Genomic DNA, 43,567 nt, shown 5'->3' with positions numbered 1-43,567 from the left:
GATTGATCACATCGCGCAAAGGCGCGCGAAAAGCGCCGGCCCCATGACAGCCTCATCTCACAATTAAGGGCAAAAATTGCCGCCAAACGCGTCCCGTCTCAGATTAAAGGGCAACGCGACAGTGGGCATGGGGGCTCCTACAGAATTCGTGCCAACGGGTCAGCCGGTTTTCACCGGGGTTTGGACGCTACCGCTTTCAAGAAACGAAACGACATTCCCGAGCACACATTGCGTCATATCCATCCGGCAGGCTGATGTTGCGCTGCCGATATGGGGGGTCAGCAGCACGTCTTGCCGCTCCATGAGGGCGGGAAGCACCTGTGGCTCCCCGTCAAAAACATCGAGCCCCGCAGCCCCGAGATGGCCGGCCTCCAGCGCGTCGCAGAGGGCCTCTTCATCCACGATGCCACCGCGCGCGGTGTTGACCAGCACGGCGCCCTTGCGCATCTGCCCAATCCGTTCGGCATTGATCAAATTGCGCGTAGCCGGGACGAGCGCAGTATGCACCGAGATAATATCGCTTTGGCCCAGCAGTTCTGCGAGGTCGGGCACGAAAGTTGCACCAAGAGCCGTTTCCGCGTCCTCGCGGCGGGTGCGGTTCCAGTAGAGCACTTCCATCCCGAAGCCCTTGGCCCTCCGCCCAACGGCCTGCGCGATGGGGCCGAAGCCCACCAGCCCGAGGGCCTGGCCATGCACGCGGATGCCAAGCGCGGGCGGGGCCTCTCCGGCTGACCATTTCCCAGCCCGCAGATAGCGTTCACCCTTCCCCACGCGCCGCGCCGCGCCAAGGATTAGCGTGAAGGCAAGGTCGGCGGTGTCTTCGGTCACTACCGGAGTATTCGAAACCACAATCCCGCGCACCGCCGCTGCGGCCAGGTCGATATTGTCGACACCCACGCCGAAATTCGCGATCAGGCGCTGGCCTTCTGGCATGCCCGCGATGAAATCGCCATCGACCGGATCAATCGCGGTCGAGATATGCGCGAGCGCCACGGCCGGGATATCGGCGGCGGAGGACACCGGGACAAATTCCACAGCCTCGCCGCCCGCCTCTATTTGAGGCAGGGGCATGGGGCGTGACAGGGTGACAATCTTGGTCATGTTGCATTACCCTTCTGCCGAGAGTTGCTCGAGCCGGGCCAGGCGCTCGGTATCGCGCGCGCCGCCCTTGTCGGCCGATCCGGCCATCAGCCCGAAGACCCGCAGCGCGGTCGAGACCTGCCGTTGACGGGTGGCCGGTTTCCAGGCCTTGTCACCGCGCGCGTTCATCTCGTCGCGGCGGCGGGCAAGCTCGTCATCGGGCACGTCGAGATGCACGCGACGGTTGGGGATGTCAAACTCGATCACATCGCCATCCTGAACCAATGCGATCACGCCGCCCGAGGCCGCCTCGGGCGAGACGTGCCCGACCGACAGGCCCGACGTGGCACCGGAAAAACGCCCATCGGTGATCAGACCGGCCTTGTCGCCCAGCCCCATCGCCTTCATCACGCCGGTGGGCGTAAGCATTTCGCGCATGCCCGGCCCGCCGCGCGGCCCCTCGTATCGGATCACCACGACGTGGCCCGCCTGCACGGTGCCATTCTGGATTTTCTCCAACGCCTCTTCCATGCTTTCGCTGACAATGGCGGTGCCGCGGAACTGCCAGAGGTTGTCGGGCACACCCGCCGATTTCACCACGCAGCTATCGGGCGCCAGATTGCCGCGCAGAACGGCAAGGCCGCCATCGGTGGTAAAGGCGTGCTCGGCGCAGCGGACCACGCCGTTTTCGCGGTCGGTATCCAGTTCCTTGAACCGGCTCGATTGCGAAAACGCGCGGATCGACCGAATGCCGCCCGGACCGGCCGAAAAGAGCGCGCGCGCCTCCTCATTGTCCGGGTTTGTGATGTCCCAATCGGCGCAATATTCGGTCACGGGCTGACCCAGAACGGTCGGCACATTACCGTTATACTTGCCCGCCTTCAGCAATTCGTGCGCCACCGACATAACGCCGCCCGCGCGGTGCATGTCTTCGATGAAAACTTCGTGCGCCGAGGGCGAGACCTTGCACAGGCAGGGGGTGTCACGGCTGATCCGGTCGAAATCGTCGATGCTGAAATCCGCCCTGGCCTCGCGGGCGACGGCCAGCAGGTGGAGGATCGTGTTGGTCGAGCCACCGATCGCCATGGTCATGCGGACGGCGTTCTCCAGTCCCTCCCGCGAACAGATCGAGCGCGGCAGAAGGCTTTCGTCGCCGTCGCGGTAATAGGCCTTGGCCATCTCGACGATCCGGTGCGCCGCCTTCTTGAACAGGTCCTCGCGGTCGGTATGAGTGGCGACGATGGTGCCGTTGCCGGGCAGGGCCATGCCCAGTGCTTCGGTCAGGCAGTTCATCGAGTTGGCCGTTCCCATCAGGGCGCAGGACCCGCAGGTCGGGCAGGCGGCCTCTTCCACGGCGTCCATCTCGGCCTGGGTGGCATCCGGGGCGCTGGAGACATAGATCGTGTCGATGGCGTCGATCCGCCGGGTCTGGCCGCGATAGTCGAACTTGCCCGATTCCATCGGCCCGCCCGAGACAAAGATCGTCGGGATGTTCAGCCGGTTCGCGGCCATCAGCATGGCCGGGGTGATCTTGTCACAATTCGAAAGGCAGATCATCGCGTCGATGGCATGGGCGTTGGCCATGTATTCGCAGGCATCCGCGATTAGGTCGCGCGAGGGCAGCGAATACATCATGCCTTCGTGGCTCATCGCGATACCATCATCCACCGCGATGGTGTTGAACTCTTTCGGGACGCCCCCGGCAGCGCGGATTTCCTTGGCCACCAAGCGCCCGAGTGCTTGCAGGTGAACATGGCCCGGCACCATTTCGGTGAACGAATTGGCGATGCCGATGATCGGGCGGCCAAACTCTTCAGGTTGCGTGCCCGTGGCCCGCCACAGAGCACGAACACCCGTGTTCAGCGCACCCTTGGTGACACGGTCAGATCTGAGTTCCATGGTCGTAACTCCTTATTCGAACTGGGTGATGAGGTCTTCCGCAAGCGCATGCGCTGCGGCCTCGGTTGTGATGCTTTGGCGTTTGGCGCTGTCAAAGATCGCGGCCAGCGCTGCGCCGATGCCGTCGATCTTTGCGGCGCTTTCCTGGGCAGTGATCAGGCCGGCATCCTTGCTGCCGTCGATGGCGCCGCCCGCGCTGACCACGTAATCGGGCGCCCAAAGGATGCCCTGATCCACCAGGGCTTGCGCACAGTCCGGCGTCGCCAATTGATTGTTGGCGCAGCCGCAAATCGCCTTGGCATTGATCGTGGGAATGCTGGTCTTGGACAGTACCGCGCCCATCGCGTTTGGCGACAACAGATCGACATCCGCAGCAAGGATTTTGTCGGGCGAAACAACCTTGGCCCCCAGGGCCGCAGCCGCATCAAGCGCCGCTTGATCAATATCGGCCACCACCAGATCGGCGCCTGCATCGGCGAGCATCTGAACGAGAACGCCGCCGACGCCGCCAACGCCCTGAATGGCGATACGCAGGCCGGCAAAGTCATCGCGGCCAAATGCGGCCCAGATCGTGGCCTTCAGCGCCGAGAAGCAGCCCCGCGCCGTGGGGATGGCGGTGGTGCCCGACAAATCGGACCGGCCCGCGATAAAACGCGTGGTCTTGGCCAGATCGGTCATGTCATCGGCGTTGGTGCCAATATCCGGTCCGGCGATATGAAGGCCGCCAAGGCTTTCGACATAACGGGCGTAGGCCGCCAGAAGCTCGGGCGTCTTCAACTTGGCCGGATCGCCAATGATCACCGTCTTGGCATCCCCGGCGGGTAGGCCCGCCCGTGCGAACTTGTGACTCATCGCCTTGGACAGGCGCAGCACATCAGTGAGCGTCTCGTCGTCGCGGGCATAGGGGCGAAACCGGATCCCGCCCCCGGTGCGGCCGTCAACCGGGCGATGAATGGCGTGGATCGCCCGCAGGCCGCTGTCCGGGTCCGCCACGAAACTGACGCGAAGGTGGTTGTCGTATTCGCTATGAGAAGACGGGCTCACGCTGCCTTTTCCTGCGGGTTCTGGATTGCGTTGCGCAGTTCCGCACGGCGTTTCCCGGTGGCCTCGGCATGGCGCACGCGCACGTGGCCATAGCCGCGGATATGCTCGGGCAGGTCGAGCAGCTCGGCGATCTCCGCCGCCCGGCCTGCCGAAGCATTGGCCATGGCGAAATCGAGATCGGCTTCGTACTCCGCCAGCAGTGTCCGGGCGAGCTTGGCCTCGTCATTGTTGCGGAACGGGTCGAGCATGCTGCCGCGCAGGAATCGCAGCCGGTTCATCAGCCCAAAAAAGCGCATCGCCGTCTTGCCCTTCACCGCGCCCTTCACCGGCTTGCCGGTTTTCGGATCTTTCCCGCCATAGGGCCATGCACCGAAATAGAAGGTCAGCTCTATGTCGCCCTCGAAGGCTTCGTTCAGCTCCTTCATGAAACCGGGCTTGGCATAGAGCCGCGCCACCTCCCACTCGTCCTTCACCGCCATCAGCTTGTAATAGCCGCGCGCCGCCGCTTTCTGGGCTGCGTCATCCAGCCCGGCCTTGCCGAGCTTGTCGATCATGTCGGTGTATCGCTTGGCAAAGCCCGCATCGCGGTAAGCGGTCAGCTCGCCCATGCGCCGGTCGACGATTTCCTTGAGTGTCGGCTCGCGATGATGGTCGAGCGAAACCGGCTCGTTTTCGCCGCTCAGCTTGCGGGTGGCTTCCGGGTCGGCAATGGCTAGCCGGCCAAGATCGAAGGCGCGCTTGTTGCGCTCCACGGCCACGCCATTCAGCTCGATGGCGCGATGGATGGCGTCGAGCGAAAGCGGGATGCCGCCCTGCTGCCAGGCCGCGCCGGTCAGCAGCATGTTTGCGAACACCCGGTCACCCATAACCCGCTCTGCGAGCTTCTGCGCCTCGATGCCGCGCGCCTCTTCGCCCAGCACGCGCTTCAGACGTTCGAGCTGTTCGTCGCCATTGAGCTGCCATTCCGGGTTTTTCGAAAATTCGGCGGTTGGCACCACGGTCACATCGGTCACGCCCACGGATCTGCCCGCCGTCAGCTTGGAAAGCGTCTCGTCGCCCGCCGCGACCACCAGATCGCAGCCGATCAGCGCATCGGCCTCGCCCGCCGCGATTCGCGTCGCGCGCATTTCTTCGGGGCTCATCGCCAGCTTGATATGCGAATGCACCGCGCCGTATTTCTGCGCCAGCCCGGTGATATCGAGGTTGGAGCTGAAATAGCCGTCGGCGTGGGCGGCCACCGCCAGCGTCTGCCCCACGGTCACCACCCCCGCACCACCGATCCCCGACACGAGGATCGACCAAGAGCCGTCGATCGCGCGCTCAGGCGGTAGCGGCAGGTGGCTCACATCGATGGTGGCATCGGCCACGCGGGCCTTGCGCGGCGTCGCGCCGCTCACCGTCACGAAGGAGGGGCAGAAGCCCTCGACGCAGGAGAAATCCTTGTTGCAGGCGCTCTGGTTGATCATCCGCTTGCGGCCCAGATCCGTTTCCAGCGGCTCGATCGCCATGCAGCTCGAAATCGTCGAGCAATCGCCGCACCCCTCGCAAACCTCCGGGTTGATGAAAACGCGCTTGTCCGGGTCCACCCATTTGCCACGCTTGCGCAGGCGGCGGCGCTCGGTGGCGCAGGGCTGGTCATAGATGATGACGGTCACGCCCTTGCGCCCGCGCATGTCCTGCTGCGCCAGTTCCATTTCGGTGCGCGGATGCACGGTCACGCCCGTGCCGAAATCGCGGCCATCGTATTTCTCGGGCTCGTCCGTCACCAGCGCGATGCGCTCCACGCCCTCGGCCTTCAGTTGCTCGACCATCATCGGAGGGGAGATTTCGCCGTCATGCGGCTGCCCGCCCGTCATCGAGACGAAGCCGTTGTGGAGAAGCTTGTAGGTGATCGTCGCCTTTGCGGCGATGGCGGCGCGAATGGCCATCAGCCCGGAGTGGAAATAAGTGCCGTCGCCCATGTTGGCGAAAACATGCGCCTCGTCGGTGAAGGGGAACTGGCCCAGCCAGCCAACACCCTCGCCGCCCATATGGCTCATCGAGTTGGTGCGCATCGGATCGGCCAGCATCGCCATGCCGTGACAGCCGATCCCGGCCAGCGCGCGGCTGCCGTCGATCACCTTGGTCGAACGCCCGTGCGGGCAGCCGGCGCAGAACGAGGGCGGCCTTGTCGCGCCGCCGTCCAGCGCCGGCGGCAAGCCGCCCTCGTTGGGCAGCGCGATGCCGCATTTCGGGTCGGTCTCGTTGGCCACCCGTGCGATCACCTTGGTGATCAGCCCCGGGTCAATCTCGCCCACCGCCGGAATCGCGCATTCCGCCGTCTCGCTGCCGTGCCCGTGGCCCTGAAAGCTCTTGCCGACGATGCGCGGCGCATGATCGGTGCCGTAAAGCACGCTGCGGATCTGGTCTTCCAGCAGCGCGCGCTTCTCCTCGATCACCAGAACCACGTCGAGCCCTTGGGCAAACTCGCGCACGATATCAGCGTCGAGCGGCCACACCATGCCGACCTTGAGGAAGCGCACGTCCATATCACCGATCTTGCCGTCGCGATAGCCGAGCCCCGCCAGAGATTGCTGCAAATCCTGCCAGGCCTTGCCCGACGAGACGATCCCGATCCGCGCCCTTTTGCTTCCCGAAATGCTATTCAGCCCGTTGGCGCGGGCATAGTCGAGCGCAAGGCCCAGCTTCACGTCCCACAGCAGGCGCTCCTGCTCCATGAAGGGGCGGAAATGGGTGATGCCCGGATGCCGCACCTTCTTCTCCGGCAGGCTGATCTTCGGGCTCTCGGGCGAAACATAGACAGAGCCGCCCCCCTCCACCACATCCGTCACCAGTTTCAGCCCGACAAGCGTGCTCGAATAGCGGCTGAGCGCGATGCCGTGCAGCCCGAGGTCCAGCACCTCCTGCGCGTTGGCCGGCGCCAGCAGCGGCATCCCGGCCGAGACAAAATTGCCGTCCGAATAGCACGCCAGCGTCGAGGATTTGGCGCCGTGATCGTCGCCCACCAGCAAGAGCGCGCCGCCCTTTTCATTGGTTCCCGCAAGGTTGGCATGGCGGATCGGGTCCATCGAGCGGTCCATCCCCGGCGCCTTGCCATACCAGATCGAGAAGACGCCATCGACGCGCGCACCGGGGAAAAGCCCCACCTGCTGCGAACCCCAGACAGCCGTGGCCGCCATGTCCTCGTTGATCCCCGGCTGGAACACGACGTTGTGTTCCTTGAGCTGCTTTTCGGCCTGCCAGAGACTCATGTCATAGGTCCCGAGCGGCGAGCCGCGATAGCCCGAGATATAGCCGCCGGTGTTCAGCCCCGCCACCGCATCGCGCTGGCGCTGTTGCAACGGCAGCCGCACCAGCGCCTGCATCCCCGTCATGTAAACCCAGCCCTCCTCCTGATTCAGGCGGTCTTCAAGCGTCATCTCAAGGCGTTTCGTGGGCATGTGCTGGGTCATTGGAAAGCTCCGTCTCAATGTGTCAGGCAAGCAGGTCCGAGGTTGCAATCGGGCGCAGATAGCGGGTCATCTGCATGTTCGGCGTGGTGGAAAAATACGCGATCACGAGATCGCGGCCAGGCGAGACGTAGAGGCCCTGATCCATGAACCCGCCCTTGTAGAAGTCGCCATCGGGCCAGATGCAATCCCACTGCCGGGCATTGCCAAGCATGCTATCGTCTCCGAAACGATCGGTGAAAACAGGGCCGTCATAGCCTTTCAGGAAAAAAGTCTTGTCGCGGGTTCCGCACTGGATGCGGGCCAGCGTGGCCGCGCTGACCGCCTGTTTCGAAGAGATCATGCGCCAGCTCGGGGTGAACAGCATCCCGAACCGGGCCATATCGCGCAGCCGCGACGACACAAGCCCATGCGCCAGCGCCACCCCGTCGGGCGACTGGTGCACCTGAAGTGGCCCTTCGGCTGCGACATGGGTCCAGACAGTCTGCCGGAAGAGCTCGGCCCAGGGCAGCCCCGAGACGGCTTCGGCAAGGTAGACGAGCACCTGCGTGCAGGGCGAGCCGTATTCGAATTTCTCGCCCGCCGTGCTCACGCGCTTGCTGGATTGAAGCACCTCGAGCAGTGTTTCTACCTTTCCGCTATGCGGCACACCGAACTCGGCCAGAAACGCACGGATGGCGTTTGAAGACGGGTCGGCACGGGTCTGATCGTTCTCCTCGCAGTCCATGCCCGGCGTCATGTCCATCACGTCGCGCACGGCGACATCGCTCCAATCGGTATCGCGCAAGGCCGGGATGTAGGTGCCGATTCCATTGGTCTCGTCGATCTGGCCGGCCTCGATCAGGTGCTCGATCAGCAGCCCGGCCATGGGTTTGGCACAGGAGGCCCAGAGATGGGATTGCTCGGGGCGCAGGTCAGGATAGCTTTCGGCGACGATCTCGCCGTTCTTGACTACGACAATCGCACGCGCTCCACCCTGTGGGTGGGTCAGGAAATCACGCAGCGGCAGATTGCCGAATTCGGTTTCGGCGGTGATATCCATGATGCCAGCAATCGGCGCGGGTTCGAGCGCGGCGGCGATTTGCGCACTGGGCACGATCGCGGTCGGCATGGTTTCCGCGATATGGGTGCACCACCAATGTGAAACCTCGCCGCATTCCAGCAGCTTCGGCACACTGACCTGGGATCGCAGGCGATAGGTGCTATCGGCGGAGTTGGTACGCATGAGTATTTCCTTTCCAAGCAAGCCGGCAGTTCACAGCAATCCCAGCGAAAGCCAGGGGATGGCGGAGATGATGATCAGGCCCAGCACCAGGATCGCGATATAGGGCAGCACCGACATCACCAGTTCGTTGAACTTCTGTTTGAACGTCACCAGCGCGACCATCAGGTTCATGCCGACGGGCGGTGTCAGATAGCCGATTTCGAGGTTAACGATCATGATGATCCCGAAATGAACCGGGTGAAAGCCATAGGCCTGCGCCACGGGCATCAGGATCGGGCCGAGGATCAGGATCGCCTCGTTCGTTGTCATGAAGGCGCCGACCGCCAGAAGCAGCAGGTTGATCACCACGAGGAAGGCGATCGGATTGTCGATCCACGCACTTACAAGGTCAACCATCTGGGCCGGAACGCGATATTCCGTCAGCACGAGGTTGAGCGACAGGGCAACCGCGATCAGCGGGAATAGCGCGCCGCCGAGTTTCGCCGTCTCGGTGACCACGTTGAAGTATTTCTTCAGCGTCATCTCGCGGTGGACGAAGAATTCGATCACCAGCGCATAGACCAGCGCGACAGCCGCGCTTTCGGTGGGCGAATAGTAGCCGGAATAGATGCCGCCCAGCAGGATCACCGGAAAGAGCGCGGCCCAGATCCCTTCGCGCAACGCGATGCGCAACTCGCCCCAATCCATTTTCTGCGCGGGTTGGTGGCGGTTCGCCCAGATCGCGTAGCCGGTCATCAACACGATCAGCACCATGCCCGGCATGATCCCGGCAAGGAACAGATCGACGATCGAGGTCTCGGTCACCAGGCCATAGAGGATCAGCGGGATCGAGGGCGGAATGATAATCCCGAGCGTGCCGCCAGACACCACCGTTCCAAGCGCAAAGCGGTTCGTATACCCGGCTTCCTTCATGGCGGGATAAAGCACCGAGCCCACCGCGATCATCGTGACGATGGAGGAGCCGGAAATCGCCGCGAACACCGCACAGCTGATGATCGCCGCTACCCCCAGCCCGCCACGTGTCGGTGCGGTCATCGCCCTGACAATACGCACCAGCCGCCGCGCCGCGGTGCCCTCGGTCATGATCGCGCCGCACAGCAGGAAGAGCGGAACGGAGAGGATCAGCTCCTTGTTGAGCGAGGTCCACATGTCCTCGACGATGTAATCGAGATAGCCATGCCCCCAGACCATGTGCACATAGGCAATCGCCGCAAGCAGGATAACGGTGAGGGGCTGGCGCAGGACCAGCAGGGCCAGGACCAGACCAAGAAGAAGGATCGCGCTCATTCAGGCAACTCCTCGCGCACTGGGGCGCTCTGCGGCCAGATCGCAAAGGCCAGATACCGCAGCCCGGCCGAGGCAAACCCGATGGGGATGGCGGTCTGGATGATCCAGACGGGCCAGTCGAGGCCGGGCATCACCGTGCCGATGGACCGCGATGAAATCACGAAAAGCGCGCCATAATAGGCGGTTGCAAAGAACACGGCGGCGCTGACGAGGTTGCCAAGACGGTCAGCCACAGGCCCCCAGCTGGCCGGAATCCATTTGAACGCGATACGCGGCACGATCTGCGCGCCGGTCGCAACGCTCACCCCAAGCCCGGCAAAAGCGGCGATGACCAGCAGGAAAAGCGCCATCTTGCCCGCGCCGTAAACACCGGTGGCTCCCATCTCCAGGCCAAGCGCCCGTCCAACCGGGCCGATAAACTCACGCCCAGCGACATCGGCGAAAATCAGGAAACCAATCAGGCTGAAGGCGACAACGGCAATCCAGCGCTCCAGCAGGTGCCAGACATGCAGGCAGCGTGTGATATAAGCGGGTGAATTGGGTCCGGTCATGAGGGGGCTCCCGTCAAAAAAACGCAAGGCCGGGCATCACATCGGAAGACCCGGCCCTTTGCGGGGAAGGTTATGGCGCGCAGTTGGCCTTACCTTCTTCGATCAGCTTCATGATCTGTTCACCGTCTGCACCGTACTCGGCGGTCATTTCCGCCCAGAACGGAGGCAGCTTGTCGCGGAAACTCGCGATTTCCTCGTCGGTGACTTCGACAACCTGGCCGCCGCCCTTGATGTGCATATGGCGCAGCACGTCCTCGAAGGCGAACACTTCGTCCATGATCCCCTTGGATGTGAACCGCTCCAGCGCCCGTTTCATTGCGGCCTGATCCTCTTCGCTCATGCGATCCATGACGCGCTGACTCACCGCCCACATGCCGGGGCCGTTGGAATAGTTATACTCGGTCACAACCGGCGCGACCTTGTTCAGGCCCGACGGGATGTAGAAGGTATAGACGGTCGGGTACATGTCGATCAGGCCGGTGGACAGGGCGGAGGCCGCTTCGCCGGGCGAGACCGGCACCGGGTTGGCGCCCATCGCGCGCCAGTAGGCCGAGTTGATCTTGTTGACCGAAACGCCAACCTTGAGCCCTTTCAGTTCGTCCGCGCTACGCACCGGGCGATCGGCCGTGAACCAGCCATTGCCAACCTCGGCCCAGGAGCCAAAATACACGCCTTTCGAGCCGAGGCGCTCGCGGATTTCGTCCGTCAGGTAGTTGTCCTGCACGCAGGCGCGCTGATCGTTGCTGTCATAGAGGCCGTAAAGCTGCATCAGGCCGATTTCCGGGGCTTGCTGCGCGCCGGCACTCACGGTGAAAAGACCCATCTCGATGCGCCCGCGTGCCAGCTGCGCCAGGGTGTCGTTCTCGGTGCCAAGCTGCGAGTTGAAGTAGGGCTCGACCTTGAGGCGCCCTTCGCCTTCTTCGGCAACCGCCTCGGCCAGCCGCTTGATCTGTGCGCCCCACGGGGTTTTCTCGGGGGCCACCGTTGCTAGCTTGAGAACCGTTTCCGCCTGAGCGCCCGAGACGAACGTCATCGCCATCAGTCCAAAGGCCGCAAGTGTTTTGTAGAGTGCCATGTTTCTCCTCCTATCCACAACAGACTGCAGTTGTGCCCAACATCAACAGACGCTTGCATTCAGTCTACTTTACTTTCTTAATGATATCATTCGCGCTTCGAATAAAGTGGAATCCTAGCGTGAAAACAGGTGCTTGTGTCCGCCTCACGAATTTGGCGACGTGCCGTCACAAGGACACGAAACGCCGGAACCGAGGTGAAAAATGCAAAATCTGACGCAGTTGCACTATTTCTGGCTCGTCGCACAGGAGGGAAGCTTTGCGCGGGCCGCAGAGCTGGCGCATATTACTCAACCCGCGCTCAGCAATGCCATCAAAAGCCTCGAGCAGCGCCTCGGCTTCCTGCTGTTCGAACGGTCCGAGCGCCCGATACGGCTTACGTCAGAAGCACAAGCGATCCTGAGACAGGTCGAAGCGACGCTACGCGAAGCGCACAACCTGGATCAAACGCTCGAAAACCTGTCCACCGGCGACTATGGCCACATCCGCGCTGGAATGACCGCGGTCTTTTCCACCTCTCTCGGCGGCCCGATTCTCGCAGAGTGGCACAATGCACACCCTGACGTGACGCTCGAATTGATTATCGGGGAGACCCTGGAGATGATCGGAGCGATGCGAGACGGTGATCTGGATCTGATCGTAGGGGACACGCGAGATCTCCAGTACGACGTCGATGATCTGGACATGACCGCGTTGCCCCCGATTCCTGGCGGCGCCTTTTGCCGCGTGGGCCATCCGATCCTGAATCTACGCCAACCGACCGCCGCTGACCTCGCCCGCTATCGCTTCGCGGGAACGCATTTCCCCGATTCCATCGTAAGCGCATTCGCGCGTTTCCTCGGCCGTAAAGACGGCGATCTCAGTCCGGTCATTTCGATCGACAGTCACAATATCGCGGCGGTACGAGATGCGGTTGCCGAAAGTGATCTGATCCTGCTGACAACGTCCGGGACGGTCCGGAATGCCTTGGCGCTTGGCGTGTTGAAGCAGATCCCGATCGACTTGGGGATTGATGGCGAATGGGCCGTCGCCAAACGCCGCGGACGGGTCCTCCATTCGGCAACCGACACCTTGATCAACAAGATCGTCGAAATTGCTCGAAGGGAGCACGATCAGCGCCTTGCCCCGTATGTGCAAAAACTCGTTCCTTCCCGACACGAACGATAGCTGGTTCCGCCCCACGCACGGGCCGGATCGTCAGTGGCGTCCTTCGGTGGTCCGAAATTTTCTCTCGTCTTTGCGCGATGATAGGTTCGATGAACCAGAAATCCTTCTGTAGTCGGGCTCGCTATTGCAAGGATGTAGCAACTGAAGGTGCATGCTTCTGTCCGTGATCTGCGTATAGCACTCACATGATGCGGTCGGCTTTGGCTCGGGAACGCCCATCTCCGTTGCGGCTTTAAGTTCAAGCCAGGATTTCTGTCGGCTTTTCCCTCACCGCGTCCCTTCAGGGCCGCCTTCCTTGCGGAAGGATTGGTGTTCCTTGTCTGTCAGGCGGCTCTGAACTCTGTGCCGTCTATCGACATCCGGTGCATGATGACGGCCAATTTCCTCGCGAGGGCAATCTTGGCGCGCTTTGCGCCCCGTCGAGCGGCAACGCGCATCGCCCATGCCTTGAGCGGGGTCCACCGGTTCGTTCTCACCAGCATCACATGCGCTGCTTCATAGAGCGCAGCCCGTACACTTGCATCGCCAGCTTTGGTGATCGACGTGACCCAATCAGTTTCGCCGGATTGGTATCGTCGTGGCGTCAGGCCAAAGCAGGCACCCACCGACTTTGATGAACGAAATCGTTTCGGATCGTCGATAGCGGCTCGGAACGTCATCGCGACCACGGCACCAACGCCGGGAATGGTCATGAGGCGACGGCAGGTGTCACGTTGCCCTTAAAAGGGCTCTGCCTCAATCTGTGTGGCGGAGAGGCAGCATTCGGGCTCTTAGGAGTTCTGGTCCGGCACGACCGTACATGGCGCGCTTTAGGGTCTTCAGGCGATTGATTTGGCCCTCCGCTTGACCGTTGCTCCACGGAAGTTCGATGGCATTGCGCACGGCCCCGATGTCGCGGTGCAGCGTGCGGGCAAAGCGCATGATTGGCGGGATGCCAGTCTCTATGGCGATGTCGATCCATGCGTCCAGCGGAGCGGCCTGGTCGCCGCGCAAAACGCCCTGAAACCGCATGGCGAGGCTCCGCATCGTGGCAAAGCTTGGTGATCCGGCCTTCAACGCGTCTACCTTTTGGGCTTGGTCCGCGGTCAATTTGCGTCGCGGCTTGATACAGAGCGCCGCTGCGACAACCGGCGAAATGGCGTGGCCGGTTTGCGGGTCCCGAACAGGTGGCAGCGGCCGCGCTGTGTCGGTCGGGCCTGCTGGAACGATCTGTTCAGCCCTTCGCCATCCGGCCAGCAGACGTTGCAGGTGGGACAAGCTACCCTCATAGCCATGGCGTTGAATTTCAACCAGCATTTCCTGGCCAGACCGGATGCCCTGTTTCCAAAGATCGGCCAGAATGCCCTCAAAATACCGCGGCGACGTGGGCTTCAATGCAGCTCGGCGGCGATCTGGTGGCGTGTCAAATTTCAACCACTTCGCCACACTACGACGCGGGAAGCCGGTCCGCCGTCCGATTTCGCTACAAGACAGCCCTTGATCACGAAGCGCATGGATGGATTGGAAAATCTCCTCACGTGATTGCCGATGCGCAAGCCGCGATCGCAGCAGATGGCTGGCCGTGCCGATGTTATCGGCATCTGACAAAAGCGCCCGTCCGGTGGCGCGGCCATGCATATTCATCTGCTCTTCAATGGCTTGGCGCAGGTTCTGGACGATATGGAAACGGTCCGCGACCTGCAGGGCCTGCGGTGCGCCCTGACGTGCGGCCTTCGCATATACTCCGCAACGATCCCGGCTGACGATTTCAATCTCAGGGTGCTGCCGCAACCATTCCGCACAGCTTTCAACGCTGCGATCCGCGAGGATATCAATCACGGCCTGCCGCTCGAGATCGACGATGATTGTTCCGTAAGTCTGCGACTTGCGCCAGCTCCAATCATCGATGCCAATGACCTTTGGTGGTGGGGCGGCGATTTCCGCACGCTGCTTGAGGTGTCGCAGCACCGTGTCATCGCTGACACCGACGCCCACCCATGGCGTGCCCCAAATGACCGACAATCTCTCCAGCACGCGACGTTCGACGTGCAAATGGGCGTGCAATTGTTGACGTGTAATCCGAAAACGTCCGCCGCGGGCACGTGGAAGCGGGACATCGCCATCTGCAGACCCAGAGTGCGATTGTGACCTTGTCGCCATGTGCGGGTAGATCCTGCAGTCGCCGTTGTCGCCACCCGTGACGTCGCAGCGATCGCAATCCACAATCCGGGCAGATGCCTTTCGGTGCCAAGGTGCCAGATACAAGCCACCCGTCGGTTTCACGCCGCTCGACGCGTTGAACGGAAACATCGCGCCCGGGCGACCAGTGCTTCTTTGAAATCACAACTATCCCTCCTGAAGGTTTCAGGTTCAGGATAGCTGCGCCACACAGATTGAGGCAGAGCCCATTTAAGTGCTAAGTGACAATTCGCACCTTGCGTTCCGGCGAAGAGAGCGCGCCGTGCAGCGCTTCAGGCAGATGCGAAGCCTTCTGAAACTCGTTGCTGTTCACGCCTCCATCTTCAACCAGAACCTCAGCCTTTTGAAACGTTGCCATTTCAAACAAAACCGCACCGCCGCGCTTGCGGAGCGACGCGGAATCTTTCCGGCATAACGGGCAGCCATCCCGTCCAAGTAGAGACGAGTTCAAATTCGTCTTCCAGCGCCATCTCGATCAGTCGGTCTCATTCGTGCGGTAACGCGAAAGGATTTCGGCTACGTTCTCGGCACGGTCGTCATCGGGGTTGAGCAGCGCCCGGTCCTGCACGCCATGCAGGTGGCTGTGCATCTGCCCGATGGCCTTTTCAGCGTCGCCCTCTGCGATGGCCGAGATGATCTCGGCATGTTCCTCGACACCGCACTCGGCTGAATGGGCCTGGGCGAACCGGGCAAGGATCAGCGAACAGCGCGACACGATCTCGTTGACGTAATTGGCGAGGATTTGCGAGCCGGTCAGCTCCGCCAGCAGGATATGGAACTCTCCGGCCAGCCGGATCGAGCGGGTACTGTCCTTGCCGAGCGCGCTCCGTTCTTCGGCGAGATGTGCCTTCAGTGCCTTGACGATGGGTTTCGGGTCCATCCGGCACAGGCGCTGCATGACCTCGCGTTCGAGGCACTGGCGCATCTCGAAGATGTCGTAGGCCTCCTCGATCGTCGGCTCGGCGACGGAGGCGCCGCGATTCGGCTGGATATCGACGAGGCCTTCTGCATCCAGCCGGACCAGCGCATTTCGCACAATCGTTCGGCTCACGCCAAAAGTTTCACCAATCGAGTCTTCGGGCAGTTTGACCCCTGGTTTGAGGGCCTGCTCAATGATCGCCTGCCTGAGAGAATCGTAGACGGGGAAGCTGCGCTTGGAGGATTTGTACATGTTCTTAATCATTTAGAGGACAGATGTCCGGTTCCGTTTGTCATTACTGCAGATGGTTGCGAGACTGTAGCAGGTAACACTTCTCATGTATTGCATACTTTAATTGTATCCAATAACTAAACTTTTTTGTGGACAATCCAAAATACAAAATTTTAAGCTTCCACCATCTCACAACGAGACAACAGATTGAGAAAAGGCTGCGCGCCCGGAACGCTTTGGGTGGCGTGGGAAACCAAAAACTTGGATGCGAAATCGAGTGATTTTGTATCCAAACCGGGGAGACCCTTTCATGTTGAAGACATTCGGAACCAAAACCGTGCTGGCCGGGGGGCTGGTTGCGGCCCTCATCGGCACTGGCGCCATCGCAGAAACCATCAAATGGGGCGCTCCGCGCGATATCGTGTCGCTCGATCCGTATTCCTACGGCGACAGCTACACGATCAACTTCCTCAACCACATCTACGAGGGACTGGTGCGCTATAACCGCGATCTCCAGATCGAGCCGGCGCTGGCGGTTTCATGGGAAATCGTCTCGCCGACGACCTGGCGCTTCAAGCTGCGCGAAGGCGTCAAGTTCCACAACGGAAACGATTTCACCGCAGAAGACGTCCTTGCCTCGCTGCAACGGGTCAGCGACCCGACCTCGCCACTGAAAGGCAACCTGCCGGCCTACAAGAGCGCCGCGGTGGTCGACGATTACACCATCGATATCGAGCTGACGGGGCCGTATCCGCTGCTGCTCAACGACCTGACCAACATCCATGTGTTCGACAAGGACTGGCTGGTCGAGAACAATGCCGTGAAACCCACCGACGTGAGCGCCGGGGTGGAAGGCTACGCCACGTTCAACGCCAACGGCACCGGGCCGTTCATCCTCGAATCGCGCACGCCTGAGGCGCAGACCATTCTTACCGCCAATGCCGGCTGGTGGGACACGCCCAAGCACAACCTGACCCGTATCGAATTCCAGCCGATCTCGTCGGCGGCGACACGGGTTGCGGCGCTGCTGTCGGGCGAGGTCGATTTTGTCGACAACGCCCCGGTGCAGGATCTGCCGCGCCTGGCTGCGGCGTCCAACCTCAAGGTGCTGGAGCGCACCGACCTGCGCACTGTCATGCTGGGCTTCAACCGCCGCGAGGAGCTGATCGCCGGCGGCAAAAACCCGATGAATGACCTGCGCGTGCGTCAGGCCATGCAGATGGCTGTCGATATGGAGCTGATCCACGACAAGGTGATGCGCGGCAAGTCGCGTAACGCGGGCCTGCTGGTGGCGCCGGCGATCCCGGGCTATTCAGCAGATCTCGATACCGTTGTCGCGGTCGATGTCGAAAAGGCCAAGGCTCTGCTGGCCGAGGCCGGTTATCCCGACGGGTTCGAGTTCGATTTCGTCTGCACTAATGAAAGCTATGTTAACGAAGAGCAGTTCTGTCAGGCGATTGCCTCGATGTGGTCACGGGTGGGGTTGAAGCCGCGCCTCGATATCGGGCCGACCGCCAAGCAGACGCCGAAGCGCGCAAACGGCCAGGCCGATGTCTACACCATCGGCTGGGCGACGCTGCCGATGCTGGATACCTATTCGATCCTGATCCAGATGCTGCACAGCAAGGAAGGCAATGCTGGCGTGTTCAACTGGGGCGGCTGGTCCTATCCCGAAATCGACAGGCTGACCGATGCCGCCGGGGTCGAGCTTGACCACGACAAGCGGCTGGCGATGGAGACCGAGGCGCTGAAGATCGCGCGCGACGAGATCGTGATGATGCCGCTGCATCAGCAGCCAATGGCCTGGGCGGTATCGGCGGCGTTCGCGGATTTCCCGCAATTCCCCGATAACAAGCCGCGGCTCTGGTACGTCACCAAGTAATCGCATGTCACCGCGGGCAGCGCCTGGGCGCTGCCCGCATCTTCTGCACCAAAAGGGGGCACCGATGCTGGCCTTTCTGATCAAGCGTTTCGCCAATGCGATCTTCGTGATGCTGTCGGTGAGCTTCATCGCCTTCATGATCTTCCGCTTCGTCGGCGATCCGGTCGAGTTGATGCTGAACGAGCAGGCCACGCAGGAGCAGCGCGACGATCTGCGCACACGACTGGGGCTCGATCAATCCTTTATCGCCCAGTTCGGCACATTCGTAGGCAATGCCGCCAAGGGCGATTTCGGCATCTCCTTCCGTAACCAGCAGGATGTTCTGGCCATGATCGCCGAGCGCTTCCCGGCCACCTTCGAGCTGGTGATCGTGGCGACGATCATTTCGCTGGTGGTCGGCATTCCGATGGGGGTGATCACCGCCATCCGACGCCAGACATGGTACGCCGAGGCGATGCAGTTCACCTCGATCATCGGGGTGTCGCTGCCCAGTTTCGTCGTCGGCATCGGGTTGATCCTGATCTTCTCGGTCTGGCTGGGCTGGTTCCCGGCCTTCGGGCGCGGCGATACCGTGCAGATCGGCTGGTGGTCGACCGGGCTTCTCACCCATACGGGCCGCATGTCGATCGTGCTGCCGGCGCTGTCGCTCTCGCTCTTCCAGATCACGCTGGTGATGCGGCTGGTGCGGGCCGAGATGCTGGAAGTGCTGCGCTCGGATTTCATCAAGTTTGCCCGGGCGCGCGGTATCCCGGCCCGCGCCATCCATTTCCGCCACGCGCTGCGCAACTGCCTGATGCCGGTGGTGACGATGACGGCGATGCAGATCGGCGGGCTTATCGCCTTCGCGCTGGTCACTGAAACCGTGTTCCAGTGGCCGGGCATGGGGCTGCTCTTCATCCAGGCTGTCACCTTTGTCGATGTGCCGATCATGGCCGCCTACCTATGCATCGTGGCGCTGATCTTCGTGCTGCTGAACACCATCGTCGATATCACCTACGCGGTGATCGACCCGCGCCTGCGTGGAGCCGAGAAATGACCGATATTCCCGTAACCGCACCGGCCAAGGCGCCGAAAACCCGTACCGGGCAGTTTTTCGACAGCGATCTGTGGTGGAGCTTCAAGAACTCCAAACCCGCAATCGGCGCCGCCATTGCGCTGACCGTGGTGATCCTGGCCGCGATCCTCGCGCCGGTGCTTTCGCCGCAGAACCCTTACGATCTTGCCTCGCTCGAGCTGTGGAACGCCGAACTTCCGCCGGTCTGGATGGAAGGCGGGCAGATGCCCTTCATCCTCGGCACCGATGTGCAGGGGCGCGATATCCTTTCCGGCATCCTTTATGGCACACGGATCTCGATCTTCATCGGGCTGGCCTCGGTGGTGGTTTCGCTGGCGGTGGGGGTGATGGCCGGGTTGACCGCCGGTTATTACGGCGGCTGGGTCGATAACGTGCTGATGCGGGTGGGCGATGTGCTGCTCTCGATCCCGATCATCCTGGTGGCCATTCTGGTGAGTTCGGTGGCGCAGGCCCTGTTGCCGCCCGAATTGCGCGAAGCCGGAATTTCCATCGTGCTGGTGCTGGCCATCGCGCTCTATTCCTGGGTGCAATACGCCCGGGTGGTGCGGGCGCAGACGATGGTGGAACGGCGCAAGGAATATGTGCAGGCTTCGCGGCTGGTGGGCACACCGGCGCGGCGGCTGATGCTGAAACACATCCTGCCCAACACGCTGACGCCGGTGTTCGTGGCCGCGACGCTGAATTTCGGCCTCGCCATCCTGATCGAGGCTACGCTGTCCTTCCTCGGCGTCGGGATGCCGCCGAACCAGCCGTCTCTTGGCACGCTGATCCGGGTTGGCAACCAGTATCTCTTCTCGGGCTCGTGGTGGATCGTGCTCTTCCCCTCGATCCAGCTCTGTATTCTGGTGGTGGCCGTCAACATGCTGGGTGACTGGCTGCGCGACGCGCTGAACCCGAAACTTCGATAAAGGATTACATCGCATGACTTCGCTTCTGATCCGCAACGTCCGCATCATGGATGGAGATGCCGCCGATATCCTGATCCGCGATGGTGCCATTGCCGAGATCGCACCGGGCATCGACGCGCCCGGCATGGCGGCCGAAGATGGCGGCGGGCTGATCGCCCTTCCCGGCCTGGTCGATGCCCATACCCATCTCGACAAATCGCTGATCGGCTGGCCTTGGTACAAGAACGATGTCGGCGGCGGCAGCCTTATGCGCATGATCGAGAACGAGCGCGAGATGAAAAAGCGGTTCGGGATCGACCCGCATGTGCAATCCATGCGCCACGCGCTGAAGACCGTGGCGCGCGGCGGCACCCTGATCCGCAGCCATGTCGATATCGACACCGAAGGTGGGCTGCGTGCGCTGGAAGGCGTGATGGAAACCGCCGAGAAGCTGGCCGATGTGGTCGAGATCGAAACGGTGGCCTTCCCGCAATCCGGCCTGATGATCCGCGAGGGCACGGCCGAGTTGATGGATCAGGCAATGGCGATGGGCGCCGATCTGGTCGGCGGGCTCGACCCGTGCGGGCTCGACCGCGACCCGAAAGGCCATCTCGACACCATCTTCGGGTTGGCCGAGAAGCACGGCAAGGGGATCGACATTCACCTGCACGAACGTGGCGAGCTGGGCCTTTACTCGATGGAGATGATCCTCGACCGGGCCGAGGCGCTGGGGATGACCGGGCTGGTGACGATTTCCCATGCCTTCTGCCTCGGGATGCCGGATTTTCGGCGGGTCGATGCCATGCTCGCACGGCTGGCGGCGCTGGATGTGCGGATCATGACCACCGCGCCCACCTCCTCGCCCGCGCCGATGGTCAAGGAACTCGACGCTCACTGCATAAAGATCGGCGCCGGCAATGATGGCATTCAGGATACCTGGGGCCCCTACGGCAATGGCGACATGTTGGAGCGGGCCAAGTTTGTCGGGCTGCGCAACAACCTACGGATGGATGAGGAGGTGAAACGCGCGCTCGATATCTGCGCCGGCGGCGGCGCCGAGGCGATGGCCAAGCCGCGCCGGGCGCTGGAAGCGGGCGCACCGGGCGATGTCGTCCTAGTCGAAGGCGAAACCGTGGTGCAAGCGGTTGTCACCCACGCGCCGCGTAAGCTGGTGGTCAAGGGCGGGCATGTCACCGCGCGCGATGGCCAAACGCTGGTCGAGGCGCCGTGAATCGCTTTGCCGACATAACGCTGGGCAGCCGTCCGCCGGGCCGCTGGGCGCTTGCGGCGCGCTGGATCGTGGTCGATACCCCTGCCGGTCGCCGGCTCCTGCGCGATGGCGAGGTGGTGATCGAAGGTAATACCGTGCTCCATGCCGGGCCGCGCTTCAAGGGCGAGGTCGCGGCGCGCTATGACATGGGCGAGGCACTGGTCTCTCCTGGCTTCGTCGATCTGGACGCACTTTCCGATCTCGACACCACGTTACTGGCCTTCGACAACTGGCCGGCCGAGAAAAAGGGGCGCGTCTGGCCGCGCTCCTATGTCGAACGCGGGCCTTACGAGATGTATTCGCCCGAAGAACTGGCCTTCCAGAAGCGCTTCGCCTTCGCCCAGTTGCTGCTGAACGGGATCACCAGCGCCGCACCCATCGCCTCGCTTTTCTACCGCGCCTGGGGAGAGACGGTGGCCGAATTCGATGCGGCGGCTGAGGCTGCGCAGGAGCTTGGTCTGCGGGTCTGGCTTGGCCCGGCCTATCGTAGCGGCGGCATGGTGGTGGAAGCCGATGGCCGGATGGTCGCCGAGTTTGACGAGGCGCGGGGGCTAGCCGGGCTTGACGATGCCATCGCCTTCGCCCGCCGTTGGCAGGGTCATGACCTGATCCGCCCGATGCTGGCGCCCGACCGGGTGGAAACCTGCACCGAGGCGCTGTTGCGGCGCACCATGCAGGCGGCCGACGATCTGGATTGCCCGGTGCGGCTGCACATGGCGCAGGGCGCGATGGAGCTGGCCACGGTGCAGGCGCTGCATGGCAAGACGGCGCCGCGCTGGCTTGGCGATATGGGGCTCTTGTCGCCGCGCCTGCTGGCGCCACATGCCACCGTGGCGACCGAGGACGATCTGAAGCGCTATGCCGATGCCGGGGTGACAGTCGTGCATTGCCCGCTGGTCAGCGCCCGCCACGGCGGCGCGCTGCGGTCATTCCGCAAACTCAAGGATATCGGCGTGGGCATTGCCATGGGCACCGATACCGCCCCGCCCGACATGGTGCTAAACTTGGCTGTAGGGATGATGATGTGCCGGATGGTCGAAGGCGATATCACCGCCTGCACCTCGGCCGATTTCTTCGATGCCGCCACGCTTGGCGGTGCCCGGGCACTGGGCCGCGGCGACATCGGCGTGCTGCGTGCAGGCGCCAAGGCCGATATCGCCGTGTTCGATCTGAGCGATGCCGCCATGGCGCCCGCCATCGACCCGGTGCAGACGCTGATCCTTGGCGGCAGCGGGCGAGTAACGCGCGCCACCATCGTCGACGGGCGGCTCTCTATGCGCAATGGTGAAGTGGCCGGGATCGACATGGCTGAGGCTCGCCGCCGCGCCCAGGCGCAGTTCGACGGCATGGTGGCGAAATACCCCGACCGCACCACCGGCCATCCGCCGATCGCCGAAATTTTCCCGCCAACTTATCCGCCGCTGGAAGGGATGCAGCCGTGAAGGAACCCGCCATGATGATGCAAGCCGTTTCCCCACCCGATCCCACCCCGGATGCTGCCGCGCTCGGCGCCGAGGCGGTGCTCGAGGTGTCAAACCTGACGGTCGAGTTTCCCACCAGGCGTGGGGTTCTGACCGCAATCGACAACGTGTCGATGCAGATCGCCCCGGGCGAAATCCTCGGCGTGGTAGGCGAATCCGGGGCCGGGAAATCCATCACCGGGCTGGCGGTTCTGGGGCTGCTGGAAGCGCCGGGGCGGATTGCCGGCGGCGAAATCCACGTCGCCGGGCGGCGGATCGACATGTTGAGCGAAGATGAGTTGACCAAGGTGCGTGGCCGCGAGATGGGCGCGATCTTTCAAGACCCGCTGACCGCGCTCAACCCGCTCTTCACCATCGGCGTACAACTGGTCGAGACCATCCGCCTGCATAGCGGCCTCTCGAAGGAGGCGGCGCGCGACCGGGCACTGACACTCCTGCGCGAGGTTGGCATCCCGGCGCCGCGCGAGCGGCTGTCGCAATATCCGCACCAGTTTTCCGGCGGCATGCGGCAGCGCGTGGTGATCGCGCTGGCCCTCGCCGCCGAACCGGCGCTGATCATTGCTGACGAGCCGACAACTGCGCTCGACGTGTCGATCCAGGCGCAGATCACCGCGCTCTTGCGACGGCTCTGCAAGGATCACCGCACCGGGGTGATGCTGGTCACGCACGATATGGGCGTGATTGCCGAAACCGCGGATCGGGTGGCGGTGATGTATTCCGGCCGCATGGTCGAAACCGGCAGGGTCAAGGATGTGATCCACGATGCACAGCACCCCTATACCAAGGGCCTGATGGCCGCGATCCCGAGCCTGCATGAGAGGGTCGAGACGCTGACCCAGATCGACGGGGCGATGCCCCGGCTCAATGCCCGGCCCGAGGGCTGTGCCTTCAACCCGCGCTGCCCGATGGCGGGGCCGCGCTGCCGCCGGGAAAACCCCGTGCTGGCCCCGGCGGGCCGCAACCAGGCCGCCTGTTTCCTGCATGACGGAGGCACCGAATGACCGCGCAATCGCCAATTCTGACCGTCAGCAACGCCTCGAAGGAATTCGACGTGTCCGCGCCGTGGCTGAACCGTGTGCTCGAACGCAAGCCGAAGCTTTTCGTCAAGGCGGTGGATGATGTGAGTTTCACCGTGCCACGCGGCAGTTGCTTCAGCATTGTTGGCGAATCCGGCTGCGGCAAATCCACCGTCGCGCGGCTGGTGACCGGGCTCTATGCCACCACCGCGGGCGATATCCGTTTCAGTGCTGGGTCCGGGGGCGAGCCGGTGCGGGTGCAGATGATCTTCCAGGACCCGCATTCCAGCCTCAACCCGCGCTGGCGGGTGGGCGACATCATCGCCGAGCCGATCCGGGAGATGAAGCTGCGCGCCAGCGAGGCCGAAACCCGCGAGCGGGTGGAGGAGCTGCTGAGCACGGTCGGGCTTGCCGCCGACGATGCGCGCAACTACCCGCATGAGTTTTCTGGAGGCCAGCGCCAGCGCATTTCGATTGCCCGGGCGCTGGCTTCGGAACCCGAACTGCTGGTCTGCGACGAGCCGACATCGGCGCTCGACGTTTCGGTGCAGGCGCAGATCCTCAACCTGATGCGCCGGCTGCAACAGGAGCTGGGGCTGACCTATCTCTTCATCAGCCACGACCTGAGCGTGGTGCGGCACATGTCCGACACGATTGCGGTGATGTATCTGGGCCGGATCGTCGAGATGGGGCCGGCGGAAAGCCTCTTCAACGCGCCGCAGCACCCCTATTCGCGGCTGCTTCTGGGCACCATCCCCGATATCCACGCACCGCACCGCGACCGGGCGCTGCAATCGGGCGAACCGCCAAGCCCGCTCGATCCGCCCCTTGGCTGTGCCTTTCACCCGCGTTGCGCGCTGGCCAATGAAAGATGCGGCCGTGACCTGCCCGAGCTTCTCTCGGTCGGCGCCGCAACGGTGCGATGCCATGCCGTCGAGGAAGGGCGCGCGCAGGAAACCTCGGTGAGCGAGGCCGTATGATGCAATTCGATTTCACCGAGCTACCACCCGCCGACCGTTACCGGCTGCTCACCAATTTCATCGGCCCACGGCCCATTGCGCTGATCACCACCCGCGCCGAAGCCGGGCACGACAATGCCGCACCGATGAGCTTTTTCAATGTCTTCGCGCATGAGCCGCCGCTGGTCATCGTCGGTTTCAGTGCGAGGCCCGATGGCAGCGAGAAGGATACCATCGGCAATATCCGCCGCACCGGGCAGTTCTGCGTGAACATGGTCGACATGGCACTGGCCGATCAGATGATCCTGTGTGGAGTCAACTTCGCGGCCGATGTCGACGAGCTTGATTTCGCCGGGCTGGAAGCCGCGCCCTGCCGCCAGATCGACGCGTCGCGCATCGCCCGCACACCCTGCGCGATGGAATGCCGGATCGAACGGATCATCGATTATCCGGGGCGTGCCATCGTTATCGGCGAGGTGGTCGAGATGCATGTGCGCGACGATTGCCTCGATGCCGGTGGGCGCTATGTCAACCCGTCGGTCTATCAGCCCATCGCCCGGCTCCATGCCGACAATTACATCGTCAGCGACCGCCAGTTCGAGTTGAAGAAGCCGGCCGCGATGGCGGCCCGCGAAGTGGCGCAGGCGCCGCAGAAAGCCATGGAGCAGCGGTAATGCGCATTCATATCGTCAACCCGAATTCCAGCGCCGGCATGACCGAACAGATCGGCAGTGTCGCGGCACGCTATGTCTCGCCTGGCACCACGCTCGACGTTACCCGCGCCGCTGCCGCACCCGCCTCGATTGAGGGCTATACCGACGAGGCGGTTTCGGTGCCGCTGATGCTGGAAGAGATCCGCGGCGCCGAGGCGCGCGGCGCCGATGCCCATGTCATCGCCTGTTTCGACGATCCCGGCATCGCCGCTGCACGCGAGGTGGCCGAAAAACCGGTGATCGGAATCTGCGAGGCTTCGGTGAAGGTGGCGCTGCTGCTCAGCAGTCGGTTCTCGGTAGTGACCACGCTGCCGCGGTCGATCCCGATCATCGAGGACCTGGTTGAGGCCTATGGCGCCGGGCGGCGCTGCCGCCGGGTGCGCGCCATCGACATGCCGGTGCTGGCGATCGAGGAGAACCCGGAACAGACGGTGCGGCTTCTGGCTGCTGAGATTGCCGTGGCAAGGCGCGAGGACGGGGCCGAGGCCATCGTGCTGGGCTGTGCCGGGATGACCGATCTGTGCAACCGGCTCAGCGCCGAGACCGGGGTGCTGGTGATTGACGGGGTGACGGCTGGGGTACGTCTGGCCGAAGCGGTGGTCGGGATGGGATATCGGACTTCGAAACTGGGAGCCTACGCGGCGCCGCTGGCCAAGGCAGGCGGCTTCGGGCAGGCTGTGGCCTGACCCGCAGTCGCCCGGGGGTATGGCCGCGCCGCCAAATACACTCTGTCATACCGATGCCGCCCGCCCAATCGCTGTCGCCTATCAGACCCCGCAAGAGGTGACGCAGGGTGAGCAGACCCAGACCATCGTGCCCAGCACCTTCGAGGATGCTCTTGTCCTCACCAACCCAAAAGCCGTGACGGACGCCGCAGCGGCAGAGCTTTCCTGCCGCATGACCCGTGCCTTTGCCGAATTCATCGCTGAGGCTCAGGACCCTGAAGACCTCGCCAAAGCGCTCTTTGATCGGTTGGCAAAAAAACCGGAAAAGGCTGCCTTCGCACTGGACCTCCTTTATATTGAGGACATTAAAACGCTGCGCGCGCCGCCCTATATCAACACTGGCCTGACTTGGCTCGCAGGCCAGCTGAAGGGCGGGGAGGGTGCGGCGTGACAGACGTGACTGACGACACCCGCGACGCTGCCGCTGACGCGACTACCCGCCGTTTGCTTTGCCTCGGCCCCCGTGTACGACACCACTGGTGAGATCATTAACCTGAGCCATCATTGGGCGTATGAGGTCGCGGTGCCCGCTTCGTGCGCACAATAGCCTTATGTATCGAGGCCGGCCCCAAAGTCGATCTTGTTGGCGACGCCGAACTGACAGTTTTCGGACTGGTCTTTTCCGATCGTGCGGAGGGTCGCGATCCCTGCGAGAGCCGACTTGGCAGCGGCGCGCCGTTGATCCTGCCGGCCCCCCCGTGACAGATACGCCGCTACTCCTCCCCGTCGTCCGTATCCATCGCCGGATCCTCGTCGCCGACCGGGCCAAGCGCCGCGCGTGACATCTCTGGCGGCACGGGCGGCGCGGTATCGGAGACCGGCGTCAGGGGCAGCGGTTCATAATCCGGGTCGGTCTCGGTTCCCAGTGTGACGGTGACCAGATAGGGCAATCCCGTCACCGTATCCGCCACATGGAACGTAAGCGCATCGCCCTCTCGCGCGGGACTGGCGATCGTATCGAAATCGGGCGTGCCGAAATCGCGCAACCGGAATACGTTCTGCTGCCAGGGCTGGTCGGGGTCCTCCGAGGCGAGCCGCTTGCGATAATCGTCCTCGAACCGTTTCTGATCGAGGATCAAACGATAGGATCCGTCCTCCAGGACCATCAGCGCTTCGGCCAAGTCGGCGGCCGGAACATCGGGCGCCCGCGCCTGCAAGCTCGCCCGTGTCGATACTTGCTCGCTGTCGTTGATGACGACGACTGGTCCGGTCTCGGCCAGTTGATACGCAATACTGTCTGCCATGGTCAGTCTCCCGGCCTATTTCATGATTTGCCATTCGCGGTCGATCCAGTCCTTGGACGGCGCGAGCCGCATCGACCCCGGTGGATCCGTACGCTGCCACAGCATGGGTTTTCCACTGATCGGATCAGGCGCCACGACAAAGAACGTGTGGTCCTCTCCGCTCCCCCAATTGGTGTCCGCCAACACAACCTGCGGGTCGGAAAGACCGCTGGCCAGCGTCCCCTGCAGTGCGCCTTTCACATAGTCCACGTTCAGACCGTCTGTCCCAATCCCCTCGCAGAGTTCCGCGATCATCTTGGGACGCATGCCAGCCTCCGGCCTCATTTTCCTTGCAGCCTTCTGAAACTGCGACAGACGTTTCCGGTAGCGCTTGACAGAATCTTCCTCCCGTTTGGGATCGTCGACGAGACCCTGGTACACCTCGGCGATTTTCGCGATACAGCGATCATATTGCCGCAGGGTTTCGTCCAGATCGAGCGCGGTGGTCGCGATTCGCGCGCCAGGTTCGGTAAGCTTTGTCCTGATCTTGTCGGCGGTGGTCCCGTCGCCATCCATCAATGCCTTCATCGTCGGATGGTTCGGCAACAAGTTGAACCCGTGCACGCCGGGTGTCTGCACGAGCAGCATGTCCGGCGGCGCGTCGCCGAGATTGTCGATCAGACCGCCCAGAACCGCCGTGGTGCGGGCGCCGATCTTTTCCGGCGTGTCCGACAGTTCCGAGGATTTCGCCAGGGCGGTGACCGGGTTGGTGTTGCCGTGGATCGTGGTCAGGGATTCGACGAAGCTGCCGCCGGATTTCAGCAGCCAGGGCGGATTGCCGGGCGGGTCCGTGTTCAGCAGGTCGTCCATGCTCTTCATGTAATGATCGTCCACGACCTTTTCGATCGCCTGGCGCTCGCTCTCCTCGGACGGGTCGCCAAAGGCGGTCAGGGTCATTTCAAGAACCTTGTCGCGGTATTTCTCGCGGCTTTCGATGACGGTGCCGTCGGTGGCCACCAGCACATAGCGGCCGCGGGAACTGTGGCCATCGGACGCTGTCGAAGGGTTTTCGACCATGGGATCATAGGTCGTCGTGAACCCGGTCTTGATCGCCGTCAGAGCTCTGACGCTGGAATTCCCCACATGAGTCGGATCAAGCGTCTTCTTCAGCTCTTCCTGAAGGTGATATGTCGCCGTCTGGGCCTTGTTGCCGATATCCTTCTTGAGGCTCATCGCATCGTTGCGCCCCATGGCGGTGGCGATGCTGTATTCGAGACAGCGGATCAAGGGGTCTTCGCCCGGCGGCAGGTTGGTGACCACCTGGGTCTTGGTGCCGTCGCCGCTGGTAAAGGTGCCGTCTTCAGTGATCTCGCGGAATTTCTTGAGCGTGGTCAATGGATCGGATTCGCGCATGTTGCGCAGCGGTGCCGTGGCAAAACACGACCCGACCGGTCCCTGGTCGACCGATTGCAGCATGCTGGCCAGGATGGCGGTCTGGGTCTCGGTCTTTGTCGGCGTCCCCTCGGTGCCGACGGATCTGCCGACCAGCAGCTTGCCCGCATCCGTGCTGGGCGCATCCACGCCCTCCAGGACATCGTTGGCATCCGTCGCATCGTCGCCATCGGTGAAGACATGCAGCGTTTCAAGGACATGGGCATTGAGCGCGGGGGTGGGCGCCGCCATCGCATCGGGATGGAACAGCATGTGTCCGATCGCCAGTTTGGACTTGTCGGTGTCGGCATTGAACCGTCCGTTGTCCAGCAAGGCGCCGGCAACGGCGACGCTGCGCTTCTGGCCCCGCGCGGACGGGCTGTCTTCGGACCCGTCCGGCAGGGCGCCGGTGGCCCGCAGCCCGCCGGAAGCGACATAGTCATCGAGACGGGCAAAGTAATCCGGCCCGCAGGTTCCGCCCATCGCAAGCACCTGCATCGCATAGGCCGACACGTCCAAACCGTCCGGCGGCGGGGCGCCATCCTTGTCGGCGAAATTGTTCTCGATCTGTTTGGAAACAAGCGGGATCGCGTTCGCGACAGCGGTCGGGTCGATCGCGGTTGCCGCAATGTCTATGGTCTGCCAGGTCAGCTTCGGATTGACCTGAAACCCTTCGATCAGGGCCGCGACGGCCTTGTCCGGGAGTTTGGGTCCAGCTTTCCCCGAAAGCGGTCCGTCGGTCAGGGCTTTTTTCAGCATCACGGTGCCGACCAGGGCATCGACCGTCTTCTTCTTCTCGGCTGCGTCCTTCTCGGCCTTTTCGAGTTCTTCCGTCGCCTTGGCCGTGGCCTTCTTGTTCTTCGCCTTGATCAGCGAAGCCCTGGCTTTTTCGACGGCCTTCAGCGCCTTCTGATAGTCGCTGTCGGCGCCGGTCAGCCGCTTGCTGGTGATTTCTCCGCCTCCGGTCACGAGATCGAACGCGAGAAACGCCGCCTTGGCGGCCTCCTTCGCTTCGCCTTGCGCAGCGGCGGACTTGCCGATCAGGTCATTCACCTGTTCCTGCGATCCGGTCTTGCCGGCAGTGGCGACAAGTTCCTTGACGCTGGGCGCGGATGCCCCCTCAAGCGTCGAAATGCTTTTCTTGCCAGAGAACAGGTCCCCGAAGAGGGAGACGTCCAATTCCTGCGTTTCGACGTCGTCCTCGCCTCCAGAGCCGGGATCCTTGACGGACAGAATGAAGGTCTCGATGAATCTGCGTTGTTCGGCGGTCAATACGTCGCTCGTCAAGAGTCGGTCCTCCGCGGCTAGAAAGAACGATACCCTGCCATCCCATAGGAGAAATATCTGCCGTGCAGGTTGCCCGCGATCGCAGATCCAATCAACCCTGCAGCGAGCAGCTTTCCGACCGCGCCGGATCTTTGATCCCGCGGCTGACACTTAACGATACAAAGGAATTTTGTTCAACTTGAGGTTTATCCGCGCCTTGCCGCACGCAGGTCCAAGGTTCGGGCGGTCGCGATGCGGCGTCCGCGGGTAAGGCGCGTGAGCCGGAAACGAAACTCGGATATTACACAAGTATTTAACCGACATTCCCCACCTTGTTGCACGGACGACCGGAGTCGGCTACCGGTTCGTGCTGCATTGGTAGGGTTGAGCATGGATGCCGCACAAATTCAATTCCGCACGCCGGGACAAGTTCGCGGCGGCGAAGTTCCGTGTCACGAACTGGGCCGAGTATAACGAAGCGCGGCGATGTGACGGTCTGGTTTGACGATGGCGCGGCCGGGGCCGGATTTCTCAACCCTATCGCGGCGGAGCGGAGGGTTGTAAATCGTGCAGGACGGCTGCGGGACTAGCGGCCCGATCACGCTGATCGTGGACAGCATGGGGCTGAAGATCCACCGTGGCTCCGGCTGGTGTTCAGACAAGCATGGCACGGATAACCCCGGCCGCCCGGACGGCGATCCGCACCTGGCCCGGGCCGGCATGCGGTTCCTCGGCCTCGACGACTTTCAGGACCTCAGGCCCGCCATACTCACTGAACTGAACTGCTTTCATGATGTTTTCCTTTGAATCTAGAGATCCGGTTGGGCGATGTCGGGTACGGCTTCAGGCGAATGTCAGCTCTTTGACGGCGGCACGCACCGTTTCGGCCCAGGGCGTGGTCGGCCGGCCGATCAGGCGTTGCAGCGTGTGGCTGTCGTCCTGAAGCGCCCCCTTCGCCGCACTGGCATCGCTGTCGGCGAGCATGGCCGCGATCGGGCCCGGCAAACCCGCGCTCTCCAGCGCCCCGGCAAACTCGACCTCGCCCATGTCGACATAGGCGACGGGCTTGCCGGCAGCGCTGGCAATCTCGGCAGCAAACTCGGCCATTGAATAGCTTTCATCCCCGGCCAGCTCGTAGACGGCGCCATGCTCGGGCGTTTCAGCAGTCAGAACGGCAACGGCGGCTTCGGCGTAGTCCTGCCGCGCCGCGCTGGAGAAACGTCCTTCTCCTGCCGAACCGATATAGGCGCCATGTTCCAGTGCGGGGGCGATCGAGGCGGTCTTGTTCTCTGTGTACCAACCGTTGCGCAAGAACGCGTGGGGGATGCCAGAAGCCTTGATCGCCTCTTCCGTCGCCTTGTGCTCGGCGGCGAGGCCGATCGGGGTGCTGTCGGCCCTCAGAATGGACGTATAGACGAGAAAGCCGACGCCTGCCGCTTTTGCGGCGTCTATGGCGTTCTTGTGCTGGGCGGTACGTTTGCCGACTTCGGACGCGGAGATCAGAAGCAGGCGGTCGATGCCCTTGAAGGCCAGTTCGAGCGCAACCGGGTCGTCGTAGTCGCCAATGCGCACCTCGATGTTCAATGCCTCAAGGGGAGCTGCGGATTCCGGTCGTCTGACCAGCGCGGCAACGTTTTCTGCCGGCACCTTCTTCACCAGATCGGCAAGGACAAGGCTGCCGAGTTGGCCCGAAGCGCCGGTGACGAGGTATTTGGCTGTCTGGTCTGACATGGTTGGTATCCTTCACGCTTTGCACATGGTGTAGAAATGGGGTATGGTCTCTTTCAGTTACCCACTCCCGTGAGGAATTGTAAGGAGGCAGTTTCAGATGACCAGGGAACAGGAAAGTAACCTCCCTGACGTCCCCGAAGGGATCATCCGCCACTTCGAGGCCTGGCAGGCCGAGGGTGTCGACGCCTCGAACTGCCCGGTACGTGACGTGCTGGACCGCACCGGCGACAAATGGTCGGTGCTGATCCTCATGCTGCTTGCGCGGGAGCCGAAGCGGTTCAGCGCACTGAACAAGGCGGTCGGCGACATTTCCAAGCGGATGCTGACCCAGACGCTGAGATCGCTGCAGCGTGATGGCCTGGTGGATAGGACCGTCTATCCGACCACGCCGCCGATGGTCGATTATCGCCTGACGGATCTCGGTCGCTCGGTGTTGGAACCGCTGGCCGGGCTGATTGTCTGGGCCGACAAACGCCATGAAGATATCCGCAAGGCGCGCGAAGCGTTCGACCGGGAAGAGGCCATGGCCGCTCAGCTATCGGTATGAGCCGCGCCGATCTGATCCCACAAGACAAACCGGGCAATCGATCGCCTGATTTCCGGCTCCCCCGAACGGGCCGACCTGCTGTCGGTAAGGAGCCCCTCCGGTCTTTGCCTTCCTGCCGCGAGAAAGTGAAAGCTGGCCTTGGGTCCGGTTGGATCCGGAGAAGGCGGGAAAGGGGTCTGGCAGGGTTCCGAAGGGATCCTGCCTCTCCCCAAATTGGGATTGCTTTCCCAAACCGTCCTTCGATCCGCGCGCGGCTACCGTGCGCTTCCCCAGAGATCGGAGACCACACATGGCCAGATCAAAGCCCAGGTTCGACGCCGCAGCGTCGATCACCAACGAACTCATCGAGATCATCGACCGGGGGGTGCTGCCCTGGCGCAAACCCTGGCGGGTCGGTGGCAGTTCGGTGCCCCTCCGCCAGAACGGCGAGCCCTACCAGGGCATCAACAACTTCCTGCTGACCATCCGTACCATGATGGCCGGATATTCCTCGCCCTACTGGATGACGCTGAGGCAGGCGAACGCGCTTGATGCGAAGATCATCAAGGGCTCAAAATCGTCGGTTGTCGTCTACTACGGCACCACCGAACGGGGCAGCGAGGACGGCGCCCACGAAGACGAAGCGGACACGGATGATCCCAAAACGATCCCCTTCATGAAGTCCTACCGCGTCTTCAATGCGGAACAGATCGAGGGCTTGGACGCCCGGTTCCATCCCGAGCCTCCGGACGCGCGGGAATATCCCGAACGCGCTCCGATCCCGCATATGCAGGCCTTCTTGGAGGCGGTCGGCGCGACAGTCAGTTTTTCGGGCCGGGAAGCTTGTTACGTTCCCGCACTCGACAAGATCTACCTGCCGCCGATCGAGCTCTTCGAGAACCCACTCAATTTCTACGCCGTCTGGGGGCACGAGCTGGGTCACTGGACGAAACCCCGGCATCGTCTCAACCGCAGCTATGGCGATGCGCGGTTCGGCAACACCGCCTACGCACGGGAAGAGATCGTGGCCGAGCTCTGCACGGTGTTTCTGGGTCAGAAGCTTGGGTTCTCCGCGCATACGCTGGAGCTGAACGCGGCCTATCTCGACAACTGGGTGCGGGCGCTTCGCTCGGACAAGCGGGCGATCTTCAAGCATGCGGCGGATGCGCAGCGCGCCTGCGACTATCTCGTCGCCGCGTCGAAGGCGGGGCAGGGGGAACAGGCCGCCTGAGGCCGGGGCTGTTCCGGCTGGCAGGGCGTGGTGAAAGGAAAAGCTGGCTTCGGGTCTGGTGGTTTCAACCCATTTGGAAAGGACAGACCCATGAGCCATGCCGAATCCGTAGAATTTCCCCGACCGAATGCCACCGTCATCGCCGCGCAGAACGACGCCTTCCGCCGGTCTGCCTGTCTCGGCATTGCGCCCGATCAACCGATCCAGGGGCGAATGCATGTGACACGGTCATTGATGGAGGCCGGCGATGGTTTCATGGCCGAGGCGGTGAAGGCCACGGGCGAATTCGACACCTTCGAGCCTGAGAATGATCCCGAGGGCTGGCACGATTTCGGGGCGGTCACGATCCGCGGCGAAACCGTGTTCTGGAAAGTGGATCTCTACGAGGCCGACTCCGACTTTCGTTACGGTGCCGAGGCGCCCGACAACCCCAAGACCATCACGCGTGTACTGACCATCATGATGGCGCATGACTGGTAGGGTGAAGCTCACCTCCCTTTTCAACACCGACAGGCCCGCTGACCCTCCGAAAGGAAAAGCGGGCCTGTTGTCCTTGTGAGCAGTTTTCGAGCTGATTGGATCGCCTTTCGCTCCCGAACGCGTTTGCCGTGCAAACGCTGCCTCGGGTGCGACGGCGATGCGCAAGATCAGGTTGGTTCGAAAACGCTCGCGGTTCCCGGATCCGGGGATCGGTCAGGCCGCCCGGGAAGTCCGGGTGGCGCAGAACCCAGAAAAGGACATCCCATGACACAAGCCCTCAAGCCCATCTCCGTCGCCATCGGCGATCTCGCCGCCCATCCCGCGAACGTGCGAAGCAGGTCGCCGGAGAGCTACGCCTCCGAGAACATCGCGCATCTGAAGGCCAGCATCGCCGTGCTGGGTCTTCTTCAGCCGCTGCTCGTTCAGAAGATCGATGGCAAGTTCGGGGTGCTGGCCGGCGGCCGGCGCCATGCGGCGCTCCTGGAGCTTGTCGCGGACAAGGCGGCCAGGGGGTTCACCAATCGCACCAAGATCGACTGCCGCCTGGTTCCCGACGATTGCGATGTGACCACCGCGCTGTCGCTCGCCGAGAATATCACCCAGGCCCCGATGAACGCGATCGACGAGTTCGAGGCCTTCGCGCGGATGATGGAAGTCGACGGTCAGACCCCCGAGACCATCGCCAGGATCTTCGGCACCACGGTCGCCGCCGTGAAAGGCCGTCTGCGCTACGGGCTGATCCATCCCGACATCCGCGCCGCGGCCCGCGCCAAGTCGATCACGCTCGACACGATGAAGGCCTTTGCGGATCACCCGAGCCAGGAGGTGCAGCGCGAGGTCTTCGAGGCGCTGTCGAAAGAGGACAGCTATCCTCAGGCCTATACGGTCCGACAGGCATTGAAGACCCGTGGTGTGCAGGTCAGCGACGATATCGGGGCTTTCGTGCGGAAGGACTACGAGGCACGCGGCGGTGCCATCGCGGCCGATCTCCTCGAAGAGCACTCGGTGCTCGAAGATTCCGAACTGGTCGAGACGATCCTCCTCGAAAAACTCGCCGCTGCTGCCGAAGAGGCGCGGGCAGAGATGGGCTTTGCCTGGGCCGATGCGGTGATCCGCTACGATTACGCCGCAATGGCGGACTATGGCCGGGTCTATCCGGGTCCGGTCGAACCCGATGAGGAGGGTCAGAAGCGTCTGGACGAGATCACCGCCGGGCTTGAGAAACTCGAGCGCGAGATGGAGAACGAAGAGCTCGAGGACGAGGCGTACAATGAACTCTACGAACGCGTGGACGAGTTGGAGGCAGAGGCACGGGAACTGCAGGAGGCCTATGGCGCCGAGGATCTTGCCCGATCCGGCGTGATCGCCTCCTGGTCGCACGGCAAGATCTCCCTGCATGTCGGAATGGTGCGCCCCGAAAACAAGGCGGAGAGCTCCGGCAAGACTTCCGCCGCGCCGGGCGAGAGTGGCGCAGCGGCCTCGGACGAGATCACCTATCCCGCTTCGCTGACCGAGGACCTGAAGACCGAGCGGGCGATGGCGCTCGGTGCGGCCATGGCGATGCATCCGGAGGCCACGCTCGACCTCACGCTCTTCAAGCTGGTCACCGATGTGCTGGGTCACGGCATGGGCGTCACCCAGGCGATCAAGGTCGATACCCGCCAGGAATATCGTAATCACGCGAAGATGGACGAGATCGACGGAACCTCGCTCGAGCAGGTCGCCGAAGCCCATGACGCGCTCGATCTGTCCTGGGCGGATGACGCGAGATCCCCCGCCGACCAGTTCGCGCTTTTCCGGGCGCTCGGTGCGGGCGAGAAGGCGAAACTCGTGGCCTATGCCACGGCGGCGACCACGCAATCCTGCCTCAAACGGGACCGGCAGCGCGACAGCCTGATGCATGACTTCGAGATCGAGATCATGCCGGACATCCGGGCGCACTGGACGCCGAACGCGGCGCTCTGGGGCCGCTTCAAGAAGGCGTGGCTCCTGAAGATCCTCGGCGAGGAACTCGGACTCGCGCAGGAGGCGGTGACACTGGCCTCCTCGACCAAGAAGGAGGTCGTCGCCTTCTGCGACAGGCTCTTCGCCGAGCCTTTCGCCACGCTGACGGATGCGCAGCGGGCGGCAGTCGCGGCCTGGTGCCCGCCGATGATGCAGACGGCGGGCATTGAGGTCAACGAAACCGTCGAGGCCAAAACGGCTGAAGATGAAACCGGGGTCGCCAAAGCGGCCTGATCAAGCAGTCGCCCCGCACCGCAGCGCCGGTGCGGGGCGCACTTCTCTCAAACGCACAGGAAAACACCATGTCCCTTCTCAGTTTCACCGCGACCAGCGTCGCGGCGCAGATCGCGCATGCGCGCGCCTGTTCCACCTTCCTGCCCAACTGGAACGGGCCGGTCGGCAATCCCGCCCTGATCCTGATCGTCGGCAATGGCGTCCATCTGCGCTCCAATGGCATCGACGGTTCGACCACGCGGATCGTCACCACCAAACACACCGATCCCTCCTACGCTTTCGCCGAGGGCATCAACCCGTTCCGCGATACGGATTGGATGGCGGCGCGGCAGGCGGCGTTTCGCGATCTGACCGGCCAGTTCTACATCGACATTCTCGATGACGTGCAGATGCTCATCGACCGTGGTCATGACACCATTCGGCTGGCGACCGACGGCCACACGATCCGCGTCTTCCTGCGCCGCGCCGCCGACTACCTGATCGGCGGCACCTATGATGTCCCCTCCGGACTCGGCGGCACCTTCCGGGTGATCCTCAAGGATGCCAGCGATACCCATGCGATCGTACAGAACTCAGGGAATTGCGAGGATTTCGACGAGATGCTGTCTTACCGGGTGCCGCTCGACGCGCTGATCGAGATCGATGACCGGAGGGCGGCATAGTGGGCTGGGTCTTCTATACTGATCGCCGCGTGAAGAGCTACGCGGATGAGAAAGCGGAAATCGCCCGGCTCTGCACTTTCGAGACGGATACGCGCAAGACGGTGCTGCTCAAGGCCTGCAAGGTCGGGTCGACCTGGTATGCCGCCGCCAAGGTCATGAATATCGACGGTACACCGGTCGAGGACAAAACCTATGTGACCGATGCGGACGGGTCGATCGCCTTCGGGGCCGTCTTCCTGACGCGTTACGATGATGGCTGCTGGGGCTACAAGAACATGGAGGAGAGCGCCGGGCCGGTGGAGTCGCGGGCGCCGCTCAGTCTTCTGGCGCTGCTCTCCGAGTTGAAGGATCCCGAGAGCCATGCCCATGCATGGCGCCAGCGCTGCAGGGATTGGGCGGCGATCCCGGACTACGATGAGGGTGACAAGATCAAACTGGCTGCGCCGGTGACACTGACCGATGGCAGCACCTGCCAGATCGTGACCGCCACCCACTACTGGCGCGGAGGGCAAAAGCGCCGGTGCTACCGCATCGAGGAAACCGGCGGCCTCGTGCGTCTGTCCAAGGGCTCGCTTGCAGGATCGGAACTCCTGAGTTCTGCTAAGGGCGCGGCAAGCCCGGTCCTGGCGGAGTTCTTCAGCGCGAAGAGATCGTGAAACCTGCCTTTCATGCAGGCAACCGCTAACTTGGAAGCGCAACGTATATGAGATACGTCTATTTGGATCCAAGGAGAGCAAACGGTGCCCGCCAAGACACCCGATCCCGACGCATATGACACCTGGTTCCGCGCCAAGGTGCAGGAGGCGCTGGATGATCCACGCCCGGCAACATCACAGGCTCGAGCAATGGAACAGGCGCAGGTTGCTCTTGATGTGACCGACATGCCCGAAGAACTGGGTAATCTCCTGGACAAAGGTATCGATGAGCATCTTCACGGCCGACCTGCCGGCCCGCGCGATCTCCCCAAATCTTGACTTTCTGGCCCCTGCCGTATATACATCTGTATAACCTGAGCGAGGCCTCCCATGATCGAAGCCAAGATCCGCAAAGTCGGCAATTCCGCTGTTATGACGCTCAGCACCGAAATGCTTGCCCTGCTTGATGCCAAGGAGGGCGATACGCTCTACGCGGTGCGCACGGATGACGGCGGATTGAAGCTGATGACAGAGAACCCCGAACTACAAGCCGCATTGAATGCGGCGGAAGCTGTCATGGACGAGAACCGCGACCTGCTCCAGGCGCTTGCATGACCGAATGGGTCTGGGTGCCACTGCCGGCCCTCCATGTTATCCACGATCGCCAGATCGCCCGGCACGGCGGTGCATCCGGTACCCGCAATCCGGCCCTTCTCGAAAGCGCGATAGCCCGTCCTTTGAACCAGGCGGGCCATGGCGATCCTGATGCCTATGCGCTTGCCGCAGCCTACGCCTTCGGTGTCGCCAAGGCTCATGCGTTCGTCGACGGCAACAAACGCATGGCCTTCGTGGCCGCATTCACATTTCTGCGGCTCAATGGCATTGCCATCCGCCCCGAACCCGCAATCGGTGTTCGGATGATGGAAGATCTCGCATCCGATAAGGTCAGCGAGGACGACTTCGCGGCCTGGCTGCGCTCGCTCGGTTCTGGGTGATCCGTCCCGCCGAAGTTTTTGCCGCTCGGGTCTTCTAACCTCCCCACCAACTTTTTGAACGCAGCCGTGCACCCGAAAGGAGAAAGGGGGCTTCTTGTCCTTTGGAACTCAAACCCAGACCCAAAGGACAGATGACATGACCGACCGTTGCCCGGACCTCGCTTCCAACATTCCATCGAAACCACAGCTTCTGCGGGCCCTGTCACAGATCGCCAGGGAGATCGAAGACCAGCCCCTCAGAAGCTCGTCGCTGGCGCGGATCATGCGCGAGACCTTCGGTGGCAGCGATGCCGGCGGCGCGTGGTCCTGGCGCATGGCCTATGACGTGATGCAGGCCGCAGCCGTGATGCAGGTTTTGCAGGGCAGCGATCCGGACGCCATCGCATCCGCCAAAATGCTCGCCACGCGGCTCCTGACGGAGACGCGGCGCTCCGAGCAGCAGATCCGTCTGCAGCAATTTTCCACCCCGCTGGCCTATGCAGCCCTGGTCACGCGTGCCGCTGCCATCCGCCCCGGCGAAACTGTCCTCGAACCCTCGGCCGGGACCGGCGCACTGGCCGGTTTCGCCGTCCGCGCCGGCGGCACGCCAGTGCTCAACGAGATCGACCCCTTCCGCATAGCACTTCTTGAGGCGATCTTTGACACGCAGGTGACCGGCTTCGACGCCGAACATATCGACGACCTGCTGGCGGTGCCCGAGCTTCCCGGCGTCATCGTGATGAATCCGCCCTTCGCCTCCTCGGTTGACCGGTCGCGGGACAGGCATATCGCGGCGAAACATCTGATCGGTGCCGCCAAACGCCTCGCGCCGGGTGGACGACTCGTCGCGATCATGCCGATGGGATTTTCGCCAGAACGTGACGCGGCGCATTGGGCGCGGGCCTCAGCTATTGCAAAGCCTCGCCTCGCGCTCACGATCCCCGGCCGTGTTTACGCCAAGCTCGGCACCACCGTCGAAACCCAGCTCATGGTTTTCGACAAGGTGCAGGAGGAGGTGGAGATCGTTCGCGCGGCTGTCGGCGATCTGGATGCGGCGCGGCAAATCATCGATGATATCGCCGCGGCCCGACCGGGCGCTCCTATGCTCCATGCCAGTGCACAGAACCGGCCCGTCATACGGCGGAGCGGCTCTTCCGCCGTGCGCAAGCGCCCGGTCGCTGCAACCTCCTCCGCCAAACCGACAACCCACGCCGCCATCCCGCTGGCCTTCACCAGCCTCGACACGCCCCGCGAGAACACGCCCGTTTCCGACATCTATGCCCGCTATCGTCCGCAGCGGATCGAGATCGCGGGGGCACAGGAACATGCCCGGTCGACCGTTGCACTCCAGTCCTGGGCCATGCTGACCGACTACCTGGCTCTGAACGCCGTCCACGAACGGGTCGAGGTGTTTCGGGTGCTGCTGCTGGACCGGAAAAACAGGCTGATCCGCGACAGGGTCATGACCCGTGGCAGCATCGATCACGTCTCGGTCTATGTCAGCGAGGTGCTCCGAGCCGCCCTCGTTCTCGACGCCTCTGCCATCATCATGTGCCACAACCACCCCTCGGGCGATCCTGAGCCGAGCCAGGCGGACATCGAGTTGACCGGCAGGATCGTCGCGGCCTGCAAGGTGATGGAGATCGTTGTCCACGATCACATCATCGTCGGCTTCGGGCGGGAGAAGACCGCGTTCAGCATGAGGGCGGCGGGCCTGCTGTCCGACTAGTAGTCCATGAAGGTGCGCCGTTTGGAAGCCAGTTTCATCCAGTCCCGGCCGCCGAAGGCCACGAGCGCGAGATAGATCTGGCCAACCTCCGCATCCGGTCTGAAAACGATGGTCAGGCGATGGCCGGACCCGCCATGGCGCACGAGCCAGCCTTCGAGCTTTCCCTCAAGACGGGCACCGGATGTCGGATTGTCTGCGATCGATTGCAGCAAGGCATCGACTTCATCCAGACGCTGAAGGGCTGCTCCGGTGTCGCCTTGGGTGACTTCGACAATGTGGTCGATGATGCCGATGAGATCCCGCTCGAAGAACGGATGCCGGACGAACCGCATCAGGTCTTGCGGGTCATCGCGACCAGATGCGCACGCGCGCCGGCCGTGACATCGCAGGCGTCCCCGACCGGCTCCCATTGATCGAGCGGCAGGGACAGGCGCCGCTCGAGTTCCGCTTCGAGCACCGCCCGTTCGCGCTCACGTTCTGCCTTGGCCTTTGCCAGCTCCCCCGAAACCGCCGCGCTCACATTGGGATACTCCCCGGCTTCGACCAGCTCCCTGGCGAAAGCGTAGGCGGTATCGGTAAAGCTGACGGATTGCTTTTGAACGCTCATGGCAGACTCCTTGGTGCTCCAATAGAGTACCGGATTTTGCGATGTCTCGCAAGCCGGTCAGCCCGACCGAGGGAAGCGCCCCCTGCCTGACGGCCTCCCCCGCTCGGCTGCGCGTGTCGCAGGGGAGATATCGGCCCCTGGCCGATCGCGCATTCGGCCATGCGGCCTCACCGCGGCGTTGCGCCCGGCATCCCGGTTTGCCCGTCTCGCGAGCACGTTGCTCCCCGGCCGCTTCGCCAGATTGCGCTCCGGTCTGTTTTGGCCCAAGGCCAAAACGATCCCGCCGCTCCATCTGTCTCCCGCGTCCGGGCAGCACCCTTTGCCTGCTCGCGTCGGGCAAACCTACCGTCAAAACACACACACATGAGTGCGGAAGCATATCCTCCGGATGACCGCACCGCCGACAAGATCGGTGCATTGGCAAAATCCCATGACGGATCAGAGATCGCGGAGACCGCGCTCGAAGAGGCTCAGGCCCGCTTCCTGCACCTGCGGGAGATCGTCGGCGCCATCGAGACGATGTCCGAGGCGGCGGCGGAATGCTACGAGGTCGAGACCGGCCACGCCTTCATCCCGGCCGCAGGCTCCCGCGCAAGTGTTCGCGCACAGGAGACCGGGGCGGTCTTCGAGGCAAGGCAGCTCCTGGAGCAGCATGACCGGGAGACGGCCGCGAAGTCGAAGGTGGAGGGCCCCCCCTGATCGTCTCGGGCGCCACCGACTGGACCGATATCGATGTCATCTTCAATACGCTCGACAAGGTTCGGGAGCGTATCCGGCAGAACCGCAATCAGGAGATCTTCCTCTGCCACAAGGGCGGCAAGCATGGCGCCGAGATGATCGCGGCCCGCTGGGCCCGGGCGCGCGGCGTCGCGCAGGCGCGCTTCGATCCGCGCTGGTCCGCGCATGGACGTGCCGCCCCCTTCAAATGCAATGATGAGATGCTGGACGACAAGTTCGCGGCGACGGGCGTCGTGCTCTTCGGCGGCAACGGCGTTGCGCTGAATCTCGGGCAGAAGGCCGAGGCGAAGGGGCTCACCGTCATGCGGGTCGCGGACCCGGCGAAGACACCGGCAGATGGGTGAGTGTGAGAGGGTCGCCTTCGGGCGGCCCTTTCGTCGTTTCAAATGGGCGTGGTGGTGTCTTAAGCGTTTTGCCTATCAATTTTAAGTTTTGATAGGTATATGCATGCCAAGCAAAACTTGGAAGTGATTGGCATGACTCCACTCAGTAGCATCGCGATGAGCGCCTATACCGATCTGGTGCGCCTCCTGAAGGATGACGCCTTGTCCGATGTGGAAGGCAAACCAACGCTGAAAGAACGTGGTGACAAGGCTTATTGGTACGCGGCTCGACGTGTTGGGACGGAGATGCGGTTTTTCTATATCGGCGAAGATAGCGACGAGACGCGCGCGCGCATCGAGCGGATCGAGGAACTGCGCGCGACCGCCAAGGAACGGCAGGCGGAACGTTCGCGGCTCGTTCGGCTCTTGCGCGCAGAAGGCATGACGCCAACCGACCGGGCGACCGGCTCCATTCTCTCGGCTATGGCAGCCGCAGGGACTTTCCGGTTGGGCGGCACCATCGTCGGGACAAACGCATTCCGGCTCTATGAAGGCGAGCTTGGTATTCGTTTGCCTTTGGGGGGCATAGCCAATACCGGCGATATCGACATAGCCCAGTTCGAGAAGCTCAGCATCGCCTTGCAGGATCAGGTCGCCCCTGGGCTCGCTGAGACTTTCACGACGTTGAAATTCGATCCCGTACCTGGGCTCGACAAGGGCCGGATCTGGCGATGGGCTCAAGGTGGCAGTGGCCAGCTTGTCGAATTCCTGACCCCCGCCTTCGGCAACGAAACTATCCGTGACTTGCCCGCCCTCGGTGTCGGCGCGCAGGCGCTCAACTACCTCAACTTTCCGATCGCAGAACCGATCCACGCCGCGGCCATTTACCGGTCCGGTATTCTCGTGCAGGTCCCGCGCCCGGAACGCTACGCGATCCACAAACTGATTATCGCCGATCGGCGACGAGACGGGGCAGGCAATCTTAAATCCGCAAAGGATCGCGAGCAGGCGGCCTTCCTGATCGAGGCGATGGCCGAGGACCGTCCCGATGAACTGTCCCAGGCCTATGCCACTGCGCTGGAAGTTGGCCCGCGCTGGCGGGAGCACATCGGCAACTCGCTGAAGCGGATGCCGGAGACGAAGACGATCCTCGAGAGCCTGGACGCATAATCGCCCAGCCGGCGAGACCTGCCGTGGGTGCCCCAAAGAATCGGGTCGCAGAACGCTTAAACTGACTGCCACCCGCCTCTGTCTCTGAATCCCAGGTCCCCTGGCGGCAACCGATCCCCGTTAGGTTGGCCCAGGGCCATCGCGATGACAGATTATCCACAGCCAGCGGTCCCGCTCCAAGATCCAGGCTTGACCGGCAGGAGAGTTTCATCGACGAATTGCTGGCGGAGTAGTGGCAAGGCCGATGTCGGACCGAGCCGCGGCGAAGGTCAGTGGCGGGACCGTTCGATACTTTCCACTGGATGGGATTGCCGCAGGGACAAAGACTCGCCGCGATCAATACAAACGAAAACGGAGCCCAGACCACGGTAAACGGCTGGTTCCATTCCGCACTCAGCGGTCTGCCGGTGCTGGATCTCGCATGCAACGGGCGCGCTCACCCCTCCAGCCTCATGGGGTCGCTTGGTCTGCATCTCGAGGGAGAATATCGCT

38 protein-coding genes and 5 pseudogenes are annotated in these 43,567 nt (G+C 62.8%); 25 read left to right on the top strand and 18 right to left on the bottom strand.

Annotation, left to right across the window (positions count from 1 at the left end):
* Positions 1 to 159: 159 nt before the first annotated feature.
* The 8 genes from QO034_RS20160 to QO034_RS20125 form a co-directional block, all read right to left on the bottom strand.
* The gene (locus QO034_RS20160) at positions 160 to 1,101 is read right to left on the bottom strand and encodes a 2-hydroxyacid dehydrogenase (RefSeq protein WP_284487328.1); all 942 of its coding nucleotides are present in this window, start codon (positions 1,099 to 1,101) and stop codon (positions 160 to 162) included.
* Positions 1,102 to 1,107: 6 nt separating this feature from the next.
* Positions 1,108 to 2,979 carry a dihydroxy-acid dehydratase gene (gene ilvD, locus QO034_RS20155; RefSeq protein WP_284487327.1) on the bottom strand — a complete coding sequence of 624 codons (1,872 nt, stop codon included), beginning with the start codon at positions 2,977 to 2,979 and terminating at the stop codon, positions 1,108 to 1,110.
* Between the two features lie 12 nt (positions 2,980 to 2,991).
* The gene (locus QO034_RS20150) at positions 2,992 to 4,023 is read right to left on the bottom strand and encodes a Glu/Leu/Phe/Val dehydrogenase dimerization domain-containing protein (RefSeq protein WP_284487326.1); all 1,032 of its coding nucleotides are present in this window, start codon (positions 4,021 to 4,023) and stop codon (positions 2,992 to 2,994) included.
* Positions 4,020 to 7,475: an indolepyruvate ferredoxin oxidoreductase family protein gene (locus tag QO034_RS20145; protein WP_284487325.1), complete on the bottom strand. Its 3,456-nt coding sequence runs from the start codon at positions 7,473 to 7,475 to the stop codon at positions 4,020 to 4,022. The genes QO034_RS20150 and QO034_RS20145 overlap by 4 nt, the downstream gene beginning before the upstream one ends.
* Positions 7,476 to 7,497: 22 nt before the next feature.
* The gene (locus tag QO034_RS20140; RefSeq protein ID WP_284487324.1) at positions 7,498 to 8,697 is read right to left on the bottom strand and encodes a serine hydrolase domain-containing protein; all 1,200 of its coding nucleotides are present in this window, start codon (positions 8,695 to 8,697) and stop codon (positions 7,498 to 7,500) included.
* Positions 8,698 to 8,727: 30 nt separating this feature from the next.
* A complete protein-coding gene (locus QO034_RS20135) occupies positions 8,728 to 9,984 on the bottom strand; it encodes a TRAP transporter large permease (protein ID WP_284487323.1) in 1,257 nt (418 codons plus the stop codon).
* On the bottom strand, positions 9,981 to 10,535 hold the full coding sequence (locus tag QO034_RS20130) for a TRAP transporter small permease (protein ID WP_284487322.1): 555 nt from the start codon (positions 10,533 to 10,535) through the stop codon (positions 9,981 to 9,983). Before QO034_RS20130 ends, QO034_RS20135 begins: the two co-directional genes overlap by 4 nt.
* Positions 10,536 to 10,605: 70 nt before the next feature.
* Positions 10,606 to 11,610, bottom strand: coding sequence for a TRAP transporter substrate-binding protein (locus tag QO034_RS20125; protein WP_284487321.1), 1,005 nt, complete (start codon positions 11,608 to 11,610; stop codon positions 10,606 to 10,608).
* Between the two features lie 202 nt (positions 11,611 to 11,812).
* On the opposite strand from QO034_RS20125, the gene QO034_RS20120 reads away from it, so the two are divergent.
* Complete coding sequence (locus QO034_RS20120) at positions 11,813 to 12,775, top strand: LysR family transcriptional regulator (RefSeq protein ID WP_284487320.1); 963 nt, start codon at positions 11,813 to 11,815, stop codon at positions 12,773 to 12,775.
* 323 nt (positions 12,776 to 13,098) lie between these two features.
* Here the strand turns inward: QO034_RS20120 and QO034_RS20115 are convergent.
* From QO034_RS20115 to QO034_RS23460, 3 genes and pseudogenes are all read right to left on the bottom strand, one after another.
* A pseudogene (locus QO034_RS20115) lies at positions 13,099 to 13,479 on the bottom strand (transposase); the annotation flags it as partial.
* A 31-nt stretch (positions 13,480 to 13,510) separates the two neighbouring features.
* On the bottom strand, positions 13,511 to 14,722 hold the full coding sequence (locus tag QO034_RS20110) for an ISL3 family transposase (RefSeq protein ID WP_456115099.1): 1,212 nt from the start codon (positions 14,720 to 14,722) through the stop codon (positions 13,511 to 13,513).
* A gap of 4 nt (positions 14,723 to 14,726) precedes the next feature.
* Positions 14,727 to 15,098, bottom strand: coding sequence for a transposase family protein (locus tag QO034_RS23460; protein WP_456115098.1), 372 nt, complete (start codon positions 15,096 to 15,098; stop codon positions 14,727 to 14,729).
* 78 nt (positions 15,099 to 15,176) lie between these two features.
* Between QO034_RS23460 and QO034_RS23455 the strand changes: the two are divergent.
* Positions 15,177 to 15,368 (top strand): annotated as a pseudogene (locus QO034_RS23455) (IS6 family transposase); the annotation flags it as partial.
* A gap of 60 nt (positions 15,369 to 15,428) precedes the next feature.
* Here the strand turns inward: QO034_RS23455 and QO034_RS20100 are convergent.
* Positions 15,429 to 16,124 (bottom strand): GntR family transcriptional regulator, encoded by a 696-nt coding sequence (locus QO034_RS20100; protein WP_284487318.1) that lies wholly within the window; start codon positions 16,122 to 16,124, stop codon positions 15,429 to 15,431.
* Positions 16,125 to 16,413: 289 nt separating this feature from the next.
* On the opposite strand from QO034_RS20100, the gene QO034_RS20095 reads away from it, so the two are divergent.
* From QO034_RS20095 to QO034_RS20050, 10 genes are all read left to right on the top strand, one after another.
* Positions 16,414 to 17,985 (top strand): ABC transporter substrate-binding protein, encoded by a 1,572-nt coding sequence (locus QO034_RS20095; RefSeq protein ID WP_284487317.1) that lies wholly within the window; start codon positions 16,414 to 16,416, stop codon positions 17,983 to 17,985.
* A 64-nt stretch (positions 17,986 to 18,049) separates the two neighbouring features.
* The gene (locus QO034_RS20090) at positions 18,050 to 19,021 is read left to right on the top strand and encodes an ABC transporter permease (RefSeq protein ID WP_284487316.1); all 972 of its coding nucleotides are present in this window, start codon (positions 18,050 to 18,052) and stop codon (positions 19,019 to 19,021) included.
* The gene (locus QO034_RS20085) at positions 19,018 to 19,968 is read left to right on the top strand and encodes an ABC transporter permease (RefSeq protein WP_284487315.1); all 951 of its coding nucleotides are present in this window, start codon (positions 19,018 to 19,020) and stop codon (positions 19,966 to 19,968) included. Before QO034_RS20090 ends, QO034_RS20085 begins: the two co-directional genes overlap by 4 nt.
* 13 nt (positions 19,969 to 19,981) lie before the next feature.
* Entirely contained in the window at positions 19,982 to 21,178 is a 1,197-nt protein-coding gene (locus tag QO034_RS20080; RefSeq protein ID WP_284487314.1) for an amidohydrolase family protein, read from the top strand.
* The gene (locus QO034_RS20075; RefSeq protein WP_284487313.1) at positions 21,175 to 22,659 is read left to right on the top strand and encodes an amidohydrolase family protein; all 1,485 of its coding nucleotides are present in this window, start codon (positions 21,175 to 21,177) and stop codon (positions 22,657 to 22,659) included. The genes QO034_RS20080 and QO034_RS20075 overlap by 4 nt, the downstream gene beginning before the upstream one ends.
* 14 nt (positions 22,660 to 22,673) lie before the next feature.
* The gene (locus QO034_RS20070; protein WP_284487329.1) at positions 22,674 to 23,699 is read left to right on the top strand and encodes an ABC transporter ATP-binding protein; all 1,026 of its coding nucleotides are present in this window, start codon (positions 22,674 to 22,676) and stop codon (positions 23,697 to 23,699) included.
* Entirely contained in the window at positions 23,696 to 24,694 is a 999-nt protein-coding gene (locus tag QO034_RS20065) for an ABC transporter ATP-binding protein (RefSeq protein ID WP_284487312.1), read from the top strand. The genes QO034_RS20070 and QO034_RS20065 overlap by 4 nt, the downstream gene beginning before the upstream one ends.
* Entirely contained in the window at positions 24,691 to 25,347 is a 657-nt protein-coding gene (locus tag QO034_RS20060) for a flavin reductase family protein (protein ID WP_284487311.1), read from the top strand. The genes QO034_RS20065 and QO034_RS20060 overlap by 4 nt, the downstream gene beginning before the upstream one ends.
* Positions 25,347 to 26,072 carry an aspartate/glutamate racemase family protein gene (locus QO034_RS20055; protein WP_284487310.1) on the top strand — a complete coding sequence of 242 codons (726 nt, stop codon included), beginning with the start codon at positions 25,347 to 25,349 and terminating at the stop codon, positions 26,070 to 26,072. Before QO034_RS20060 ends, QO034_RS20055 begins: the two co-directional genes overlap by 1 nt.
* 19 nt (positions 26,073 to 26,091) lie before the next feature.
* Positions 26,092 to 26,502 carry a hypothetical protein gene (locus QO034_RS20050; RefSeq protein WP_284487309.1) on the top strand — a complete coding sequence of 137 codons (411 nt, stop codon included), beginning with the start codon at positions 26,092 to 26,094 and terminating at the stop codon, positions 26,500 to 26,502.
* A gap of 322 nt (positions 26,503 to 26,824) precedes the next feature.
* On the opposite strand, the gene QO034_RS20045 is transcribed toward QO034_RS20050, so the two are convergent.
* The 4 genes and pseudogenes from QO034_RS20045 to QO034_RS20030 all read right to left on the bottom strand — a co-directional run bounded on the left by QO034_RS20045 (position 26,825) and on the right by QO034_RS20030 (position 31,762).
* Entirely contained in the window at positions 26,825 to 27,355 is a 531-nt protein-coding gene (locus QO034_RS20045) for a hypothetical protein (protein ID WP_284487308.1), read from the bottom strand.
* Between the two features lie 15 nt (positions 27,356 to 27,370).
* Positions 27,371 to 30,052 (bottom strand): hypothetical protein, encoded by a 2,682-nt coding sequence (locus tag QO034_RS20040; RefSeq protein ID WP_284487307.1) that lies wholly within the window; start codon positions 30,050 to 30,052, stop codon positions 27,371 to 27,373.
* A 654-nt stretch (positions 30,053 to 30,706) separates the two neighbouring features.
* Positions 30,707 to 30,823 (bottom strand): annotated as a pseudogene (locus tag QO034_RS23395) (NADP-dependent oxidoreductase); the annotation flags it as partial.
* A gap of 51 nt (positions 30,824 to 30,874) precedes the next feature.
* Positions 30,875 to 31,762 carry an SDR family oxidoreductase gene (locus QO034_RS20030; RefSeq protein ID WP_284487305.1) on the bottom strand — a complete coding sequence of 296 codons (888 nt, stop codon included), beginning with the start codon at positions 31,760 to 31,762 and terminating at the stop codon, positions 30,875 to 30,877.
* A gap of 97 nt (positions 31,763 to 31,859) precedes the next feature.
* On the opposite strand from QO034_RS20030, the gene QO034_RS20025 reads away from it, so the two are divergent.
* The 10 genes from QO034_RS20025 (at position 31,860) to radC (ending at position 40,237) form a co-directional block, all read left to right on the top strand.
* Positions 31,860 to 32,309 carry a winged helix-turn-helix transcriptional regulator gene (locus QO034_RS20025; RefSeq protein WP_284487304.1) on the top strand — a complete coding sequence of 150 codons (450 nt, stop codon included), beginning with the start codon at positions 31,860 to 31,862 and terminating at the stop codon, positions 32,307 to 32,309.
* A 289-nt stretch (positions 32,310 to 32,598) separates the two neighbouring features.
* Positions 32,599 to 33,519: an ArdC family protein gene (locus QO034_RS20020; RefSeq protein ID WP_284487303.1), complete on the top strand. Its 921-nt coding sequence runs from the start codon at positions 32,599 to 32,601 to the stop codon at positions 33,517 to 33,519.
* A gap of 90 nt (positions 33,520 to 33,609) precedes the next feature.
* A complete protein-coding gene (locus tag QO034_RS20015) occupies positions 33,610 to 33,999 on the top strand; it encodes a DUF3768 domain-containing protein (protein ID WP_284487302.1) in 390 nt (129 codons plus the stop codon).
* A gap of 264 nt (positions 34,000 to 34,263) precedes the next feature.
* The gene (locus QO034_RS20010; protein WP_284487301.1) at positions 34,264 to 36,237 is read left to right on the top strand and encodes a ParB/RepB/Spo0J family partition protein; all 1,974 of its coding nucleotides are present in this window, start codon (positions 34,264 to 34,266) and stop codon (positions 36,235 to 36,237) included.
* Between the two features lie 68 nt (positions 36,238 to 36,305).
* Positions 36,306 to 36,899 (top strand): regulator, encoded by a 594-nt coding sequence (locus QO034_RS20005; protein WP_284487300.1) that lies wholly within the window; start codon positions 36,306 to 36,308, stop codon positions 36,897 to 36,899.
* Complete coding sequence (locus QO034_RS20000) at positions 36,899 to 37,555, top strand: DUF6927 domain-containing protein (protein ID WP_284487299.1); 657 nt, start codon at positions 36,899 to 36,901, stop codon at positions 37,553 to 37,555. Before QO034_RS20005 ends, QO034_RS20000 begins: the two co-directional genes overlap by 1 nt.
* An 84-nt stretch (positions 37,556 to 37,639) precedes the next feature.
* Positions 37,640 to 37,873: an antitoxin PaaA2 family protein gene (locus QO034_RS19995; RefSeq protein WP_284487298.1), complete on the top strand. Its 234-nt coding sequence runs from the start codon at positions 37,640 to 37,642 to the stop codon at positions 37,871 to 37,873.
* A gap of 51 nt (positions 37,874 to 37,924) precedes the next feature.
* Entirely contained in the window at positions 37,925 to 38,149 is a 225-nt protein-coding gene (locus tag QO034_RS19990; RefSeq protein ID WP_284487297.1) for an AbrB/MazE/SpoVT family DNA-binding domain-containing protein, read from the top strand.
* A complete protein-coding gene (locus QO034_RS19985; protein WP_284487296.1) occupies positions 38,146 to 38,529 on the top strand; it encodes a type II toxin-antitoxin system death-on-curing family toxin in 384 nt (127 codons plus the stop codon). Before QO034_RS19990 ends, QO034_RS19985 begins: the two co-directional genes overlap by 4 nt.
* Positions 38,530 to 38,665: 136 nt before the next feature.
* Entirely contained in the window at positions 38,666 to 40,237 is a 1,572-nt protein-coding gene (radC, locus tag QO034_RS19980) for a RadC family protein (protein WP_284487295.1), read from the top strand.
* Here the strand turns inward: radC and QO034_RS19975 are convergent.
* A complete protein-coding gene (locus QO034_RS19975; protein WP_284487294.1) occupies positions 40,234 to 40,569 on the bottom strand; it encodes a type II toxin-antitoxin system RelE/ParE family toxin in 336 nt (111 codons plus the stop codon). The genes radC and QO034_RS19975 overlap by 4 nt on opposite strands.
* Positions 40,569 to 40,844, bottom strand: coding sequence for a hypothetical protein (locus QO034_RS19970; protein ID WP_284487293.1), 276 nt, complete (start codon positions 40,842 to 40,844; stop codon positions 40,569 to 40,571). The genes QO034_RS19975 and QO034_RS19970 overlap by 1 nt, the downstream gene beginning before the upstream one ends.
* A gap of 390 nt (positions 40,845 to 41,234) precedes the next feature.
* Between QO034_RS19970 and QO034_RS19965 the strand changes: the two are divergent.
* The 3 genes and pseudogenes from QO034_RS19965 to QO034_RS19955 form a co-directional block, all read left to right on the top strand.
* Positions 41,235 to 41,926, top strand: a pseudogene (locus tag QO034_RS19965) (DUF2493 domain-containing protein); the annotation flags it as partial.
* Positions 41,927 to 42,082: 156 nt separating this feature from the next.
* Positions 42,083 to 43,075 carry a nucleotidyltransferase family protein gene (locus QO034_RS19960; RefSeq protein ID WP_284487292.1) on the top strand — a complete coding sequence of 331 codons (993 nt, stop codon included), beginning with the start codon at positions 42,083 to 42,085 and terminating at the stop codon, positions 43,073 to 43,075.
* 272 nt (positions 43,076 to 43,347) lie between these two features.
* Positions 43,348 to 43,567, top strand: a pseudogene (locus QO034_RS19955) (hypothetical protein); the annotation flags it as partial.

The sequence above is a fragment of the Sedimentitalea xiamensis genome (assembly GCF_030164465.1).
GTDB classification, from domain to species: Bacteria; Pseudomonadota; Alphaproteobacteria; order Rhodobacterales; family Rhodobacteraceae; genus Sedimentitalea; species Sedimentitalea xiamensis.
Note: the sequence above shows the minus strand (reverse complement) of the source record. Positions and strands in the feature narration are given on the sequence as shown.

Coding starts and splice junctions, on each gene's coding strand:
- QO034_RS20160 (WP_284487328.1), bottom strand. CDS start 1,101: ATGACCAAGATTGTCACCCTGTCACGCCCCATGCCCCTGCCTCAAATA.
- ilvD (WP_284487327.1), bottom strand. CDS start 2,979: ATGGAACTCAGATCTGACCGTGTCACCAAGGGTGCGCTGAACACGGGT.
- QO034_RS20145 (WP_284487325.1), bottom strand. CDS start 7,475: ATGACCCAGCACATGCCCACGAAACGCCTTGAGATGACGCTTGAAGAC.
- QO034_RS20140 (WP_284487324.1), bottom strand. CDS start 8,697: ATGCGTACCAACTCCGCCGATAGCACCTATCGCCTGCGATCCCAGGTC.
- QO034_RS20135 (WP_284487323.1), bottom strand. CDS start 9,984: ATGAGCGCGATCCTTCTTCTTGGTCTGGTCCTGGCCCTGCTGGTCCTG.
- QO034_RS20130 (WP_284487322.1), bottom strand. CDS start 10,535: ATGACCGGACCCAATTCACCCGCTTATATCACACGCTGCCTGCATGTC.
- QO034_RS20125 (WP_284487321.1), bottom strand. CDS start 11,610: ATGGCACTCTACAAAACACTTGCGGCCTTTGGACTGATGGCGATGACG.
- QO034_RS20120 (WP_284487320.1), top strand. CDS start 11,813: ATGCAAAATCTGACGCAGTTGCACTATTTCTGGCTCGTCGCACAGGAG.
- QO034_RS20100 (WP_284487318.1), bottom strand. CDS start 16,124: ATGTACAAATCCTCCAAGCGCAGCTTCCCCGTCTACGATTCTCTCAGG.
- QO034_RS20095 (WP_284487317.1), top strand. CDS start 16,414: ATGTTGAAGACATTCGGAACCAAAACCGTGCTGGCCGGGGGGCTGGTT.
- QO034_RS20090 (WP_284487316.1), top strand. CDS start 18,050: ATGCTGGCCTTTCTGATCAAGCGTTTCGCCAATGCGATCTTCGTGATG.
- QO034_RS20085 (WP_284487315.1), top strand. CDS start 19,018: ATGACCGATATTCCCGTAACCGCACCGGCCAAGGCGCCGAAAACCCGT.
- QO034_RS20080 (WP_284487314.1), top strand. CDS start 19,982: ATGACTTCGCTTCTGATCCGCAACGTCCGCATCATGGATGGAGATGCC.
- QO034_RS20070 (WP_284487329.1), top strand. CDS start 22,674: ATGATGCAAGCCGTTTCCCCACCCGATCCCACCCCGGATGCTGCCGCG.
- QO034_RS20065 (WP_284487312.1), top strand. CDS start 23,696: ATGACCGCGCAATCGCCAATTCTGACCGTCAGCAACGCCTCGAAGGAA.
- QO034_RS20060 (WP_284487311.1), top strand. CDS start 24,691: ATGATGCAATTCGATTTCACCGAGCTACCACCCGCCGACCGTTACCGG.
- QO034_RS20055 (WP_284487310.1), top strand. CDS start 25,347: ATGCGCATTCATATCGTCAACCCGAATTCCAGCGCCGGCATGACCGAA.
- QO034_RS20050 (WP_284487309.1), top strand. CDS start 26,092: ATGGCCGCGCCGCCAAATACACTCTGTCATACCGATGCCGCCCGCCCA.
- QO034_RS20045 (WP_284487308.1), bottom strand. CDS start 27,355: ATGGCAGACAGTATTGCGTATCAACTGGCCGAGACCGGACCAGTCGTC.
- QO034_RS20030 (WP_284487305.1), bottom strand. CDS start 31,762: ATGTCAGACCAGACAGCCAAATACCTCGTCACCGGCGCTTCGGGCCAA.
- QO034_RS20025 (WP_284487304.1), top strand. CDS start 31,860: ATGACCAGGGAACAGGAAAGTAACCTCCCTGACGTCCCCGAAGGGATC.
- QO034_RS20020 (WP_284487303.1), top strand. CDS start 32,599: ATGGCCAGATCAAAGCCCAGGTTCGACGCCGCAGCGTCGATCACCAAC.
- QO034_RS20015 (WP_284487302.1), top strand. CDS start 33,610: ATGAGCCATGCCGAATCCGTAGAATTTCCCCGACCGAATGCCACCGTC.
- QO034_RS20010 (WP_284487301.1), top strand. CDS start 34,264: ATGACACAAGCCCTCAAGCCCATCTCCGTCGCCATCGGCGATCTCGCC.
- QO034_RS20005 (WP_284487300.1), top strand. CDS start 36,306: ATGTCCCTTCTCAGTTTCACCGCGACCAGCGTCGCGGCGCAGATCGCG.
- QO034_RS19990 (WP_284487297.1), top strand. CDS start 37,925: ATGATCGAAGCCAAGATCCGCAAAGTCGGCAATTCCGCTGTTATGACG.
- QO034_RS19985 (WP_284487296.1), top strand. CDS start 38,146: ATGACCGAATGGGTCTGGGTGCCACTGCCGGCCCTCCATGTTATCCAC.
- radC (WP_284487295.1), top strand. CDS start 38,666: ATGACCGACCGTTGCCCGGACCTCGCTTCCAACATTCCATCGAAACCA.
- QO034_RS19975 (WP_284487294.1), bottom strand. CDS start 40,569: ATGCGGTTCGTCCGGCATCCGTTCTTCGAGCGGGATCTCATCGGCATC.
- QO034_RS19970 (WP_284487293.1), bottom strand. CDS start 40,844: ATGAGCGTTCAAAAGCAATCCGTCAGCTTTACCGATACCGCCTACGCT.
- QO034_RS19960 (WP_284487292.1), top strand. CDS start 42,083: ATGAGCGCCTATACCGATCTGGTGCGCCTCCTGAAGGATGACGCCTTG.